This is a genomic window from Actinomyces sp. 594 (assembly GCF_019325145.1).
In the GTDB taxonomy this organism is placed as follows: domain Bacteria; phylum Actinomycetota; class Actinomycetes; order Actinomycetales; family Actinomycetaceae; genus Actinomyces.
The window spans coordinates 118,853-160,772 of sequence record NZ_PIZC01000067.1; the positions used below are offsets into that span (position 1 = coordinate 118,853).

At 69.5% G+C, this 41,920-nt stretch carries 35 protein-coding genes and 1 tRNA gene; 10 read left to right on the forward strand and 26 right to left on the reverse strand.

Annotation, left to right across the window (positions count from 1 at the left end; all coding sequences use genetic code 11):
• Nucleotides 1-167: 167 nt before the first annotated feature.
• The 4 genes from GZ998_RS12275 to gndA all read right to left on the reverse strand — a co-directional run bounded on the left by GZ998_RS12275 (nt 168) and on the right by gndA (nt 3,598).
• Nucleotides 168-635 (reverse strand): DUF151 domain-containing protein, encoded by a 468-nt coding sequence (locus tag GZ998_RS12275; protein ID WP_219110012.1) that lies wholly within the window; start codon nt 633-635, stop codon nt 168-170.
• 103 nt (nt 636-738) lie between these two features.
• A complete protein-coding gene (locus GZ998_RS12280) occupies nt 739-1,386 on the reverse strand; it encodes a MerR family transcriptional regulator (protein WP_219110014.1) in 648 nt (215 codons plus the stop codon).
• A 92-nt stretch (nt 1,387-1,478) separates the two neighbouring features.
• On the reverse strand, nt 1,479-1,934 hold the full coding sequence (locus GZ998_RS12285; protein WP_161924020.1) for an FHA domain-containing protein: 456 nt from the start codon (nt 1,932-1,934) through the stop codon (nt 1,479-1,481).
• A 179-nt stretch (nt 1,935-2,113) separates the two neighbouring features.
• Nucleotides 2,114-3,598 (reverse strand): NADP-dependent phosphogluconate dehydrogenase, encoded by a 1,485-nt coding sequence (gndA, locus tag GZ998_RS12290; protein ID WP_219110016.1) that lies wholly within the window; start codon nt 3,596-3,598, stop codon nt 2,114-2,116.
• A gap of 328 nt (nt 3,599-3,926) precedes the next feature.
• On the opposite strand from gndA, the gene zwf reads away from it, so the two are divergent.
• From zwf to GZ998_RS12320, 6 genes are all read left to right on the forward strand, one after another.
• A complete protein-coding gene (gene zwf / locus GZ998_RS12295) occupies nt 3,927-5,447 on the forward strand; it encodes a glucose-6-phosphate dehydrogenase (RefSeq protein ID WP_306823065.1) in 1,521 nt (506 codons plus the stop codon).
• Nucleotides 5,444-6,436, forward strand: a complete 993-nt coding sequence (locus GZ998_RS12300; RefSeq protein WP_219110018.1) for a glucose-6-phosphate dehydrogenase assembly protein OpcA — start codon at nt 5,444-5,446, stop codon at nt 6,434-6,436. Before zwf ends, GZ998_RS12300 begins: the two co-directional genes overlap by 4 nt.
• A complete protein-coding gene (gene pgl, locus GZ998_RS12305) occupies nt 6,436-7,221 on the forward strand; it encodes a 6-phosphogluconolactonase (RefSeq protein WP_219110021.1) in 786 nt (261 codons plus the stop codon). The genes GZ998_RS12300 and pgl overlap by 1 nt, the downstream gene beginning before the upstream one ends.
• A gap of 129 nt (nt 7,222-7,350) precedes the next feature.
• A complete protein-coding gene (locus GZ998_RS12310) occupies nt 7,351-8,274 on the forward strand; it encodes an aldo/keto reductase family oxidoreductase (RefSeq protein ID WP_161924015.1) in 924 nt (307 codons plus the stop codon).
• Nucleotides 8,275-8,298: 24 nt separating this feature from the next.
• On the forward strand, nt 8,299-9,342 hold the full coding sequence (locus GZ998_RS12315) for an HNH endonuclease family protein (RefSeq protein WP_219110023.1): 1,044 nt from the start codon (nt 8,299-8,301) through the stop codon (nt 9,340-9,342).
• A gap of 72 nt (nt 9,343-9,414) precedes the next feature.
• Nucleotides 9,415-9,888, forward strand: a complete 474-nt coding sequence (locus tag GZ998_RS12320) for an RNA-binding S4 domain-containing protein (protein WP_161924013.1) — start codon at nt 9,415-9,417, stop codon at nt 9,886-9,888.
• Nucleotides 9,889-10,022: 134 nt separating this feature from the next.
• Here the strand turns inward: GZ998_RS12320 and GZ998_RS12325 are convergent, their stop codons facing one another.
• The 7 genes from GZ998_RS12325 to GZ998_RS12355 form a co-directional block, all read right to left on the reverse strand.
• Entirely contained in the window at nt 10,023-10,892 is an 870-nt protein-coding gene (locus GZ998_RS12325) for a Cof-type HAD-IIB family hydrolase (protein WP_308807256.1), read from the reverse strand.
• 62 nt (nt 10,893-10,954) lie between these two features.
• Nucleotides 10,955-11,956, reverse strand: a complete 1,002-nt coding sequence (gene bsh / locus GZ998_RS12330) for a choloylglycine hydrolase (RefSeq protein WP_219110027.1) — start codon at nt 11,954-11,956, stop codon at nt 10,955-10,957.
• Between the two features lie 457 nt (nt 11,957-12,413).
• Entirely contained in the window at nt 12,414-15,833 is a 3,420-nt protein-coding gene (locus GZ998_RS12335) for a DUF499 domain-containing protein (RefSeq protein WP_219110028.1), read from the reverse strand.
• 1 nt (nt 15,834) lies between these two features.
• Nucleotides 15,835-18,147, reverse strand: coding sequence for a DUF1156 domain-containing protein (locus tag GZ998_RS12340; RefSeq protein WP_219110030.1), 2,313 nt, complete (start codon nt 18,145-18,147; stop codon nt 15,835-15,837).
• Nucleotides 18,148-18,199: 52 nt separating this feature from the next.
• Nucleotides 18,200-18,613 (reverse strand): DUF1156 domain-containing protein, encoded by a 414-nt coding sequence (locus tag GZ998_RS12345; protein ID WP_203233856.1) that lies wholly within the window; start codon nt 18,611-18,613, stop codon nt 18,200-18,202.
• 54 nt (nt 18,614-18,667) lie between these two features.
• Nucleotides 18,668-22,291: a helicase-related protein gene (locus tag GZ998_RS12350; RefSeq protein WP_308807257.1), complete on the reverse strand. Its 3,624-nt coding sequence runs from the start codon at nt 22,289-22,291 to the stop codon at nt 18,668-18,670.
• Between the two features lie 61 nt (nt 22,292-22,352).
• Entirely contained in the window at nt 22,353-23,048 is a 696-nt protein-coding gene (locus tag GZ998_RS12355) for a TetR/AcrR family transcriptional regulator (RefSeq protein WP_219110033.1), read from the reverse strand.
• Nucleotides 23,049-23,111: 63 nt separating this feature from the next.
• Here GZ998_RS12355 and GZ998_RS12360 point away from each other — a divergent pair, with 63 nt between their 5' ends.
• The 3 genes from GZ998_RS12360 to GZ998_RS12370 are packed head-to-tail and all read left to right on the forward strand — an operon-like array spanning nt 23,112 to nt 24,561.
• The gene (locus GZ998_RS12360) at nt 23,112-23,618 is read left to right on the forward strand and encodes an HXXEE domain-containing protein (RefSeq protein ID WP_161924008.1); all 507 of its coding nucleotides are present in this window, start codon (nt 23,112-23,114) and stop codon (nt 23,616-23,618) included.
• Entirely contained in the window at nt 23,615-23,830 is a 216-nt protein-coding gene (locus tag GZ998_RS12365; RefSeq protein WP_219110035.1) for a hypothetical protein, read from the forward strand. Before GZ998_RS12360 ends, GZ998_RS12365 begins: the two co-directional genes overlap by 4 nt.
• A complete protein-coding gene (locus GZ998_RS12370) occupies nt 23,827-24,561 on the forward strand; it encodes an SDR family NAD(P)-dependent oxidoreductase (protein ID WP_162678502.1) in 735 nt (244 codons plus the stop codon). Before GZ998_RS12365 ends, GZ998_RS12370 begins: the two co-directional genes overlap by 4 nt.
• Here the strand turns inward: GZ998_RS12370 and GZ998_RS12375 are convergent.
• The 7 genes from GZ998_RS12375 to pgi all read right to left on the reverse strand — a co-directional run bounded on the left by GZ998_RS12375 (nt 24,558) and on the right by pgi (nt 32,891).
• The gene (locus tag GZ998_RS12375) at nt 24,558-25,289 is read right to left on the reverse strand and encodes an alpha/beta fold hydrolase (protein WP_257506029.1); all 732 of its coding nucleotides are present in this window, start codon (nt 25,287-25,289) and stop codon (nt 24,558-24,560) included. The two genes, GZ998_RS12370 and GZ998_RS12375, sit on opposite strands and share 4 nt — an antisense overlap.
• 87 nt (nt 25,290-25,376) lie before the next feature.
• Nucleotides 25,377-26,027, reverse strand: a complete 651-nt coding sequence (locus GZ998_RS12380) for a DUF998 domain-containing protein (protein WP_219110039.1) — start codon at nt 26,025-26,027, stop codon at nt 25,377-25,379.
• Nucleotides 26,024-29,203: a bifunctional lysylphosphatidylglycerol synthetase/lysine--tRNA ligase LysX gene (lysX, locus tag GZ998_RS12385; protein ID WP_219110041.1), complete on the reverse strand. Its 3,180-nt coding sequence runs from the start codon at nt 29,201-29,203 to the stop codon at nt 26,024-26,026. The genes GZ998_RS12380 and lysX overlap by 4 nt, the downstream gene beginning before the upstream one ends.
• A gap of 187 nt (nt 29,204-29,390) precedes the next feature.
• Nucleotides 29,391-29,564, reverse strand: coding sequence for a hypothetical protein (locus tag GZ998_RS12390; protein ID WP_162678498.1), 174 nt, complete (start codon nt 29,562-29,564; stop codon nt 29,391-29,393).
• 193 nt (nt 29,565-29,757) lie between these two features.
• Nucleotides 29,758-29,834: transfer RNA gene (locus tag GZ998_RS12395), tRNA-Pro, on the reverse strand.
• A 162-nt stretch (nt 29,835-29,996) separates the two neighbouring features.
• On the reverse strand, nt 29,997-31,199 hold the full coding sequence (gene moeB, locus GZ998_RS12400; protein ID WP_219110042.1) for a molybdopterin-synthase adenylyltransferase MoeB: 1,203 nt from the start codon (nt 31,197-31,199) through the stop codon (nt 29,997-29,999).
• A 27-nt stretch (nt 31,200-31,226) separates the two neighbouring features.
• Entirely contained in the window at nt 31,227-32,891 is a 1,665-nt protein-coding gene (gene pgi, locus GZ998_RS12405; protein WP_219110044.1) for a glucose-6-phosphate isomerase, read from the reverse strand.
• 34 nt (nt 32,892-32,925) lie between these two features.
• Between pgi and GZ998_RS12410 the strand changes: the two genes are divergently transcribed.
• Complete coding sequence (locus GZ998_RS12410) at nt 32,926-33,522, forward strand: DNA-3-methyladenine glycosylase I (RefSeq protein ID WP_219110046.1); 597 nt, start codon at nt 32,926-32,928, stop codon at nt 33,520-33,522.
• A 173-nt stretch (nt 33,523-33,695) separates the two neighbouring features.
• Here GZ998_RS12410 and der read toward each other — a convergent pair whose 3' ends face one another.
• The 8 genes from der to secG all read right to left on the reverse strand — a co-directional run bounded on the left by der (nt 33,696) and on the right by secG (nt 41,825).
• Nucleotides 33,696-35,855 carry a bifunctional cytidylate kinase/GTPase Der gene (gene der, locus GZ998_RS12415; protein ID WP_162678494.1) on the reverse strand — a complete coding sequence of 720 codons (2,160 nt, stop codon included), beginning with the start codon at nt 35,853-35,855 and terminating at the stop codon, nt 33,696-33,698.
• Nucleotides 35,856-35,998: 143 nt separating this feature from the next.
• Nucleotides 35,999-37,162, reverse strand: coding sequence for a prephenate dehydrogenase (locus GZ998_RS12420; RefSeq protein WP_219110048.1), 1,164 nt, complete (start codon nt 37,160-37,162; stop codon nt 35,999-36,001).
• Complete coding sequence (locus GZ998_RS12425) at nt 37,159-38,115, reverse strand: pseudouridine synthase (RefSeq protein ID WP_219110071.1); 957 nt, start codon at nt 38,113-38,115, stop codon at nt 37,159-37,161. Before GZ998_RS12425 ends, GZ998_RS12420 begins: the two co-directional genes overlap by 4 nt.
• Nucleotides 38,116-38,117: 2 nt before the next feature.
• On the reverse strand, nt 38,118-38,750 hold the full coding sequence (gene scpB / locus GZ998_RS12430) for an SMC-Scp complex subunit ScpB (RefSeq protein ID WP_161923996.1): 633 nt from the start codon (nt 38,748-38,750) through the stop codon (nt 38,118-38,120).
• Complete coding sequence (locus GZ998_RS12435) at nt 38,747-39,622, reverse strand: ScpA family protein (RefSeq protein WP_219110049.1); 876 nt, start codon at nt 39,620-39,622, stop codon at nt 38,747-38,749. The genes scpB and GZ998_RS12435 overlap by 4 nt, the downstream gene beginning before the upstream one ends.
• Nucleotides 39,612-40,499, reverse strand: coding sequence for a ParA family protein (locus GZ998_RS12440; RefSeq protein ID WP_161923995.1), 888 nt, complete (start codon nt 40,497-40,499; stop codon nt 39,612-39,614). Before GZ998_RS12440 ends, GZ998_RS12435 begins: the two co-directional genes overlap by 11 nt.
• A gap of 55 nt (nt 40,500-40,554) precedes the next feature.
• Nucleotides 40,555-41,475: a site-specific tyrosine recombinase XerD gene (gene xerD / locus GZ998_RS12445; protein WP_202616322.1), complete on the reverse strand. Its 921-nt coding sequence runs from the start codon at nt 41,473-41,475 to the stop codon at nt 40,555-40,557.
• Between the two features lie 107 nt (nt 41,476-41,582).
• Nucleotides 41,583-41,825: a preprotein translocase subunit SecG gene (gene secG / locus GZ998_RS12450; protein WP_161925319.1), complete on the reverse strand. Its 243-nt coding sequence runs from the start codon at nt 41,823-41,825 to the stop codon at nt 41,583-41,585.
• Nucleotides 41,826-41,920 lie beyond the last annotated feature (95 nt).

The following is a 41,920-nucleotide window of genomic DNA, read 5'->3' on the forward strand; positions in this document are numbered from 1 at the left end:
ACGCCGCCTAAATGAGTTCGAGTTCAGCTTGAGGTTGAGGAGGGCCGCCCGGGCCTGCGACGCGCAGGGCGAGATCATGCGGATTCCGGGCACTGGACCCCGTCTACACTGTGACCCGTTACACATCAATTTTCACACTAGTCACAGGCGCACCGCGTGTCGCGAGATCAGAGGGGAGCCGTGTCTCCTGGAACCACATCATCCAGCGCCTGGCGCCACTGTCGCAGGCGACGCTGGAGCGCCTCCTCCCCCAGGTCGATGCCGCGCAGGCGCAGTAGCGCTCCGGTGGCGAAGATCGGCACCGAGAGCGCGCGGGCCAGCACCAAGGCGTCACTGGGGGCGCATGCCACCGCCGTCGACGAGGAGGGGGTGTCCGCTTCCAGCACGGCGACGGCGCAGATCCCCCCATCGGCGTCGACGTCTAGCACCACCCGCAGGACGGCCGACCCGAAGGCGTCCACGCATGCGGACAAGAACGGGGCCCAGCTGGGGCCGCGCGACCACTCCGGAGCACTGAGCAGCAGGCCGTCGCGTGCGCCGACGGGGATGGCAAGCATGCCCGGTCCCCCGTTCTCCACGAGAACGGCGACCAGCCCGGTGTCTGGGACCGTCGAACGGACTCCCATCAGCGTCATGGCCCGCACGCCCTCTAATCTATGCGGCAGGCGCCGGTACTGTCCCGGGAACAGCGCTGCAAGTGCGTTTTGCGATCTGAGTCGCACACGCCTAACCAGGCACTCAGCGCAGTGTCGCGACGGCGTTGCGCAGCAGGCTGGCGTGCAGGTCCGCGACCACCCCGGCCAGCTCGGCGGCCGCGTCCTCCCCCGCCGTGGTCGACCGGTTGCGCTTGTGCTGGGTGGCCAGCTCGATGGCGTCGGCCTCACGCTCAGCGGCGCTACGCACGGCGCGCAGATTGCGCAACGGGATGCCCAGCCGACTGGCTTTGAGCGCGAGTGCGATGGTAGTCAAAGCGCGCGAGTCGAAATGACCATGCGCATCCGGCGTGATCACTCCAATGGCTACGAGCTCCTCCACCTGCTCTAGCGAGGCGCCGGAGTGGTGAACCAGGTCGGCGGCGTCAAAAGCGCCACCAACAGCGTGCCCTCCCGAAGCGACCACCCTGGCCACCGGGGCCGGCGGGGGCGCCTGCTCGCTGCTGTCCAGTTCCGCCAGGCGCTCACGGATCACCGAAAGCGGCAGGTACTCGTCGCGCTGAGCAGTCAGGGTGTAGCGCAGCCGCTCCACGTCGGCGGTTGAATAGCGCCGGTAGCCGTTGCCTACCCGGTGCGGGTGGATGAGCCCCTCCGCCTCCAGGTAGCGGACCTTGGACACCGATAAGGCGGGGAACTCGCCGCGCAGATGCGCGACAACCTCACCGATCTTCATCGCTGGTTCCCGGGACACTCCCCGAGGCCAGGGGTCGGGCTGCTGACCGCCCGCGGTGTTTTCCGCGGCTGCGCGGCGGGCGGCGGCGCCGGTCACTGTGCAGCCCGCTGGGGTGCGGGGTGATAAGTCATTCTGTACTTACCGATCTGGACCTCGTCACCCGCGCGCAGTGCGGCATGCTCCACCCGCTGCCTATTGACGTAGGTGCCGTTGAGAGAGCCCTGGTCACGCACTGCGAAGCCCCCGGAGGGCAGGGCGGTGAACACCGCGTGCTTGCGGGAGACGGTGACGTCGTCGAGGAAGATGTCGGCGCGAGGGTGCCGACCCACCGTCGTCTCGGCAGTCTCGGCCGAGTCGAGCAGGAAGCGGGCTCCCGTGGTCGGCCCCTGCTGCACCAGCAGCAAAGCGGTACCGGGTGGCAGGGCCGCGATGGCGGCGCGATCCTGCGGTGAGACGGCCACGGCGGGCAGCTCGGGCTCCAGCGGGGCGCCGACGGCCCCGAAGGCCTGGGTCGAGGTGGGATCCGGTTCCATCGGCGTACTCGACATCTGTTCCCCTCCGGTCGGGCGGTGCCGTATGCACCGCTGTGGCTACACCATACCGTTGCACCATTGCCCGGTCGCAATGCGTGGCGCATGAACGCGCGGGCGAACCGCGGGCGCCTGCACCCGGCCCGTGGGCTCCGTAGGGGCGCAGGGGGTCCAGGATCCGCCCGCGCCCCTACGAGTCAGTTCCACTTCTGCTCGGCGCGGCCGGGTTCCGCCCACAGTACGTGGTAGACCCCCTCGGGATCATCAACCCTGTGGTACGTGTGAGAGCCGAAGAAGTCGCGCTGCCCCTGGATGAGCGCTGCGGGCAGGCGCTCGGACCGCAACTGGTCCACATATGCCAGTGAGGCCGCGAAGGCCGGTGCAGGTACCCCCGCCAGGGCGGCAGCGGAGACCACCTGACGCCAGGCCGGCAGGGCGCCGCGCAGCGCGTCCGTGAAGGTGGGCGCGGTCAGCAGACTGGGCAGTTGCGGCTCAGCCTCGTAGGCGCGGGTGATGTCATCCAGGAAGCGGGCGCGGATGATGCAGCCGCCCCGCCAGATGCGAGCCATGGCACCCAGGTCCACATTCCAATCGTGCTGGGCGGAGGCGGTGGCGATCTCGTCGAAGCCCTGGGCGTAGGCGGCGATCTTGGAGCCGTACAGGGCCTGCCGCACGGCGTCGACGAAGGCATCTCGCTCGGGCCCCGCGGCCAGACCCGGCGCGTTGGTTCCCGCGTTCAATCCGGCAGCCTGCACGACCGCCCGCTGCGCGGACGCTGAGGAGGCGGCCCGCGCGAAGGTTGCCTCGGCGATGGCGGGCACGGCCACACCCAGCTCCAGCGCCGTCTGGGTGGTCCACGCACCGGTGCCCTTCTGCCCGGCGGCGTCCACGATCACGTCGACGAAGGGCGCACCGGTGGCCGGGTCGACCCGGTCCAGGACCTCCGCCGTGATGTCGATCAAATAGGAGTCCAGCTCGGAACGCTTCCATGCGCGGAACACCTCCGCGATCTCGGGCACGCTCATGCCGGCCACGCGGCGCAGCAGATCGTAGGCCTCGGCGATCAGCTGCATGTCCGCATACTCAATGCCGTTGTGGACCATCTTCACGAAGTGGCCGGCACCGCCGGGGCCCACGTGGGTGCAGCAGGGCACGCCGTCGACCTGGGCGGCGATGGACTCCAGCAGCGGGCCGAGCCGCTCGTAGGAGGCGGCAGTTCCACCAGGCATGATCGAGGGGCCTAGCAGAGCTCCTTCCTCCCCGCCGGACACGCCCATGCCCACGAAGTGAATGCCCTGTTCGCGCAGGGAGGCCTCGCGGCGCTCGGTGTCGCGGAAGAAGGTGTTGCCGGCGTCCACGATGATGTCTCCCGGCTCCAGCAGCTCGCGCAGCTGTTCGATGACGGCCTCGGTTCCGGCGCCGGCCTGCACCATGATGATGACCGCGCGCGGACGGCGCAGGGAGGCGACGAATGCGGCCGGGTCGGCCGCGGGCACGAAGTCCCCCTCGCCCCCGTGGGAGTCGATGAGGCGCTCGGTACGCGCCGCCGTGCGGTTGTACACGGCCACAGAGTGCCCGTGGCGGGCGAGGTTGCGCGCGAGGTTGGCACCCATCACCCCCAACCCGTACACACCGATGTCGGCGGATGCTGGCTGCGGGGCGAACTGGCTGGCTGAGGTCATCTATGGCCCTTCCCGCCCGGCACGAGGACGGGCTGGCTGTTGCTGCGGGTGGCGTCGGGACGGCGTGCGGCAGCGCACCGTTGATGGCGCCGACACTACCGCCACTGGCGGCCGCCTGCGGACACTGCGCGGGTCAACCGCCTAGAGTGGGACGGCGATGCCGCACCATCCACCTGGCCCGGGGCCCGCTCCGGCACCGGCACCGCCCCACGACGGACGACAGGAAGGTCCTCATACAACCGTGGATGCCTCCGACAACCCGACCCTCAACCCGCTCGGGGCGAGTTCGCCCCTGGCGGCCGGCGCGGCCGGACCGCAGGACAACCCGCTGCTGGATCCACGCGACCTGCGCCTGCCGCGCATCGCCGACCCGTGCGTGCTGGTCATGTTCGGCATTACCGGCGATCTGGCCCGCCGCAAGCTACTGCCGGCCATCTACGACCTGGCCAACCGCGGCCTGCTGTCCCCCAGCTTCTCGCTGGTGGGACTGGGACGGCGCAGCTGGTCCGCCGACGACATGCGCGCCTACGTCGCCGACGCGGTCCGAGCCGGCGCCCGCACCCCCTGGCGGCAGGCGATCTGGGATCAGCTGGCGGCAGGCATGCGCTTCGTCGAGCTGGCCTCCTTCGATGACGCCGCAGCCTACGACCGTCTCACCCGCACCGTTGCCGACCTGGACGCGACCCGGGGCACCGGCGGCAACCGCGCCTTCTACCTCTCGGTTCCCCCGGCCTGGTTCTCCGCGGTCACCGAGCGCGTGGCCGCCTCCGGGCTGGTGGACGAGGTACCGGGCTCCTGGCGGCGAGTCATCATCGAGAAGCCCTTCGGTCACAACCGCGCCAGCGCACAGGAGCTGGACGCCGTCGTGTCCCGGATCGTGCGCCCCGACGACGTCTTCCGCGTCGACCACTACCTGGGCAAGGAGACGGTGCAGAACATCCTGGCACTGCGCTTCGCCAACACCATGTTCGAGCCGCTGTGGAACCAGCGGTACGTGGACCACGTACAGATCACCATGGCGGAGGACATCGGCATCGGTACCCGCGCCGGCTACTACGACACGATCGGCTCGGCACGCGACGTCATCCAGAACCACCTGCTGCAGCTGCTGGCCCTGACCGCCATGGAGGAGCCCATCAGCATGCGCGCACCCGCCATCCGCTCCGAGAAGGAGAAGGTGCTGGCCGCCGTGAGGCTGGAGCGGGCCGGCGTCCTCGACCTGGACGCAACCACGGCTCGCGGACGCTATGAAGCCGGCTTCCAGGGCGGCGTACCCGTGCGCGGGTACCTGGAGGAGGACGGCGTCACCGACGACTCCCGCACCGAGACCTTCGCCGCGGTGCGGCTGGAGATCGCCAACCGGCGCTGGGCGGGCGTGCCCTTCTACCTGCGCACCGGAAAGCGCCTGGCCCGCCGGGTGACGGAGGTGGCGGTGGTTTTCAAGCGGCCTCCCTTCCTGCCCTTCACCGACGCGGCCACGGCCGGGCTGGGCGCCAACACGATCGTGCTGCGCATCCAGCCCGACGAGGGCATCACCATGCGCATGGCCTCGAAGGTTCCCGGCACCCAGATGGAGCTGCGCGACGTAACCATGAACTTCGGCTACGGCGCCTCCTTCAACGAGGAGTCACCCGAGGCCTACGAGCGGCTCATTCTGGATGCGCTGCTCGGCGACGCCCCGCTGTTCCCGCAGCAGCGCGAGGTGGACCTGTCCTGGCGGATCCTGGACCCGGTGATCGAGCACTGGGCCGGGAATGGGGAGCCGGAGGGCTACCGTCCCGGCTCCTGGGGGCCGCCCTCGGCCCATGACCTGCTCGCCCGCGACGGCCGCGCTTGGAGGCGCTCATGATCATCAACCTCACCGAGACCACAACCGACGAGATCGTCTCCACGCTCCTGTCCGAGGGCGTAAGCAGCGGCTCACGCGTCCTGACACTGGTGATCGACACCGACCGCGACGGTCTGGAGGAGGCCCTGGTGGCCGCCCACGGGGCCAGCCTGGACCATCCCTGCCGCGTGGTCGCGGTCGTGTCCCCGCAGTCCGGTGGCCGTGACGACGCCGATGAGGCCCGGCGCCACAATGGGCGCGGTCCCGGCGGCGCGGTCGGCCATCTGGACGCCGAGATCCGGCTCGGGCACGACGCCGGCGCCGGCGAGACGCTGGTGCTGTATCCGGAGGGTGAGGCGGCACGCCACGCCGACACCCTGGTGGTGCCCTTCCTCCTGCCCGACGTCCCCGTGGTGACCTGGTGGCCGGATACGCTGCCTGTGCGCCCGGCCACGAGCCCGCTCGGGGCGCTGGCCACCACCCGCATTACCAATACCCCCTCCCAGCCGGACCCGTCTGCGGCGCTCGCAGCCCTGGCCCCGGAGTACACGCGCGGCGACATTGACCTGGCCTGGACACGTATCACCCTGTGGCGCGGCATGGTCGCCTCGACCCTGGACTCGGTGCTGTGCGCCGGGTCGGTCCGGGGAGTCGTCGTGGCCGGGGAGCCGCGCAACTCCTCGGTCTCCCTCATGATCCGCTGGCTGCGGCTGCGCCTGGGGGTCGAGGTGGAGCGGGTCGATGCCCCGGAGATCCCCGGCATCGCCACCATCACGGTACGCACGGACTCCGGCGAGCTGGTGATCACCCGCAAGGACTACGAGCGCGTGGTGATCACGCGCCCCGGTGCCCAGCGCCCACAGGTCGTGACCATGGCCCGCCGCGAGCCGGTGGCCACCATGAGCGAGGAGCTGCGCCGCCTGAGCCCCGACCTGGTATACGAGGAGGTCCTGGCGACCTTCGCCGAGGACCACGCCGCAATCACCACCACGCACGAAGGAAGCCGCTGATGACCACCATCGATGCCGCCGCCGTCAATGCGGCCGCGGACGCCCGCCCCCGCCCGTCCGTCGTCGTCCACGACTCCATGGCTAAGGCGGCTGCTGCCGCCGCCGCGCAGACCGCGCAGCTGCTTTCCGACGCCGTAGCCGAACGGGGCGTCGGCCACCTGGTCCTGACCGGCGGGTCGGGCGGTGAGGCGCTCGCCGCCGCGCTGCCCACCGCGCTGGCAGCCGCCGGCCTGACACCCGCGCACGGCCTGGATCGCCTGCACCTGTGGGAGGGCGATGAGCGCTTCGTGCCGGCCGGCCACGCGGACCGCAACGACCTGCAGGTGACGGCGCTGGTGGCCGCCGGAATCCCGGAGGCGAATGTGCACCGGCTGCCTGGCCCCGAGCAGGTGGACTGCGTCGACGCGGCGGCAGAGGCGCTGGCCGAGGCACTGCGGGAGCACGGCCCTGCCGGCGGGCGCTTCGACGTCGTCCACGTGGGCCTGGGGCCGGATGCGCACGTGTGCTCACTGTTCCCGGGGCACTCGGAAGCCCCCACCACCGGCGCGGACGTGATCGCGGTGCACGACTCCCCCAAGCCGCCGCCCGAGCGCGTGTCCTTCACCTTCGACGTACTGCACCGGGCGCGCCAGGTAATGGTGGTCGCCGGAGGAGCAGGCAAAGTGGAGGCAGTCACCAAGGGCCTGGCCCGCCCCGACGTCGCCGCCGCCCCGGCCTCCTGCGCCCGCGGCGAGGGCACGGTCTGGCACCTGGATCGCGCGGCCGCCGCCGGTGTCCCCGCCTGATCCGCGGATCGTGCGCATGGACGCCCACCGGCAACCACAGGCCAGGTCCGCGGCGTATCCCAGCGTCCGGCTGGGGACAGGGATGGTCCTCCCCTGGTCACCGGCACAGTCGTCAAGTACCGTGTTTGTATGAGAATTCAACCAATTGGCTCGTCCGACCTGACCGCCTCCAATATCATCCTCGGCCTGATGCGCATCAAGGATCTCAGCGACGCCGAGATCCGCACCCTGGTGGGAACGGCCCGCGACGCCGGTATCACCATGTTCGACCACGCCGATATCTACGGCCGCGACCACGCCTGCGAGGAGCGCTTCGGCTCGGCCCTGAACTGGTCGGCCGCCGAGCGCGAGCAGGTGGTGCTGCAGACCAAGTGTGGTATCCGCTGGGGGTGGTTCGACTTCTCCACCGAGCACATCCTCCAGTCCGTTGACGCCTCCCTCAAGGCGCTGCACACCGACTACCTGGACGTGCTGCTGCTGCACCGTCCCGATGCGCTGGTCGAGCCCGAGGAGGTCGCCGCCGCCTTCGACTCGCTCGCCGCCTCCGGGAAGGTGCGGCACTTCGGCGTCTCCAACCACACGCGCGGCCAGCTGGAGCTGCTGCGCGCCACGGTGGACCAGCCGCTGCTCGTCAACCAGCTGCAGCTGTCCCTGACGCACGCGGACATGATTGCCGAGGGTGTGGCCCTGAACATGCGCCACGACCAGTCGGTGGTGCGCACCGACGGCATCCTCGACTACTGCCGCCTTACCAGCACCACCGTTCAGGCCTGGTCCCCCTTCCAGTCCGGTGACGGCTCCGGCCCGTTCCTGGGCAACCGGGAGCGCTACGCCGAGCTCAACGACGTCGTGGACCGCCTGGCCGCCGAGTACGGCGTGGCCCCGGAGGCGATTGCCACCGCCTGGATCACCCGCCACCCTGCCCGTATTCAGGTGGTGCTGGGCACCACCCGGCCGGACCGGGTCCAGGCCGCGGCCGCCGGCTCCGAGCTGGAGCTGACACGCGAGCAGTGGTACGAGGTCTTCCGCTCGGCCGGGTACATCGTTCCCTGAGCCGCCACCCGGGCGCGAACACGCATGTTGACGCCGTTCCGCCTGGCTGCTGGAGCACTGGCCGCCGCCCTCGCCCTGGCACCGTGCGGGGCGGCGTCGGCCGCGGATACGGCCGATGCGCCCGGCCCGGCCGGCACGGCCGAGGTGCTCTGGGACGAGCGGGATATGTTGGTGCTCTCCGCGGCCTCTGCACTGGCGGCCCTGGAGGAGCTGCCGGAGGACGCACCCGCCACTGTCTCCTGGGGTGAGGGCGGCTCGCGCACCGGCTGGTTCGGCCGCGCCTGGACCGACGTCGACGGGGACGGCTGCGACACCCGCAATGAGATCCTGGCCCGGGACCTGGACGACGTGGACTTCTCCCGCCAAGAAGGCGTCCAGGGCCGCGATGCCGGACGCGGACAGGGCGCCGCGGTCTGCCCGGATGCGACTGTCTGGTCCGGCACCCTGCGCGACCCCTACACCGGTTCCGTGATTGCCTTTCAGCGCGGCCAGGACACTTCCGATGCGGTGCAGATCGACCACGTGATCCCGCTGAACTACCTGTACGCGCACGGGGCCTGGCAGTGGGACGAGCGCAAGCGCCTGCTGGTTGCCAACGACCCGCTGAACCTGCTGGCGGTGGACGGTGCCGCAAATCAGGACAAGTCCAATTGCGGGCCGGCCACCTGCCCGGCCGGCTCCACCGAGACGGGCACCTGGAGCACCGCCACCGAGCCCGGCTGGTGGCCGCCGGATACCACGTATCGCTGCGAGTACGCCCAGCGCTTCGTAAGCGTGGCCGCCGTTTACGGGCTCGGCCTGCCCGACGCCGATGCCCAGGCGCTGCGCCAGACCCTCACGGACTGCGCGGCCGGCGGAGACGGCGTCGTCTCGGTGCCCGAGCGCGTTCGCGGTGTTGGTGCCCGGGTGGGGCAAACGGTGCTGTCCGACCGCGTCTACGCGCTGGTGTGCGCCGTCGGCGCACTGCTTATTGGGCTCGGGCTGGTGGCCCGCGGCCGGGCCGCCCTGCACGTCGTGGGTGACCGCCGTCCGCGCCGGCACCGCCCCCATTCTCACCGAGGTCGGTAGACGTTACGTGCCGAGGTCGGTATAAGTGGCACCGGGGTTCGCCACCTGAACTGATCATCTAGGATCAGTCACGTGGCGAATACGCAAGCGGGCCGAGCGGCAGGAAGCGAGGACCGGAGCGCTCCAGACGCCAACGCTCCGGCGTCGGCGCGCGTTGACGTGTGGCTGTGGAGCGTGCGGCAGGTCAAGTCCCGCTCCGCCGCGACCGCGGCATGCCGCGCCGGCCACGTACGCATCAACGGCGAGACCGCCAAGCCCTCCCAGCACGTGAAGGTGGGCGACGAGATCCGCTACCGGGTGCAGGGATTCGACCGGCTGTTGCGCGTGCAGCGCATCCTGGTCAAGCGGGTGGGCGCTCCGGTCGCCCGCACCGCCTACACCGACTTCTCTCCCCCGCGGCCCACACCCCTGGACGCCCCGGCTGCGATTGTGCGGGACCGCGGCGCCGGTCGGCCTACCAAGAAGGAGCGCCGCCAGCTGGAGGCGCTGCGCGCCACACGGAACTCCGCAGTCGACATTGAGCATCTGCTTGATCAGGACAGATGAAGGCCACCCGCCCACGCTCCGCCCGCGCCGCCCTGGGCGCAGCTGCCATGCGGGACTTGCGCGGCGAGGTGGTCGCCGCATTGGGTGACGCGCCGGCTGCGAGCGGCCCGACACCCGCAGTCCGGCAGCCGCCCTCAGCCCAGGCGCTCGAGCAGGGCGTCGACGGTGCGTAGCACGCCACCCTCCGTATTTGCCGGCGCGGTCCAGTGCGCGACGGCCTGAATACCGGGATGGGCGTTGGCCATGGCGAAGGACAGCTCGGCATGTTCGTACATGTCCAGGTCGTTGAGATAGTCGCCGAAGACCGCCGTCTGCGCCGGCGTGATGCCCAGGCGCGTCTGCAGGGCTGCCAGGGCCCGGCCCTTGGAGGCGGTAGGCGGCATGAGGTCGGTCCAGTGCACCCCGGAGACGACGGCCTGCACATCCGGCACGGCCGCCTTCAGTGCCTGCGAGCTGCCGGCCTCGACGTCGCCGAAGTCGTAGACGGCCACCTTCAGCGTCCGGTTAAGCGGCACCGCGAGTAGGTCGTCGACGACCTCCAGCTCCCGGTAGTAGCGGGAGACCTCCTCCACGAAGGGCGGGTCCTGCCGGTCGATGTAGGCGCATTCCACTCCTGCCATGACGGCGCCTACGTTGTAGCCGTCGATGCCCAGATCGCGGGTAGTGGAGATGGCGGCGACCGTGTCGTTCACGGATATCGTCTCGCAGTGGATGACCTCGTCGTCCTGGACCACCAGGGTGCCGTTCTCGGCGATGATCGGCGAGTGCGCGATCGGCTCGCCCAGCACTGTGCGCAGATTGGCGAGCTGGCGCCCGGAGGCGGGGGTGAACAGGACTCCCTGTGCGCGCAGCCGTGCCACCGTATCGGCGAATCCCGCCGGTAGCAGGCCGTCGCCGTCGAGCAGGGTGCCGTCCATATCAGAGACGACCAGTCTCAAGTCGACGGGGGCGGGCGGCAGCGGGGACGGTCCGGCGGCGTAGCCGGGTGCGTTAGTTGGCTTCACGGTGCCGATTGTTACAGACCGACGGACTTTGTTGAACTTGCGAGGGCAGACGAACCGGGCGCCTAGGCATGCTCGGCGGGCTCACGCTCCAGACCGGGGTGCCACGGTGCGGGCACGGGCTCCAGCAGGCCGGCTGCCGCCGCGTCGGTGAAGTCGGCCAGGCTCACGCTCCGCAGCGCCGGGTCCTCGTAAGTCGAGTAGTAGTAGGTGCCTGTGCGCGCGGAGAAGCAGCCGGTGTACAGCGTGCGCTCGTAGGCGCCGTCGGCCATGAGCGCGGCCCCGTCCACCATGGAGACGTTACCCAGGGTGTGGAACATCCGGGAGACATTTTCCGCCTCATTGTCCTTGACCGGGTAATGTGCGTTCAGGAATGCCGCCTTGGCGAACCTCGACGGCGAGTAATAGTCACCGGGAATGCCGCGCATGCCGGCGCCGGACCCGAAGGGCACGAGCTCGGCGTCGCGCCAGTGGGCGGCGTTGGGCAGGGAACCGTCGGCTGTGATGAAGGTGCGCAGGTTTTCCAAGTGCCAGTCGAAAGCGGGCTGGTTGGCCAGGGTGTCGACCGGGTTGTGGTGAATGTGCATGCCGTCCTTCATGTATTCCACCACGATGCTGCGCGTGCCGTCCCCGATTATCCAGTGCAGCAGGGAGACGCCGAGGCCATCACCGACCGGCTTGGCCACGAGCGCGGTATTTGTCAGCGCCGCCTCCGCCTCGTCGACGCTGGTGAAGTTAGCGGCGATCCACAGCGGGAACTCGTAGGCGGCCACATTGGTCTTGCCGACCACCGGTCCGTCCTGGTAGCAGGCGTAGCCGGGGAAGTTCAGCCCGGCGACGGCCAGGCCGGCTTCGTTGCCGCAGTCGAAGTACAGCGGAGAGTCCTCAAGGACGATGCCCATACCGATTACCGCGTGCGCGGCCGGAGCGCCATCACCGAACGCCGAGCGGATCATAAGGCCCCGCGGCACGACGACGATGCGCTCGCCGAAGGACGTGCTCCAGTCCAGATTGCGCCCGAAGTACATATTGCCTTCGCTGTCCGTGAACCTGATCGCCGTACACATAGCAGCCTCTTTCCGTGTGCGAGCGTTGACAAAGTATTGACTGAACGGCGTCGGCCGGGCGCCTGGAAAAAATATAGTACGCCGCTCTAGTAAATGTGCGAGATGTCGCCAACTCGATACGGCAGGCACCTTGTCTGGGAAAATAATGAAGTTGGGCTGCGGTTTTCCGGGGTACAGTTACAGTTAAACAACTACGCCTTGCGCTGCTGTCAGATCGCTGCTTACCAGGTACGCCGGGAACACGCTTGAGCACGGAGCGTGGCCCACGAGCAGATTGATGCGGTGTTGAACGATTCGGCCTACACCGGCCGACGCTACTGTATTCACTGCGGTTCGACCTGAGTTCGGCCTCCAATTCGGCGATCCGTGCGCGAACCAGTCAGCCGGCCGCGATGATCGCCGCCGACTGACTGGTCAGGCTACCTAGGTTGCCGCCCGCGTCGTTCCCGTCGTCTTGTCACTCAGCCTCGAAGCCCTGGGAGTCGAACTTCAGGGTCCGGGCGTTCTCGCTGATGGTGCGTACGTCGGACTCATGGAATCCACCGGGCTTGGTGGCCTCAATGTCGATGGTGATCTTCAGTTGCGCACCTGTTCCGGCGAGGCGGTCGATCACCTCGCGGGTGACCGTTCCGATGTCACGCCCGTACCGCTGCGGATCGACGGTGACGTATCCGAAGAACCGGGTCGGCCTCGCCTCCGTGTCCGGCTCACCGGTGCCGGACGAGCCGCCGGCCTTCCCGCCGCCCATGCGGTGGCGCGAGTCAGACGTGTCGCCGCGCTCGGCTCGACTCTGCCCTGATTCGGTAGAGGTCGGCTCCGAACCCGGCCTAGTTGTTGCCGACGACGCAACTGCGGCCCGGTCGGCGTCGAGCTGTAGCTGCGCCTTGGCCGCATCAACCAGCAGCGTGGAGTCGGTGACCTCGATGCGGGCATCGGCCTGGGGCGGGATGATCAGCCCCCGGTACCTTCCGTTCTCCGTGTCCTTGCCGGAGGCGACGGCAAAGCGCTCGTCCCCGACGAGGACGGCGTCAACACAGCGGCGGATGCAGTCGTCCAGCACGCTGCGGCGGACCAGCCGCGGCAGGTACGGGTAGCGGGTCAGGTAGCCCCACAGTTCCCCCACGCTCAGTTCGCCATCCCGCTCCCACACTTCCTTTAGTTCGCTGTGGAGCATGACACCGAGGAAGGACGCACCGAGTTCGGTGACGAGCTGCTCCTCCCGGCGGAGCTTCACGCCGACGCGCTCGGCCAGCGAGCCACTGCCGGAATCGGGAATCCTGGTGACCTCGACTTCGAAGGGGGCGGTGGCGACGGGCTGGTAGGGATAGAGCGCCCACTGGTAGGTTCCGCGCAGACGGTCCTCAACGGTCTGATTCAGCCGCGTCAGCTCCTCGCTGACCTGCTGGTTCTGCTGGGCCGAAAGGTTCAGCGACTCAGTGTTCGCCTGCACCTGCCTCCAGCCCAGGTAGCTACGGGTGGCGGCCTCCAGGGAGGCGAGCTCAGCGGCGTCGGCCAGCAGGAACACCAGGGCGTTTCGGTGCGTGCGCTGGGCAGCGCCCCTGGCCTCGATGGCCTCATGCACCCAGCGGTGCGACGGCGAGTCGGGGCCGTCCTGCTTGCTGCGGGCGTGGCGTGGGTGAACGACGACGAGCCGGGTCTCCTCCAAGTCGGGGATCTCCGCGCTGGAGGCGGGTGCCAGGTGCACCCGGTCGAAGACGCCGCGGGCACGGTCCTGGCCGGCCAGGCGCCGGACGATCTCGTTCCACACTAGTTCCTCGTCCTCGCGCAGCCGCTCGGCGTAGTCGTTGGCGGTCTTGGTCAAGGACGGGCTGGTGTCGAACCAGTAGTGCCCCTGATCCTGGTAGAAGTAGGTGGAGCGCTGGGCCAGCGCCTCCACGGCGCTGCCGAAATTGCCCAGCACGTCTCCGGGCACGGCTGTGCCTAGCCATACGTACGGCTTGTCGATCCCCTTGTGGGCCGAGCCGGTCCGCGGTGCCGCCCCGAGGAACACGGTGCGGGCGACGCGCCGAGTGATGAAGCGCGAGCCCAGGCTCGTGCGCTCATTGTCGATCGCCTGGGCGGTGGAGGCCGGGCCGTCAATGTCCGAGTCGATCACCGGCTTCCAACGATCCTCCAGGTACCGGGTGAGGTCGGTGTTGACGGTGGTCGCACTCAGGGGCACGTTGCCGGGCAGGATCAGTGACGAGGCGTCCTGCGAGGCCCACAGTTCATGAACCACGGAGGAGACGAGTTTGAGCACGCCGCGGGTGCGCTGGAAGCGCTCCAGGGTGGACCAGTCCTCGTACAGCCGGTCCAGTAGCTCGGGGTGCAGCGGGTAAGAGGCGCGGATGCGCTTGTCGTAGTCGTCGTCTGGTCCGGACGCCTCCCGAGGAAACAGGGCGGGCGCACTGCGGTAGACGTTCACGAACGCACGGGCCGTGGTCCGGATGGCCTGGTGGCCCTCGGCGTCGGGCTCCTGGAACAGGCGGCGCCGCACGATCTCGAAGGACTCGTCCCGGCTGGAGGGGCGCCACTGGTCGGCCACCCGACGGATCACGTTCTGCAGCCGTTGCAGGGCGAGGTGCCCGTTCTCGCCACCGATCTCAATGTCGCTGCCGCGCCCGTCCGGGCCGGAGTCCGACGCCGGGATGGAGACCACCAGCATGGTGCCCGGTATGGAGCGCACCACCTCGGTCAGTGACTGGGCGAAGGTGAACTGGGTGTCGAAGGCGCCCGCCGGGAGCTCTTTGTCGGTGAGCAACTGGCGGGCGTAGGCCACCCACTCGTCGATGAGTATCAGCGCGGGCGTGTAGCGGCGCAGGAGTGTCGCCAGGGAGTCGCCGGGGTTGGTGCCGGTGCGGTCGGCGTCGGCGATGATGTCGTAGGCCTCGCGGCCACCGAGCTGCCAGGCGAGCTCGCCCCACAGGGTGCGCACCTGCGTGCCGTCGTCCTTTACCTGCGGGGAGCCCGCCTGCAGGTAGGTGCCCACCAGGGCGACGCGGTGAACCTTGAGCCCAGCCGGATCGGGGTTGCCCGCGTCCGCCAGCAGGTCCTGCAGGTCCTGTGGGAGCTTCTGGGCGCTGGTATCGCCGAACAGGTGGTAGAGGGCGAGCATGGAGTGGGTCTTGCCGCCGCCGAAGTTCGTCTGCAGGTTGATGACGGGGCTGGCGCCGGCGTCGCCGCCGAGCCGGCGCACCGCCCGGGTCAGCAGGTCGCGCAGACCCTCGGTGAGGTAGGTGCGGGAGAAGAACTCCACCGGGTCCGCGTACTCGCTGCCGACGGCCTGCCCGGTGGCCACCTGGTGCAGGTCGGCGGCGAACTCGGAGGCGGTGAACTTGCCGCTGGCTACGTCCGGGTGGGGGCGGATGACCTCGCGCCAGGGCCGCAGGCCGTTGCCGCTCACCGTGGTCTTGGTGACGCGCTTGACCTGCTGGCGGGTCTGAGCCTCGTACACGGTGCGCTGCAGGGTGGCGTGCATCTTGTGGACGTCGGCGGCGGAGTCGACGGCGTCCACGGCCCGCAGCAGCCGCTCGGTGGTGTCCAGTGCTCGCAGGGCGTCCTCGGAGCTGAACTTCTCGCCGTGCGCCCACTGGTTGCGGGTCTCGCGCAGTTCGGAGGCGAAGCTCTGCTGGGCGCGGGAGAGCGCATTCCTGAACTCGTAGCCGTGCTCGTTGATGGCGCGCAGCAGCACCATCGGGTCGTCCTTGGAGATGGTGCGGGCGGGCCGCCCGTGTTTGGCTGCGTCGCGGGCCGCCCAGGCGGTGGGCCAGTCGGCGGTGCCGAAGACCTGGGCCATGACCGGATCGACGGTGTCGATGAGTCCCTCGGCGAGCAGTTCGAAGGCACGGCCGACGTATTCCCGGTTGCTGAGTGCCATGTCAGTCCTCTCCGTTCATGTTGAAGCCGTCCTGTATGGCGGCGGGGGCGCTGGCGAAGCGGCGGGCCTTGCCTGTGATGTCGGCCCAGGCGGTTACCAGGCCGTTGAACAGGAGGGCGCCCTCGGTGTGATGCTGTTTCTCGGCCTCGTGGAAGAGGAGGAAGCCGAGTTCCCTGATGGAGTCCGGGCTGATGCGCCGCTGCGCCTGCGCGAGCAGCTGGGCGGTCCGTTCCACGCCTTCCTTGCCCATGACTGCGGCCAGGCGCACGGTGGCCTCCCAGATGCTGATGCGGTCGTCGGCCTCGGGGTTCCACTGCCCGTCCAGCTCTGAGGGCGTCAGCAGGCGGGCCTTGCCTCCGCGCGCCTGGAAGATGCCGCCGCGTTCGAGGGCGCCCAGGGAGGTGTCGCAGCTGCGGGCCAGCTGGTCGGCCAGGCCGGCGCTGCCCTGCTCCCACCCGTACTGGCGGTACCAGCGGGTGGCGAAGCGCGTGTCCGGGTCGGTATCCGCCTCCTGCTCGCCGAGTACCTCGTCGAGGGTGGCGTTGATGAGGGTGAGGGCGTCGCCGACGGTCATATTCGTGCCGTCGGCCTCGCGCACGCGGGTGTAGCGGGAGAACACGGAGATGCCGGGGCCGATGGTGGCCTGGGCCAGGTCCACCGGGGCGACGGCGCCCTGCATGAGGGTGCGCAGGGCGCCCGGCAGCTCCGTCTTGAGCTGGGCCGTCAGGGCGCGGCGGGTGGTGGCTGGGGCGTCCGCGGGGCGGGGTCGGCAGGCCAGCACAATGGAGGAGGCCAGGGCATTGGTGCCAATACTCAGCATTCGCCCACCACGTTCGCTGCGCATGGGCCAGGTGGCGGTGATCTCCCAGCCCGCATCGATGAGGCCCGCCAACAGCGTGTGCCAGCCGGTGGAGGTGTTGCCACCCGCGGCGACGTCCTGCTGCTTGTAGGCGTAGTAGACGGTCATGGGTACGGCCGGGTTGGCGCCCTGGCGGATGCGGGCGAAGACCGCGTTGAAGCCCTCGACGAAGAACTTGGCGGCGCCCTCCTTGCCGTCGTGCCGGTAGGGGTTGGCCACTAGCTCCTCGGCCTTGGGGGTGAGCATGGTACCGACCACCTCGGGGTGGATATCGTGCAGACAGCGGCGCAGCCAGACGTAGAAGAAGTCGGACAGGTCGGAGTAGCCGATATTGTCGTAGTAGGGCGGATCGGTGGAGACGACCAAGCCGTTGTAGGCCCGTTCCGTGGCGCTAATCTGCCGCACGTATCCGTGATCGCATGCTGGTGCACGAGATAGAGCTTCAGACACCCACTCAACTTGCCCTAGAAAATTACCGGATGACGAGGAGAACGGATTAACCTCAGCATAGTCCCAAACCATTGGGATCGCCTGCCGGGCAAACACATTTCTGACCTTTTCCCCAATTGATTGCCAACTCGACAACGATGATAAGCGATCGGTCTGCCGACTCACTGCAAGTGCCAGGTAGGTGGCCACCGCATCGGCGTAGGCCTGCGCGCCGGTGCCGCCGTCCCTGAGTCGCTCCCCCGGAGGCATTCCTGCCGAAAGGGCGTCGGCGAGCACGCGCTCGCGCGCCTCCCCCACCAGGTCACTCAGTGTGGTCAGTGCCACCAACTGCCGGTTCGTGAACAGGTTAGAGAACTTGGTCAGTCCGTATGCCGGCGGTGAGAACCATCTTGGGTTCGTCGCAATATCGCCATCAGCATCAAGGACTGGCCTGGTCACATCAGATGCGGCTATCTGCTCATCGGACGGGGACAGGTACAGTCTCCCGCGTTCCCCTGCTGCTACCACCGCGATCAGGTGTGAACCGATTCTGCCCTCGCGGCCCTCTTGGCGAATGTAGTCGTAGTTGAAGGGTGTTCCGTCACCGACAGCCTTCGCACCCTTGCCGTGCTTGATGGTCCACGCCTGATCCCCCCGCGGCCCATTGGCGTTATGTATGACCTCGTAGTGGACTTGCCCGTCGCGGACGGTGGCCTTGACCCAGGCCTCGTGGCCCTTCTTCTTGCTCAGCCACCAGGAGTTGACCAGTGGCGTTTCGATGGGGTTGGCGGGGTTGGGGCTGCGTACCGTGCGCGCCCACTTCCAGGCGATCACGGTGTATTCGTTGCCGTCGGGTCCGGTCGCCTTGGGGTAGAGATGGCCTATGCGGCTTTGTGCCTCGTCGCGCAGCCACTGCCCGTAGTGGCGGACGTCCTCGGCCAGGCCCTCGGCCCGCTGGTAGAAGTTCTGCTCGGCCCCGCCCGGGTGTGCCGGCTCCCGGCCGGAAAAGCGCGGCGGGATCTCCACCAGCGCCTTGTTTATGACTACGGAGAGCGGATTAAGATCGCTCGCATGCGCTTCAAGGCCGAGACGCTGAGCCTCTAAAGGAATAGACCCCCCCCGCGAATGGGTCGACCACAGCGGGAAGCTCACCATTGTTGCTCTTGCGAATCTCGGCCCGGGCCTGGCGCAGCAGCGTCTCATCGTTGCTGTTCTCCCACACCACCAGTCGGCGCATAAGCTCGTGCAGGCGGGTGCGCTCGGCGTCCTGCTCGGCTAGGGTGGGGAACTGCTCCGGGTGGGAGGCGGGATCGTCCACCAGCTGGGCGAAGAGTACTGCCCGCGCCGTGGCCAGCGGCTTGCGTGACCAGTACAGGTGCAGGGTGGAGGGATGCCCGTGGCGGATCGACTTCTCACGCACCGAGGCCTCGTTAATGGCCTCCAGGGGCAGGGAGGTCTCGATGAGCTTCTTGGCGGGCTGAGGAACGGTCACTTCATGGCTTTCTTGCTAGTTATCGTGGAATAGCGGGAACGAGGTGCACGCGCTTCAGCGGGGCGGACCTCCCCGGCTCCAGTGATCGTTCCAGCCCTCATTATAGGAATGGGTGGTGGCCGAGGGCTCCAGGTGGGAGAAGGCGCCCAAGACGTAACGTACCCGATCGTATGCCGGCCCCCGCGGATCTACCGCCACCAAAGCCAGGCGGTGACGATCTGCCTGCGTGCGGGCGAAGGCGACCTCGTTCGCGGTGATGGTGAAGGTATCGGCCCCCGCTATGCGTCCCTTGACCTCCAGGTAGTACACGGCGCCGGTGGGATCGGTGGTGCGGATGTCATAGCCGGGGTTGTTGTGCGGCATCTCCTCCGGTGTGCGTCCCAGAGCCCGCTCGGCGGCCAGCACGGCGTCCACGGCCCGACGCTCAACCTCCTGGGTGTGGCGCGCGAAGCGGGCCTGCGCCTCCGCAACCGCTTCCGCATGAGCCAGCAGGCCGGTCAGCACCCGGCTCGGAACCACCAGCGCCATACCTCGTATAACCGCCGGGGCGGGCACCAACTCAGTGGCGTCGTCGAGCTCGCGCATGCGGCGCTCCAGGCGCGCCTCCAGGCTCTCGACACGCTCCAGGGCGGTCTGCGCCCGCAACCGCCCAATATTGCCCTGCCGTTCCTGGGCCTCCAACTGGTTGTACTGGTTGTCCCAGTAGTTGATCTCCACCAGGAGGCGCTGGCGCACCTGGGCGCGGGTACGGTCGGTCTCCGCGCCTATCCGGGCCTTGATCTCCTCCAGGCGTGGCACGAGGCCCTCCCGGTACGCCCAGGCGCGCACATCCCGCTCATGCGAGTGGCGCAGCCAGTCGGCGTCAAGCAGGTGGGCAATAGCCTCATGCTCCTCGGGGCGGGGCCGGTCGTAATCGAGGTAGGCGGGGGTTGGTGTGACCGTGAAGGTGCCGTCCTCCCCGAGTGCGGGGTAGTCGAAGTGGTGCGAGACGGTACGTCCGTCTGCACCGGTAATGCGCTGCTCCACCGTGTGCAGCAGCGCCGCGGCGTCTGCCTGCTTATCGCGCCGGTCGATGAAGACCGCACCGCGTCGCAGGGACGGCTCCAGGTCGGCGATGGTCGCCTCGATCACGGCGCTGAGCAGTGGATGCCCGGGAGCGAGCAGGGCAGCCGGAGGCAGGCCCTCGGGGTGCAGGCGTTCCAGCTCGAAGGTGACACGCTCGTAGGCGCCCGGTAGCGGCTCCAGCCGGTTGGCGCGGCGGGCAAGATCCAGCAGGCGCGGGGGTACGCGGCCGATCTTGTACCGGCCGGACTCCCGGCGGCTCATGCGCCCTCCCAGGCGTCGGAAGGCGGGAATGAAGAACGCGGCGATGTAGCCGGGCTGGAGGCGGCGCTCACGCGCCCGCTCCATACGGCGGCGCACCCCCTCCAGGTCTAGGGCGGAGAACATATCCGGGTGCAGGGCACGCTCCTGCAGTACCTCACCGAGCCCGGCGGATACACCGGTGTCGATCACCCGGTCCAGTTCCGCCTTGACCTCCGGCCGGTCCCCGTAGCGGATGGCCTCGATGAGCAGCTCGCGCAGGGACCGCTCCTCGAAGGCGCCGGAGTCGCCGAGCACATTGAACAGGTTGCCGTTGTAGGCACGCGACATCTGGCCGATCTTCTCCAGCAGCCGGGTGAACACCTCGCCCTCGCGGGTGCCGGAGGCCACCATGTTCCACAGGTGGCAGACCTCCCGCTGACCGATGCGGTGGATCCGACCGAAGCGCTGCTCGATCCGGTTCGGGTTCCATGGCAGGTCATAGTTGACCATGAGATGCGCGCGCTGCAGGTTGAGGCCCTCCCCCGCCGCATCGGTGGCCAGCAGCACCACGGCGTCAGGATTGTGCGTGAACTCCTCGCGGGCGGCCTTGCGGTCCTCCCGGCTGGTGCCGCCGTGGATGGTGACGACGGCGTCGGCCCGTCCGAGTTGAGCGGCGATCCGGCGCTCAAGGTAGCTGAGGGTGTCCCGGTGCTCGGTGAAGATGATCAGCTTGCGTGGCGGTCCAGCGCGGTTGGCGAGCAGCTGCTCGTCGAGAATGGTGCGCAGCTGCGCCCACTTGCGATCCTCGTCGGACTCGCGCACTCGCCTGGCCACCGCGATGAGGTCGTCCAGGATGGTGATCTCGGCGCGCAGCTCGCTGACCGTTTGGGCTGCCGTCGCCAGGTCTGCGACCTCGTCCACCTGCGCCTCGAAGCGGGCGCGCTCAAGCCAGGGAACCTCCTCGTCGAGTTCATCGAAGGACTCCAGATCGAAACCGACCGGCAAATCGAGGTCGAACGGTAGTTCCCGGTCAGCGGCCTCCCAGGCGGGCGGCGCGCCGTCGCCAGTAGCAGCGGAGTACCGCCCGCGCTGCACCTCCAACAGGCGGCGCTCCAGGCGGTCGCGGCGCCGCTCAAGGGAACGCGCAATCGCCTCGGGGCTGGAGGCCAGGCGCCGCTGCAGTACCGTGAGCGCGAAGCCGACGTTGTTTCCTCGCCGCCCCTGGCCGGCCTGTATCAGCCGCTCGGCCCGTCCCATCTCGGTGCGTACGTATTCGGTCACCTGCTCGTACAGGTCCTGCTCGGCGGGGCTGAGCCGGTAGGTGACGGTGTAGGCGTGCCGCTCCGGGAACAGTGGCTTGCCGTCGAAGGTGAGTAGGTCCTCCTTGACCATGCGGCGCATGAGTCCGTGGGTGTCGGTGCGGTGCACGCCGCTGCGGAACTGCCCCTCGAAGCGGTCGCGGTCCAGCAGCGACATGAACAGCTGGAAGTCCTCCTCCTTGCCGGCGTGCGGGGTGGCCGTCATCAGCAGCAGGTTGTGCGCCCTTTCCGAGAGCACCCGTCCCAGGCGAAAGCGACGGGTCTCGGTCACGTCGCCCGACCAGTTGGAGTAGTGGGCGCTCATGCGGTGGGCCTCGTCTACCACCGCAACGTCCCAGCCCACCTCGCCGATCTGCTCCATGAGGTCGTCGTCACGGGAGATCTGGTCCATGCGCACGATCAGGTAGGGGTGCTCGGCGAAGACGTTGCGCCCCTGGGCGTCATCGCACATCTGGCGAGTGAAGACCTTGAATTGAAGATCGAATTTGCTGGAGAGTTCGTCGTGCCACTGCTCCACCAGTCCCCCGGGTGCGACGACGATCGCCCTCTCGCAGTCGGAACGCAGGATAAGTTCCTTCAGGTACAGGCCCGCCATGATGGTCTTGCCCGCTCCGGGATCATCGGCGAGCAGGAAGCGCAGGGGCACACGCGGCAGCATCTCCTCGTACACGGCCCGAATCTGGTGGGGCAGCGGGTCCACGTCGGAACCGTTGACGGCCGCCATCGGGTCATACAGGGCGGCGTACTTAATGCGCTGCGCCTCCGCGGCCAGGCGGAACTCATCCGGATCGGCATCGAAGGGCGGGGTGGTATCCGCATCACCAACTAGCTCGAATACGGCCACGTCGGCCTCGGTGACCATGCGGGCACCGCTACTACCGGCGTCGTCATGGTAGAACAGCTCGGACATCCCGGTGTCGATCGGGTCCACGCCCACCAGCCTCACCGTACGGCCGGGCAACAGCCCGCGCAGCCGCTGACCCGGCCGCAGCCCTGCGAGGGTTACCGCGGCCCGGGTCGATTCCCCGGCCGTAGCCTTGGCTGTCTCGTCCACGACACGTCCTTTCGTGTTCAACGCAACGGGCCAGCATACGTCCCGCCCCCGACACGTAGGCTCAAGCCGCATCGGACCTGGGCAGCTCACGCCCGGCCACCAGCTCCGCCACGCGGAAAACCTCGTCCAGGTCCGGGACTTCGCCGAGGTAGGTCAGCCGGTAGAGGAAGGTGCCGACCAGCATGTCCACGCTGGTAACCGGGTCCGGACCGTTCCACAGCCCGGCCTCCGCGGCGCGGGCGACGGCGTCGATCGCCCCGTCTCGCAGGGGTGCGATCACGCGCTCCCGGTAGGCGGCCGCTGCCCGGGGATGCCCGGCGAGTTCCACACCCAGGCCGGGCAGCGCCGTCGTCAGGGGCGGGCGCATGAGTAGTCGCCAGGTGTGGACGATGAGGCGAGAGAAGTCCTCCAGCGGGTCGTCCCCCGCCGGGAAGTCGCGGGGTCCCAGGGCGGCATCGACGGCGTCGACGGCCAACTCGGGCAGGGATCGCCAGCGCCGGTAGATCGTGGATTTGGGGACACCGGCGCGTGTGGCCACCTGGTCGATGCGCAGGCCGTGCAGGCCCACCTCGGCCAACAGGGTGAAGGTCTCTTGCAGGATGCGTTCGTCCAGCGCGGTGTCACGTGGCCGTCCGCCGCGGCCCGCGTCTGTACGCCGGGCGGTGCCGGCCCGCAGGCCCGTCTCATCCGTGCCGTCTGGTCTGTCCGCCACGGCCTCCTCCTCATCCTGTCGCCGGATCACACGTGATTCTTCCATCGGGCATCCAATTCCGCTACCGTAGGTTGCGCAACTGTCAGTTGCGCAATGTTGGAAGGACTCATGGACAAGGTGAACCTGGCGACCTCAGCACTGTTCTTCTCCTGGCTCGCCCATGACCTGGAGGAGTACGCGACCATGCCCGGCCGCGCCCATCCCTTCATGCGCTCGCTGCCGTTCCTGCCCGAGGAGGTGCGCCTGCGCGGACTCTCCCGCGACCAGGTGCAGGTGGCACTGAGCCTGATGGGGGCACTGATGGCGGCCGCCTCCGTGGACGGCTTCCGCACCCGGGGACGTTCGGCCTTCTATCAGGCAATGCTCTACGGCTACGGCATGCACGCCTTCATGCACCTGGGCTCGGCGGCGCTCGCACGCGGTTACACACCGGGGTGCGCAACGGCGCTGCCCGTGGTGCTGCCGTTCTGGCGCTTCGCCAAGGCCGCGCTGCGGGCCGACGGCGTGGAGCCGAAGGCCGCCCGGTGGACGCTCCCCGCGTTCCCCGTCGTGGGCGTGGTGCTGCACGGCGCGGGCTATCTGGCCGCCCGGCGCTGGCGGAGGCTGGCGGCATGAGGCGGCCGAGCGCGGTGGACACGGCCACGTTGGGACTGGCCGTCTGCTATCTGCTTAACGACGGCGAGGAACTGGCAACCTACCGCGCCTCCTCCGCCTGGCTGCTGCGACGGGCACCGCGCTGGGTCCCGCTTGCGGAGCAGGTGCGGCGCGACGGTAACGTTACCGTGAAGCCCCGAGTCGACCGAGGAGAACGGAGACAATCACAGTGACACGTGTACTGGTTACCGGAACGAGCACCGGACTGGGGCTGGGAGCCCTGAGCGACCTGCGCAAGCACGGGGCGCAGGTGGTGGCGCATGTACGCCGTTCCGAGCAGCTCGACGCCGTCGGCCGCGCCCTGGGAGAACAGGTTCCCGGCGTCGTCGGGGACCTGGCTGACCGGGCGCAGGTGCGGGAGGTGGCCGAGCAGGTGGCCGCCCTGGGTGGTGTGGACGCCGTCATCCACAATGCCGGCACCATGGACGAGCGCCTGGTGCTATCCGTAAATGTGGTGGCCCCGTATCTGATGACGGCGCTTGTGCCCGCGCGGCGGCACGTGTACCTCTCCTCCAGCATGCACCGCGGAGCGCGGCTCAATACCACACGACTTGCGGGCATGGACTGGACGGGTACGCGGCCGACGGCGTCGTACTCGGACTCCAAGCTGCTGGTGACGGCGCTGGCGGCCGCAGTGGGCCGCCTCCACCCGGGCACGTGGGCGAACGCCGTCGACCCGGGCTGGGTGCCCACCCGCATGGGTGGCGCTGGCGCCCCGGACGACCTGGACGCCGGGCACCACACCCAGGCCTGGCTCGCGCTGGGCGAGGACCCACGCACCCACACCAGCGCCTACTGGCACCACCTGCGCACCCAGCAGCCCGACCGGCGCGTGAATGACATCGAGTTCCAGGACCGGCTGCTGGCCGCACTAAACCAGGCCACCGGCACGCGCCTGGACTAGGACAGGCGCTCGATCTCCTCCACGATTACACGCGGCTCATCCAGCATCATCAGGTGTCGGGAGCCGGGCACGCGTCGTATGCGCGAAGCGCGGAATGCCGTGAGCAGGCTCGTCACCGCCGCCGCGCCGCTGAATGGCGGCGCCTCCAGGACGACTGCCGGCACCGGCGCGGGTATCGCCTGCCGTCTGCGCAGCGCCAGCAGTTGCGCCGCCTGCTCACGGAACGCCAGCCATTCCGCCGCCGCGGCCCCCAGTGCCCGTTCACTGCCCCACAGGGGTCGCCATCCGGCCGAGTCAATCGCCTCCGGCCTGGTCGTCTGCGACCTCATGCCCGCCCGCAGCATCCGTCCGGCGGCCACGCGCACCGCCGCCAGACGCAGGCAGCGTGTCGCAATCCGGTCCAGCGCGTCGGCCGCGGCCGAAGCGCGGGCATGCGGCGGCGTCGCCGACGGGTCCACCAGCATTACCCCGGCCACCCGCCCGGGTCGTAGCCGGGCGATCGCCTCCGCCTGGAAGGCAGCCATGGAGTGCGCCACTACCACCACCTGCCCCGGCTCCGCGTCCAGCAGCTCCACCAAGAACCTGGCCTCCCCGGCCAGTGACGGCGGCCCCGCGTGCCGGGTGCCGTGGTGTCCGGGACGGTCCACGGTGATCACCCGACGACCGGGCAGACCGGCGACCACCTCGTCCCACCCGGCGGCGGACAGCCCACAACCGTTCAGGAGCATCACCCCCGGTCCGCGTCCGTCCCGCAGCCGGACCGTATGACCGCTCGGAAAGCGCCCCGCGGTGATCCGCCCCGGATCAGTCATTACTCACCTTGCCGATTGTTCGTCCCGTTCATCCTCGAGCCGCCACGCCAGCAGCGCCATCCAAGCCGAGCACGCCAGCACCTGGACGGCCTGCACCGGTCCCTGAGTTCCGGGGGCGAGCCTGGGCGCCACCGCGGTGAACAGCAGCAGCGCGGCGATCACGACGCCGAAGGCCACCACCGCCCAGAACCGCGCCGTGCGGCCGTTGCGCTCGGCCATGCCCAGCGCCACCAGGGCGATCAGGGTGACCAGCGTGACCGATACGAGTACGGATGCGGCCTCGTGCAGGTGCCTGGCCAGGCTGGGTGTGGCTGCGCACACCGCGTCCCGGCTCTCCGCGCACGGCAGGTTGAACAGGCTGTCCAGCGCCGTGCCGGCCGCAACCAGCCCCAGGGCCACCGACGCGTGCGGGGCGCGAACGCCGAGCCATCGGCGCCAGCCGCGCCGTCCGAGCACGGCGATGACGGCGAACACGGTTGCGGCCGTCAGGTCCCCCAGGCGGAAGAACCACTGGTAGGGCTGGTCCTGCGCGGCCAGCTCGGACAGATAACCGAACAGTGCGCGCGGGTCGCCGTTCAGCCACCACGCCAGCCAGCTGTTGTAAGTGACGACGGCGAGCAGCGCGAGTACGACCCGTGCCCGGCGGGCGGTCATTGCTCCGGCCTCACCAGCGGGAAGGCGATCGTCTCGCGGATGGACGCGCCGGTGAGCATCATGACCAGCCGGTCCAGGCCCACGCCCAACCCACCCGAAGGCGGCATGCCCTGCTCCAGCGCCGCCAAGAACGCCTCGTCCAGCTCCATGGCCTCGGGGTCGCCTCCGGCCGCCGCCAGGGACTGGTCGGTCAGGCGTTGACGCTGAATCACCGGATCCACCAGCTCCGAGTAGGCGGTACCCACCTCGGCGCCGAACACAATCAGGTCCCAGCGCTCAGCCAGCCGGGCATCCTGGCGGTGGGGCCGGGTCAATGGCGAGGTCTCCGCCGGGAAGTCGGTGAAGAAGGTCGGGGCGACGGTGGTGGACTCCACCAGGTGCTCGTACAGCTCCTGCATCAAGGTTCCCCACCCCCAACGCGGGTCGTAGGGCATGGCGATCCCGTCGGCCTGGGCGCGCAGCACCTCCATGGGCGTCTCCGGCCCCACCTCCTCCCCCAGCCCCTCGCTGACGGCTTCGCACACGCTGACCGTCCGCCACGGGGCCGCCAGGTCGATCTCGTGCTCGGCGCCGCCCACCCGGCCGCGAATCACGGTGGTCCCGAGAGCCGCCCGGGCCGCCGAGACGATCAGATCGCGTGCCACGTCCTTCATGACCTCGTAGTCGGCGTGGGCCTGGTAGGCCTCCAGCATGGTGAACTCGGGGTTGTGCGTGGCATCGGCGCCCTCGTTGCGGAAGTTGCGGCCGATCTCGAAGACTCGCTCCATGCCGCCGACCAGGAGGCGCTTGAGGTACAGCTCCGGGGCGATGCGCAGGTACAGGTCCAGGTCGTAGGCGTTGATGTGCGTCTTGAACGGGCGCGCGTTCGCGCCGCCGTGCACGGGCTGGAGTATGGGCGTCTCCACCTCCAGGTAGTCACGTCCCAGCAGTTCCCGGCGGACCGCCTGGATGGCGTGGGAGCGGGCCGCGACCATCCTGCGCTCCCCGGGGTCGACGATCAGCGCCAGGTGACGCTGACGCACGCGGGTCTCGGGGTCGCGGATGCCCCGCCGCTTGTCCGGCAGGGGCCGCAACGCCTTGGAGGTCATGCTCCAGGTGGACACCAGCAGGCTGCGCGTACCGGTGCGCGAAGTGCCCACCGTGCCGGAGGCGACCACCTGGTCGCCCGCTCGCACCAGCCGTCGGAAGCGTGTCATATCGTCGACGCCGGTTGTGGAGCGTTCCAGAAGAATCTGCAGGTCGCCGCTGCGGTCACGCAGATCCGCGAAGAGCACCCCGCCGTGGTCGCGTACCGACATGACTCTGCCGGCCACGGAGCACGCCCCCGAGGCATCGGCGCATGACGCCGTGACGTTGACCGACGGCGGGTAGGGCTCCATGCCGGCGGCGACCATGGCCTCCCGTGAGGCCAGGCGAGAGGCGAACTGCTTGGCTGGCCGCCTGGAGGGCGCCGTCCTGGATGCTCCCATGCTGATGGCGCTCAGACGCGCCGAGTCCTCGTCGTCGCGGCGGGGCTGGTTTATGTCGGTCGTGGGTGACAGCCATCCGGGCGGTGACACGAACCCCTCCGCGACTCCCATGGCAAAGGCCACACGAGCCAGGTCCCCGCCGTCGGGGTAACAGATCATCCGTGGAGACCAGACGGGGTTGTACTTCGCATTGGAGCGGTAGAGGGACTCCAGCTGCCACCAGCGGGAGGCCAACAGCATCAGGCGTCTCCACAGGCGACGCACGGGTCCGGCGCCGATCCTCTCCCCCTCAACGAACGCCGAGCGGAAGACTGCGAAGTTGAGCGATGCCCGGGTGAGGCCGAGTTCTACGCCGTCGGACATCAGGGCGGACACCATCAGCTCGGTCACGCCGTTATCGGCGCCCGGGTGTCGTCTCATCACGTCGAGGCTCAAGCCGTCCGCCCCCCAGGGGGCGAAGGACAGCAGGGCGGCGATCTCCCCGCGCTCGTCACCGGGTGGGTAGAGCGCCTCCACCATCACGCACTCGCCGTCGGAGGGGTCGCCCAGGCGGCCCAGTGCCATCGAGAATCCCCGTTCCGCCTCTCCGCCTAGCCATTCATGGGCAAGACCCGTCAGGGCGCTGAGTTCATCGGTCGGGATCTCGCGGTGTCGGCGGATCCGCACCGTGTACCCCCGCTCCTTGAGTCGGCGAACCGGCCGACGCACCTCGGGCATGTCGTCGATCCGCGTGCGTGAGAAGTCCAGTACAGCCTCGTCACCAATGTGCAGCGCCCGCAGCCCGGCATCGGCGTAGGCCCGGGCGCCCGCCTCGGAAACCCCGATGACGGCGGGGGTCCAGCCGAATTCCGCGGCGCGGCGGACGAATGCCCGCGCCGCAGCCGACCAGGTGGACGGTTCTCCCAAGGGGTCACCTGAGGCCAGCGCTACACCATTGGCGACTCGGTACACGACGGCGGCGTCATCAGTCAGCAGCGCGGACTTGTCCCGGCGGGTGGCGAAGTATCCTAGAGAGTCCGCGGGATGCTCAGCCAGCAGGGTACGTACACGGCTCTCCTCCTTCACGGACATCTGCGCGATCTCCTGCTGGGAGCGCAGCAGCATCCCGAAGGCAACGAGGAAGGTGATCGCCCAGCCGAAGCCGAGCAGACTGGCCAGCCACTGGGGACTGCCCCCTACAAGCAGCTCTCCGAACTGCCGTGCGCCCACGCCGGAGACTGCGAATTTCACGAGGGCCGCGGCAAGCGTGACAGAACCGGCAGAGGCCACAAAGACCGTCAGAGCGCGGCGGCTGTTACCCGGCTGCGACCGCACCGTGTAATGCCTGCGGTATGCGGTTAATAGCCCCAGGAAGACCAGCAGCGTGGCGGTGTTCACCGTCAGGTAGGGGCGCACGTCCGCCAGCTCTTCGTCTTGGAACGCCACCGCCAGAATGAGTACGTACAGCAGGGTCACCAGTGCCGTTACCAGGGTAAGCGCGGTCCACGCCGCTCGCTTGCGCTTAGTCATGCCTGCTGCGAGCAGGAGGAGGACGATTCCGCTTAGCCAGTCGATTGACGGCAGCGGCACGATCCACAAGAAGATGAACTCCAGGACCTGACCGATACCGGGCGTGGAATTCAGTACGGTGTCAGTCAGCGCGAGTACCGCGATTAGGTACAGGACCCTAGGCAGAATGTGAGGGAAAAGGGGTTTGTGTGCCTGCATCGTCGGTGCGCGCTCCTTCCTGTCCGTGTCGGTGCTCCACGACACGAGGAAAGATTGTCAGTACCGCTCGCGGGACCTGAATCATGCGGAGGCATGATACGGCTCCGTAAGCACTCACCCTGGAAGACGATGTACCTCCTATCCTCAGGCCGCGCCTGCGCGGCCGAAACCGAGGTACCGCAGATGGTCAGCTGTTCGACTGCCGCTCGCGTGCCCTACGCTCGATCAGGTCACGCAGTTGTGCCCGCCCCATTCCGGTGGCAGTGACCAGCATCCGTGCCAGCTCGGCATCATCGGGCTCGGCCGGCGTATGCGCCTGCTCGGACTCGGGGCCTGACGCCCCGGTGCAGTCTGCGGTCAAGATCGAACCTCCTGATCAGCCATTGCCGGCCTGATGATCCATAAGGCAGTGATGAGCATGCTTGCCTGGCGCTAGCCGATGTGATCGACGGCTATTATCGCGCAGTCTCGCCCGACGAGGGGCCGCAGTGATCGCAATTTCTACCCATTCTGGAGCCGTGCCCGACCGAGGGGCCTGCCACCCCTAATAGCTCTGGTCGGGCTGGCGGGATTTGAACCCACGACCCCTTGACCCCCAGTCAAGTGCGCTACCAAGCTGCGCCACAGCCCGTGCCCGCGCGGCTCACGCCGCTCGGAACAAGGAAGACGATAGCCCATCTGTGTCCCGACGTCGAAATCCGCGGGCGGTGACACCGCTCACCGTTCCCGGATGGCCTTGGCAGCACTGACCGGCCTCGGCGGTTATATCTACCGATCTCGGCGGGTTGGCGGGTCAGGCGGAGGCGTTCCAGGCCTTGATGCCGCCCTCAAGGTTGGTCATGGGGCCGTCGTATCCGGCGTCCTCCAGAGCCGCAATGGCGCGGGCGGAGCGCACGCCCCCGGCGCAGTAGACGATCAGCTCCCGGCTCGGATCCAACTCCCCGCGGCGCTCGACCACCTGGGCGAGCGGAATGTGCGCCGCCCCGTCGATCGTCTCAAGCTCAACCTCGTGCGGCTCGCGCACGTCCAGCAGCGTGTACTCCTGCCCGGGCAACTCACCCGCGGCGATGCGCTCGCGCAGCTCAGTGGCGGTGATCGTGTTCATGGTGCTCTCCTGTACTTCAGTGTCCTGCTCCTGCCGCGACCGGGAGCCGCACAGGGCCTCATAATCCACCAGGCGGGTGATTGTTGGCTGGGAACCGCACACGGGGCAGTCGGGGTTCTTGCCGATCGGCAGCTCCGTCCCGCGTCCCTCCCAGGCGTTGACCAGCAGCATGCGGCCGATCAGCGGTTGCGCTCCTCCGACCACCAGTTTGAGCGCCTCGGCAGCCTGCATGGCGCCAACAATTCCGGGTAGTACGCCCAGTACCCCGGCCTCGGCGCAGGACGGTACCGCGCCCGGGTCGGGCGGGGTCGGGTGCACGCAGCGGTAGCAGGGGCCGCGTTCGGCGTCGAAGACGGTGACCTGGCCGTCGAAGCGCAGCACCGCCCCGTGCACGAGGGGGATGCCCAGCAGCACGCAGGCGTCCCCCAGCAGGTAGCGGGTGGGAAAGTTGTCGGTGCCGTCGATCACCACGTCCCAGCCGCGCAGCAGCTCCATGGCGTTGGCGCTGGTCAGGGCCTCCCGGCGGGTGACGATCTCCACGTCCGGGTTCAGGGCGGCCACGGCCTCCCGCGCGGAGTCGACCTTGGGGCGGCCCGCGGCGGCGGTGGTGTGCAGCACCTGGCGCTGCAGGTTGGAGACGGCGACGACGTCGTCGTCAATGATGCCGAGCGTGCCCACGCCGGCGGCGGCCAGGTACAGGACGGCGGGCGAGCCCAGGGCACCCGCGCCCAGCACCAGGATGCGGGCGGCGCGGATGCGCTGCTGCCCGCGCCCGCCCACCTCCGGCACAAGCGCGTTGCGCGAGTAGCGCATGCGCTCGGCGGCGGTGAGTGGACGCAGGCGGGCGTCGTCGATCAGCGAGGGGAACCCGTCCCCCGCCCCCGGCGTCATGGCTCTACCAGAACCGCTGCGCGGTGGTCAGTGGCGCAGGCCGCGGTAGCGGTCGATGAGCTGCCGGGTGGAGGCGTCCTGGGAGGCGTAGGCGGCCTCGTCGCCCCGCACGGCGGGGGCAATGTCCAGGGCGAGCTTCTTGCCGAGCTCCACGCCCCACTGGTCGAAAGAGTCGATGCCCCACACAATGCCCTCGGTGAAGGTGATGTGCTCGTACAGGGCGATCAGCTGCCCGACCACGGCGGGGGTCAGTGCCGGGGCGAGGATCGACGTCGTCGGCCGGTTGCCGGTGAACACGCGGGCCGGCACGATGGCCTCCGGGGTGCCCTCGGCGCGCACCTCCTCGGCGGTCTTGCCGAAGGCGAGGGCGGCGGTCTGGGCCAGGAAGTTGGACAGCAGCAGCTCGTGCACGTCCGCGTCGCCGTCCTTGACCGGGTGGGCCGGGTTGGCCACGGTGATGAAGTCGGCGGGGATCAGCCGGGTGCCCTGGTGGAGCAGCTGGAAGAAGGCGTGCTGGCCGTTGGTGCCGGGCTCGCCCCAGAAGATCTCCCCGGTGTCGGCCACCACGGGGCTGCCGTCCCAGCGCACGGACTTGCCGTTGGACTCCATGGTCAGCTGCTGCAGGTACGCCGGAAAGCGGTGCAGGTACTGGGCGTAGGGCAGCACGGCGTGGGAGGCTGCCTGGAAGAAGTTCACGTACCAGACGTTGAGCAGGCCCATGAGCATGGGCACGTTCTCGGCGGGGGCCTTGGTGGCGAAGTGTTCGTCTACGGTGTGGAAGCCGGACAGAAAGTCCGCGAAGTTCTCCGGACCGACGGTCACGGCCAGCACGGTGCCGACGGCGGAGTCCACCGAGTAGCGCCCGCCCACCCAGTTCCAGAAGCCGAAGGCGTTGGCCGGGTCGATGCCGAAGGCCTCCACCTTGTCCAAGGCGGTGGATACGGCCACGAAGTGCTTGGCGACGGCGCCGTCGGTGCTGATGCCGCGCGCGGCCAGCGCCTCCAGCAGCCAGGTGCGGGCCATGCGGGCGTTGGTGAGCGTCTCCAGGGTGGTGAAGGTCTTGGAGGCGATGATGAACAGAGTGGTCTCCGGGTCCAGGTCGGAGACCTTCTCGGCGCAGTCGTTGGGGTCGATGTTAGAGATGAAGCGGGCCTCCAGCCCCTTTTGCACGTAGGGGCGCAGGGCCTCGTAGACCATGACCGGGCCCAGGTCGCTGCCGCCGATGCCGATGTTGACGACCGTCTCGATGCGCTTGCCGGTCACGCCGGTCCACTCCCCCGAGCGCACGCGGCGGGCGAAGGCGTAGATCTTCTCCAGGACCTCGTGCACGTCGGCGACCACGTCCTGGCCGTCCACCGTGAGCGAGTCGGTGGCGGGGCGGCGCAGGGCGGTGTGCAGGACGGCGCGGTCCTCGGTGACGTTGATGTGCTCGCCGGCGAACATGGCGTCGCGGCGGCCGGGAACGTCCACGGCCTCGGCCAGCTCCACCAGGGCGTCGCGCACCTCGTCGGTCAGGAAGTTCTTGGACAGGTCGACGAACAGGTCGCCCATCTCGTATGAGTAGCGCTCGGCGCGCTGCGGGTCCTGGGCGAACCAGGCGCGCAGGTCGGGCTCCATGGACTGGTGCAGCTCAGTGAGCCGCTTCCAGGCGGACGTGGTGGTGGGGTCAACCGGTGTGCGTGTTGTCGACATGTCGCCAGTCTAGGCCGTCCGCTACCGTTACCGCATGGGAGACCTGGTGATCGGCGAGGACGGTCTGGCGCGGCCCGTGTGGGCGGCCGCCGACCCGCTGCTGCGCGACTACTACGACACCGAGTGGGGCATGCCCGTGCGCGACGAGCGCGGCGTGTTCGAGCGGCTCAGCCTGGAGGCCTTCCAGTCGGGCCTGTCCTGGCGCACCATCCTGGTCAAGCGGCCCGCCTTCCGGGAGGCCTTCGCCGACTTCCAGCCTGAGGCCGTGGCCGGCTTCGGGAACGAGGATGTGGCCCGGCTGCTGGCCGACGCCCGGATCGTGCGCAACCGGGCCAAGATCCTGGCCACCATCAATAACGCCCGTGCCACCGTGGCCCTGCGGGGTGCCGACGTCGACGGCCTGGCGGGCCTGGTCTGGTCCTTCCGGCCGGCGGTCACACCCGCCCCGCGCACGCTGGCGGAGGCTCCCACGCGCTCGCCGGAGTCCGAGGCACTGGCCCGCCGGCTCAAGCACCTGGGCTTCCGGTTCGTCGGCCCGACGACGGCATTCGCGCTGATGGAGGCCATCGGCATCGTGGACACCCACCTGGTGGGCTCCTGGCGGCGCGGCTCATCCGGGGTGTGGGGCTAGCGAGCGGAGGTCACGTGCTTGCTGTCAAAATCGATGACAAACGAAGTCCGCGGCGCTCAAGGCGCTTCAAAAAACGTTGGAACCATGCGGGTGCCGAGTAGCGTAGAAGAGCGCATCCCCGGCGTTTGTCATCGATTTTGACACCGCCGGTCCGTTGGCATGCCGAGCCGCCCTCAGCGCCGCTGACGGCGCTCGCGCACGCGCACGCCGATCTGGATCGGGGTGCCGGCGAAGCCGAACTCCTCGCGCAGCCGGTTCTCGATGAAGCGCCGGTAGCCGGCGTCCAGGAAGCCGGTGGTGAAGATGACGATGCGCGGCGGGGCGGTCTGCACCTGGGTGGCGAACAGGATGCGTGGCTGCTTCCCGCCCCGCACCGGGTGCGGCGTGGCCGCCTGCAGCTCCCCCAGGAAGGCGTTGAGCCGCCCCGTGGGCACGCGCGTGCTCCATCCTGCCAGGGCCGTGTCCAGGGCGCGCGCCAAGCGGTTGGTGTGCCAGCCGGTGCGGGCGGAGAGGTTGATGCGTGGCGCCCAGCCCACATGCGCGAGCTCGTGCTCCGCCTCCCACTCCAGCTGCTTGCGGCGGTCCTCATCCACCAGGTCCCACTTGTTGTTGACGATCACCAGGGCACGCCCAGCGTCAACCACCTGCTGGATCACGCGGATGTCCTGCTCGGTGACGGCCTCGGACGCATCCAGTAGCACCACGCCCACCTCGGCCTTCTCCACCGCCCCCTGGGTACGCAGCACCGCGTAGTAGTCGGCGCCGCGCGCCTGCCGGATGCGGCGGCGGATACCAGCGGTGTCCACCAGCACCCACTGGCGGCCGTCGAACTCCACCACCTCGTCCACCGGGTCGCGGGTGGTGCCGGCCAGCTCGTTAACGACCACCCGCTCGTTCCCGGCGAGCTGGTTCAGCAGGGAGGACTTGCCGACGTTGGGCCGCCCCACCAGGGCGATGCGGTGCAGGTCATCGCTGCGCTCCGGCCCGGCCACCGCGGAGACCTCCGGCAGGACGGCGACGACGGCGTCCAGCAGCTCGCCGCTGCCGCGCCCGTGCAGGGCGGAAACGGCGTAGGGCTCGCCCAGTCCCAGGGCCCACAGGGAGGCGGCATCGCCCTCCTGCACGGGCGAGTCGACCTTGTTGGCCGCCAGCACCACCGGCTTGCCGGAGCGGCGCAGCATCTTCACGATCCGGTCGTCGGCCTCGGTGACGCCCACGCGGGCGTCCACCACCAGTAGCACCGCGTCGGCCAGGTCCACGGCCGCCTCGGCCTGTGCGGCGACGGCGGCGTCCAGCCCGGCCACGTCGATCTCCCAGCCGCCGGTGTCAACGATGGTGAAGCGCTTGCCCGCCCACTCCGCCGGGTAGGAGACGCGGTCTCGGGTCACCCCGGGCACGTCCTGCACTACGGCCGCCCTGCGGCCCAGGACCCGGTTGACGAGAGTGGACTTGCCGACGTTCGGCCGGCCGACGACGGCAAGGACGGGCAGGCCCGCCTCCAGGCCGGCTTCGGCAGCGGGTATCTCCTCCCCCGCGAGCAGGGCACGGTCCTCCTCGTCGAGCTCGTAGTCGTCCAGTCCGGTACGCAGTGCGTCAGCACGGGCGTCCTCCAGCCGCTCACGCTCGGCGCTCTCGGCGCGCGACCGCTCGACCAGCGCGGTGACGCGGGTGATGGTCTCCTCCAGCGTCAGGTTCGAGGTATCCACCGCGGTGACGCCCTCGGGGGCGGTGAGGAACTGGGAGACGGTGGCGTCGTCGCGGTCGCGGCGCACCACCTGGTCGCGCAGGGCGGCGGCATCCACGGCCTTTCCGGCGGCGTCCAGGTCGGCGGCGCGGCGGGCCAGCCGGGCCTGCTCGCTGGCGGTCAGCAGCAGGCGCACGTCGGCGTCGGGGGCGACGACGGTGGTGATGTCTCGCCCCTCGGCGATGATGCCTGCGCCGCGGGAGAAGGAGCCGGCCAGAGCACCGGCCTCGGCGCGGATGATTTCACGCTGGAGCCGCGCCATCTCGGCGCGCACATCCAGGTTGGTGGCGACCTTGGAGACCACTGTGGACACGTGCGGGTCGCGGATGGCCTCGGCGATGTCCACCCCGTCGCAGGTGACACCGGGCGCCTCGGGATCAAGACCCATCACCAGCGGCATGGCCTGCACGGCGTGGGTGACGGCCTCGGCGTCGTCCAGGTCGATGCCGGTGCGCTCGCACCACCAGGCGGCTGCCCGGTACATGGCGCCGGTGTCCAGGTAGGCCAGCCCCAGCGCGGCCGCAACCCGCTTGGACACCGTGGACTTGCCGGACCCGGACGGCCCGTCAATGGCGACGACGATTCCCATGTGTTCCTCCAACGTTCGACCCCGCGGGCTCCGGCGAGCCGGTCGGTCTCAAGGGGTAAGCGTCCCACAATCAGGCACCGCCGCACGGATCGGCGGCAGATGAGTCCGCCCACAGCCGCGCCGCGGCAAGTGCTCCGCCCTCCTTAGGACACGACCACGCGCCAGCCGCGGGCGTCCAGGGCCTCCTCCAGCCCCTGGGCGGCGGCCGGCATGACCGAGAGCATGGCCAGGCCGGCGCTCTGCCCGGGCGAGTGCTCCATGGCGAAGTCCTCGATATTGACGCCCGCCTCGCCGACGTCGGAGAACAGACGGCCCAGCGAGCCGGCCGAGTCGGGCACCAGCACCTGCACCTGCGCGTAGCGGCGCGGCGCCCCGCCGTGCTTGCCCGGTATGCGGGCCTGCCCGGCATTGCCGCGGGTCATCAGGTCGGTGATGGCGCCGACGGCGCCGGGGGCGATGGTGGCGGCGTCCCCGGCGGCGGTGTAGGCCGGGTCGCCGGGGTCGACGGCGGCGGGCGCGATCCCGTTGATCAGTGCGTCCAGGTCCCCGCGCAGCTGGCGCAGCATGTCCACCACCGGCCCGGCGTTGCCGACCACGATCGCCGACCACAGCCGCGGGTCGGAGGCGGCGATGCGGGTGGTGTCGCGCAGCCCCTGCCCGGCCAGGCCGAGCGCGTTCTCGGGGGTGGACTCCAGGCGGGCGGCCAGCAGGGAGCTGACCAGTTGGGGGACGTGGCTGACGGCGGCGACGGCGGCATCGTGCTCGGCGGCATTCATGCGCACCGGGGTGGCGCCGACGTCGACGGCCAGGTTGCGCACCGCCAATTCGGCCTCCGGGGCGGACCCGTCGGCGACGACCACCCAGGGGTGGCCGGCGAACAGGTCGGAGTCGGCGGCGGCGGCTCCGGACCGCTCCCGCCCGGCCATGGGGTGGGAGCCGACGTAGCGGCGCGCCTCCCGCCCGCCGTGGCGGCGCACCTCGGCGGCAATGCGCGCCTTGACGCTCGCGACGTCCGTGACCACCGCGTCCGGGTGGGCGGCCAGCTCGCGCAGCACCACGCCGGCGGCCACGTCCGGTGGGGTCGCGACCACGATCAGGGCGGGTTCGGCGCTGTGCTCGTCACGCACCTGCCCGGCGCCCATGTCGCGCGCCAGTGCCAGGGAGGTGGGTGAGGTGTCGGCTAACTGCACCGGGACGCCGGCTGAGGTCAGGGCCAGCGCCAGGGAGGTGCCCAGCAGCCCGGTGCCGACCACCAGCACCGGCCCCCGGGTGGCGAGCGGGGCGGAGGGGTTTCCGGCGGCGCTCACAGGCCCACCTCCTTTTGCAGTGCGCTTACCTCCGCACCCGTGAGCGGGCGCATCTCCCCCGGGCGCAGACCGCCGAGAGACAGCGTTCCGATCCGGGTGCGGGACAGACGAATTACGGGGTGCCCGACGGCTGCCAGCATGCGGCGCACGATCCGGTTGCGGCCCGAGTGCAGGGTGACCTCAAGGATCGAGGCGTCCGGGGCGGAGTCCTTGACCACTACGCGGTCCGCGGCAATCGGCCCGTCCTCCAGCTCGATGCCGCGCTTGAGCCGACTCGGCAGCCCGCTGCTGACGTGCCCCCGCACCACCGCCACGTAGGTCTTGGCGACCTCATAGCTGGGGTGGGTGAGCCGGTGGGTGAGCTCGCCGTCGTTGGACAGCAGCAGCAGCCCCTCGGTGTCGGCGTCCAACCGGCCCACGTGCACCAGCCGCAGCGCGGAAGCCTTCTCCGGCCCGCCCAGCTGCTCGGCGTGCTCGGCCAGGTACTGCTCGGTGTACTCGGAGACCGTGGGGCGGCCCTGCGGGTCCTCCATGGTGGTGACCACGCCGACGGGCTTGTGCAGCATGACCGTGATGACATCGGGGTCGGTGAGCACCCGCGAGCCGTCCACACGGATCTCCTGGGTGGCGGGGTCAACGCGCACTCCGGGCTCGGTGACTCGCACCCCGTCGACGCTGACTCTCCCGGTGGCGATCAGCTGCTCGCATACGCGCCGGGACCCCACCCCGGCGTGGGCCAGCACCTTCTGCAGCCGCTGCCCGCCGACGACGTAGGGGTCGTCGGGGCGTGCCCGCCCTCCCCGGGGGGCGTCGGCGGCCGCGGCGGGCGCCGTGGAGGAGGCCTCGTCCTCGTAGTCGACTTCTTCGAGGTCGTCGGCGTCGTAGAACTCCTCGGCGCCGAGATCCAGTGCGTCCGGGACGTTCTGGGCGCCTCCGTCGGTATTGTTGCGCATGCTCACGGCAGCATCCTCCCGGTGATCTCATCTTCTATGTCCCCCAGGGCGGAGGAATCGGGCAGGTAGGGAGCCAGGGGCGGTAGGTCGGCAAGCGAGTCCAGGCCCAGGTACTCCAGGAACTCCCCGGTGGTGCGGTACAGGATCGCACCGGAGGGCTCCGTGCCGGCCTCCTCGATCAGGCCGCGGGCGTGCAGGGTGCGCACCACGCCGTCTACGTTCACGCCCCGCACCGCAGCTATCCGGCCGCGAGTGACGGGCTGCCGGTAGGCGATGACGGCCAGCGTCTCCAGTGCGGCCTGCGACAGGCGGGCGGTGGCCCCGCCAATGACGAAGCGCTCCACCAGCTCGCTGAACCGGGGGGCGGAGGCCAGCCGCCAGCCGCCCGCAGCCCGTCGCAGGACGAAGCCGCGCGCCCGCGTGCCGCCGTCGGGGCCGGGCTTCTCGCCGGCGTACTCGGCGGCCAGTGACTCCAGCACCGCCTCGATGAGCTGCTCGTCCCGGTCGAGGGCCTGGGCCAAGGCGACCACCGTGACCGGCTCGTCCGCTACTGCCAGGACGGCTTCCACCGCGGCACGTAGTTCCTCCTCCGGCACGGGTACCGGCAAAGCCGCCGCCGACTCCACGGCGCTCATGCGAATTCCTCCTCCAGCTCCAGGGAGTCCGCGGCCACTGCGCTCGGATCCTCAAGCGACTCGTCCCGCCAGCTAACCGTGATCTCCCCCATGGGCGATTCCTGTGCCAGGTCGACGCCTCCCTGGCGGTACAGGATCAGCAGCGCCAGGAAGCGGGCGACGACGACCGCGGTACGCCCCGCGTCAGCAGTCAGCTCAGTGAACGTAAGGGTGCCGGCGCGGCGCAGCCGGCCGGCGAGCAGGCGCAGCTGCTCCCCCACGGGGACGCGCTCGTGCAGGTGCACGGTCTGCACGCCCGGATCCCGGCGGCGGGTCAGTACATCGGCCGCGATGCGGGCCAGGTCCTCGGCGTCGCTGGTGGCCACAAGCCGAGGCAGCAGGGCCGCCAGCTCGGGGGGCAGGGACACCACGCGCGGGTGCGTGCGGGAAGCCGCCTCGGCGTGGGAGCGGATGACCTTGGCCGCCTCCTTGAAGGCCCGGTACTGCAGCAGCCGGGCGAAGAGCACGTCGCGGGCCTCGAGCAGCTCCATGTCCTCGTCCATCTCCTCGGAATCGTGCGGGAGGAGCCGGTGGGCCTTGAGCGCCAGCAGGGTGGAGGCAACCACCAGGAACTCGCTGGCGCGCCCGAGGTCCCAGTCCGCGCGCATGTGGGCGATGAACTCGTCGGTAACCTCCGCCAGGGCCAGTTCAGTGATGTCCAGCCGCTTACGGGCGATCAGGGTGAGCAGCAGGTCGAAGGGCCCCTCGAACTGCGGCAGGTTGACCTGGAATCCGGGCACCTGCCCAGGCCCTGCCGGAACCAGCCCCGGTGAGGTCTCCAGCTGCGGCTGGGAGCCGTTCGGAAGCGTCTCAATAACCGGTTCAGGCAACATTGCCGCGCGCGATGACCTCACGGGCCAGGCGCCGGTACGCCTCGGCACCGGGATGCCCGGAGGCGTAGCTGGTGATGGGTTCGGCTGCTACGGATGCGTCCGGGAACTTGATCGTGCGACGGATCTGCGTGTCGAAGAGCTTGTCGCCGAAGGCCTCCGTCAGGCGCTCGAGCACCTCCCGGGAGTGGAGCGTCCGCGGGTCCACCATGGTGGCGAGGATGCCGTCGATCTGCAGCCGCGGGTTGATGCGGTCCCGCACCCGGTCCACGGTCTCCACCAGCAGGGCTACGCCGCGCAGAGCGAAGAACTCCGTCTCCAGCGGGATGATGACGCCGTGCGCGGCGGTGAGGGCGTTGACCGTCAGCAGGCCCAGGGAGGGCTGGCAGTCGACGATGATCGCGTCATAGTCGTCCAGCACGGGACGCAGCACGCGGGCGAGAGCCTGCTCGCGGGCGACCTCCCCGACCAGCTGTACCTCTGCCGCGGACAGGTCGATATTCGCGGGCACCAAGTCCAGGCCCTCTACGGAGGTGGAGTGGATGATGGGCCGCACATCGGGGCGGGCGGCGACCAGCATGTCGTAGACGGTCTGGTCCAGCTCGTGGGCGTTGATGCCCAGGCCGGCGCTCGCCGCGCCCTGCGGGTCGAAGTCCACGATCAGTACGCGGCGTCCGTACTCGGCCAGCGCGGCGCCCAGGTTGATGGTGGTGGTGGTCTTTCCCACGCCGCCCTTCTGGTTGCACATGGCGATCACACGGGCGGGCCCGTGCGATTCAAGTGGCGCCGGCACAGGGAAAACCTTCTCCTGTTCTTCCAGCTTGCCGTCGTCAGAGTTCTCGGGCGGGTCGATCAGGCCGGGCTGCTTGGCGTCACTCACACGGGCAGCCTAGTCGAAGTGGGACAGCGGGACGCGGAGAAGACTCCTTCGCAGGCTAGCCGCGGGCCCGCGGGTGACTGGTGGCGTAAACCTCCCGCAGGTGGTCGACGGTGACCTTGGTGTAGATCTGGGTGGTGGTGACCGAGGCGTGCCCCAGCATCTCCTGGACCACGCGCACATCCGCACCTCCGGCCAGCAGGTGGGTGGCGAAGGAGTGCCGCAGCGTGTGCGGGGAGATGCGTCGCTCCGCCCCTCCGCCGGAACCGGAGCCCCCGGCCAGTCCGGCCCGCTGCGCCGCGTGCTGCAGCACCGCCCAGGCCGACTGCCGTGACAGTGGCCGGCCCAGGGTGTTCAGGAACACTTCCGGCACTCCCCGCCCCTTCGCCGCCAGGGCGGGACGTCCACGCACCAGGTAGGCCTCCAGCGCGTCCCAGGCGAACTGGCCCATCGGTACGATCCGCTCCTTGCGTCCCTTGCCGAACACCCGCAGGCAGCCGGATGCGGCATCCAAGTCGTCCACTACCAGCCCAACTGCCTCCGAGATACGCGCACCGGTTGCGTACAGCAGTTCCAGCAGGGCGCGGTCACGCAGGGACACCGGCGAGTCGTCGTTTCCAGCGGATTCCAGCAGGCGGCGCACCTCGTCCACGGTGAGCGCCTTGGGCAGGCGCCGTCCCACCTGCGGTGGACGTACCGCCGCCGATGGATCGGCATCGGTGCTTCCCTCGGCATGGAGGAACCTGTGCCAGCCGCGCACGGCAGTGACTGTGCGGGACGCTGAGGACGCAGCCAGCGGGCGACCGCCGTCGGCGCCGGTACGCAGCGCCTCCAGGAATGCGGCCACATCCGCCTCGGTCACCGAGTCGGGCGCGTGAATCGAGCGCCCGCGCAGGAAATCGGCGTAGCGACCCAGGTCCCGCTCGTAGGCCGCCAGCGTATTGGGACTCAGCCCGCGCTCTACACGCAGGTGTGCCAGGTAACCGGACCGGGCCCGCTCAAGCGCATCCCCGCGAGGATCGTGGGTGCGCCGCCCGGTCGCCCCGGTGTCCGCAGCTGCTCGGGTAATGATGCTGTCCGGCGTGCTCAGGCGAATCGGGCAACCAGCCCGAGACCGATAATGGTTGCCGTCCAGACCAGGGCCACCCCGATGGTGATCCGGTTCAGGTTTCGTTCGGCGACGCCGGAGGAGCCGGCTGAGGAGGTGATGCCGCCTCCGAACATGTCGGACAGGCCACCGCCCCTGCCCTTGTGCATCAGGATCGTCATGATCAGGAAGAAGCTTGAGAGGACCAGCAGTACCTGCAGGATTATGGTCAGCACGCCCACGCCGCATTCCCTTCGTCGTCGTTCCGGCCGGTTCGGCCTGTCACAGTGAGGCGACCGCCGCCTCCTCACTCGGCGACTCTACCCGATCCGCGCAC

What these genes read in the sequence shown, in the direction of transcription:
- GZ998_RS12275 (WP_219110012.1), bottom strand. Translation starts at nt 635, where the DNA reads ATGACGCTGATGGGAGTCCGTTCGACGGTCCCAGACACCGGGCTGGTC.
- GZ998_RS12280 (WP_219110014.1), bottom strand. Translation starts at nt 1,386, where the DNA reads ATGAAGATCGGTGAGGTTGTCGCGCATCTGCGCGGCGAGTTCCCCGCC.
- GZ998_RS12285 (WP_161924020.1), bottom strand. Translation starts at nt 1,934, where the DNA reads ATGTCGAGTACGCCGATGGAACCGGATCCCACCTCGACCCAGGCCTTC.
- gndA (WP_219110016.1), bottom strand. Translation starts at nt 3,598, where the DNA reads ATGACCTCAGCCAGCCAGTTCGCCCCGCAGCCAGCATCCGCCGACATC.
- GZ998_RS12300 (WP_219110018.1), top strand. Translation starts at nt 5,444, where the DNA reads ATGATCATCAACCTCACCGAGACCACAACCGACGAGATCGTCTCCACG.
- pgl (WP_219110021.1), top strand. Translation starts at nt 6,436, where the DNA reads ATGACCACCATCGATGCCGCCGCCGTCAATGCGGCCGCGGACGCCCGC.
- GZ998_RS12310 (WP_161924015.1), top strand. Translation starts at nt 7,351, where the DNA reads ATGAGAATTCAACCAATTGGCTCGTCCGACCTGACCGCCTCCAATATC.
- GZ998_RS12315 (WP_219110023.1), top strand. Translation starts at nt 8,299, where the DNA reads ATGTTGACGCCGTTCCGCCTGGCTGCTGGAGCACTGGCCGCCGCCCTC.
- bsh (WP_219110027.1), bottom strand. Translation starts at nt 11,956, where the DNA reads ATGTGTACGGCGATCAGGTTCACGGACAGCGAAGGCAATATGTACTTC.
- GZ998_RS12335 (WP_219110028.1), bottom strand. Translation starts at nt 15,833, where the DNA reads ATGGCACTCAGCAACCGGGAATACGTCGGCCGTGCCTTCGAACTGCTC.
- GZ998_RS12355 (WP_219110033.1), bottom strand. Translation starts at nt 23,048, where the DNA reads ATGGAAGAATCACGTGTGATCCGGCGACAGGATGAGGAGGAGGCCGTG.
- GZ998_RS12360 (WP_161924008.1), top strand. Translation starts at nt 23,112, where the DNA reads ATGGACAAGGTGAACCTGGCGACCTCAGCACTGTTCTTCTCCTGGCTC.
- GZ998_RS12365 (WP_219110035.1), top strand. Translation starts at nt 23,615, where the DNA reads ATGAGGCGGCCGAGCGCGGTGGACACGGCCACGTTGGGACTGGCCGTC.
- GZ998_RS12375 (WP_257506029.1), bottom strand. Translation starts at nt 25,289, where the DNA reads ATGCTCCTGAACGGTTGTGGGCTGTCCGCCGCCGGGTGGGACGAGGTG.
- GZ998_RS12380 (WP_219110039.1), bottom strand. Translation starts at nt 26,027, where the DNA reads ATGACCGCCCGCCGGGCACGGGTCGTACTCGCGCTGCTCGCCGTCGTC.
- lysX (WP_219110041.1), bottom strand. Translation starts at nt 29,203, where the DNA reads ATGCAGGCACACAAACCCCTTTTCCCTCACATTCTGCCTAGGGTCCTG.
- moeB (WP_219110042.1), bottom strand. Translation starts at nt 31,199, where the DNA reads ATGACGCCGGGGGCGGGGGACGGGTTCCCCTCGCTGATCGACGACGCC.
- pgi (WP_219110044.1), bottom strand. Translation starts at nt 32,891, where the DNA reads ATGTCGACAACACGCACACCGGTTGACCCCACCACCACGTCCGCCTGG.
- GZ998_RS12410 (WP_219110046.1), top strand. Translation starts at nt 32,926, where the DNA reads ATGGGAGACCTGGTGATCGGCGAGGACGGTCTGGCGCGGCCCGTGTGG.
- der (WP_162678494.1), bottom strand. Translation starts at nt 35,855, where the DNA reads ATGGGAATCGTCGTCGCCATTGACGGGCCGTCCGGGTCCGGCAAGTCC.
- GZ998_RS12425 (WP_219110071.1), bottom strand. Translation starts at nt 38,115, where the DNA reads ATGCGCAACAATACCGACGGAGGCGCCCAGAACGTCCCGGACGCACTG.
- scpB (WP_161923996.1), bottom strand. Translation starts at nt 38,750, where the DNA reads ATGAGCGCCGTGGAGTCGGCGGCGGCTTTGCCGGTACCCGTGCCGGAG.
- GZ998_RS12435 (WP_219110049.1), bottom strand. Translation starts at nt 39,622, where the DNA reads ATGTTGCCTGAACCGGTTATTGAGACGCTTCCGAACGGCTCCCAGCCG.